Origin of the sequence: Companilactobacillus muriivasis, from assembly GCF_036246245.1 — a bacterium.
Classification (GTDB): domain Bacteria; phylum Bacillota; class Bacilli; order Lactobacillales; family Lactobacillaceae; genus Companilactobacillus; species Companilactobacillus muriivasis.
On the sequence record NZ_BTTQ01000007.1, the window covers coordinates 115,344 to 173,014 of the forward strand.

Sequence of the window (57,671 nt, forward strand, 5' to 3'; positions counted from 1 at the left end):
CCATACTCCCAAAGTTCAACCTTATAGAATAAAATTCAAGTATATCAATTGTTAATTTCTTAACTAAGTAAATTTTATCAAAATATTCATATTGTATAATTTCATTTTATATAAAACGCTTTCTTCTAATATGAATCCCGGTATCATTGGGTTTAGATAATACTCACGACAGTGAGATATGAGTATTATCTCGTGAAATTTATCGTTATTTTGCCTAAAACAGTCAAATCAGAACGGTATACATCATGTATATTTATCTCTTTTTAAAATATTTATATCCAAAAAAGTATTTTAAAGCAAAAAAAAACCACCATACGTAAACGTATAGTGATCCCAGTTTTATTTTATAAGCCAGCCATTAATTGAGCCTTTTGAAGTTCCATAGTTCTAACGCTTCTAGGCAAGAATCTTCTGATTTCATCTTCGTTGAAACCTACTTGAAGACGTTTGTCATCCATGATGATTGGACGTTTCAAGAGACCTGGGTTTGTTTGAACTAAATCTAACAATTGATCAATTGTTAGATCGTCTAAATCAACCTTAAGGTTTTGGAATGCCTTTGAACGAGTAGAGATAATTTCCTCTGTTCCGTTTTCAGTCATTTGAAGTACTTGTTTGATTTCTTGCTTATTTAAAGGTTCAGAGTAAATGTTTCTTTCTTTGTAAGGAATGTCATGTTGTTCGAGCCAAGCCTTGGCTTTACGACATGAGGTGCAGCTTGGAGATGTATAAATGGTTACCATATATAATCTCTCCTTTCCTGTGTAGTATCAAAACTCTTTAAGCACATAAATATTGTAACTTACTGTCATAATAAAATCTATACCTTTTCAATAAAAAGTTACGAATATTTGTTCGAAATTTGTTTACTTGTGAAAATATGCACCCGACAAATAGCCCTTTATGTAAAGTGTTCACAAATTACATAAATAATAAATTATTTTTAGTATTAGTTAAACTTTATATGACTTTCATTGTAAACTAATCATTGTGAGACGGCGATTAAAGATCTACTTCTAGTCCTTCGAATGCATGAACGACGGGAACATCGCCAGCATACTTTTGTGATTGGCTTAACATAGTCTCCAAATCGACTGTTTGTGGCAAGTGGCTAATCATCAAGCGTTTAACATTAGCATCTTTAGCCAACGTTCCAGCTTCTTTAGTATTCAGATGAGCCTTTCTACCAGTAACATCTTCTGGGAAATTAGTATCGGCAATCAACAAGTCGGCATCTTTGGCAAAATCGACTAAACCGTCGAAGTAAGTTGTATCCGCTGTATAAACGAGCACCTTACCTTCTTTGTCAGTGATACGCATTGCATATGCTGGAACGGGATGAACGGTTCTGAGAAATTCAAATTTCAAGTCGCCAATCTCAGTTGGTTCGTAGTCGTTGTAGGCGATTCCCTTCGTTGCATTTTCCACTGTCAGTTGTGCATAGTTGACAAAATCCTGTGTATGACCATAAATAGGAAGTAGATTTTCTTTCTTAGCGGCCAGCCATTCGTACTGCAAAACACCGACATCTGCTGTATGATCATGGTGATAGTGTGAAAGAACCACAGCATCTAAATCAGTTGGTTTCATATACTTTGATAGAGCATTCAAAACGCCACTACCACAGTCGATCAACAATTTCTTGCCGTCAGCCTGTAACAAATAACCAGACGTTCCGATTCCATCATGTGGATATCCACCATAAAAGCCTAATACTGTAACTAACATAGAAAACCTCCATAAAAAATTTAAGTTGAAAGGATTTCAATAATTATGAACATAACATTAAAGCTAGGCACATATAATTTTTTAAAGAGTCAGCTAACATCTGCTGATACTTTATTAAAACCCTTATTTCATGCTAATGCTGACCACCTTTTAATAAAAAAGTTATCGACATTTGCACAATATCGCAGTATCAATGGGGTTTACGAACCTATGAACAATTTGTATTCCTTGACTTATTTGAAATTAAATGCTGATCAAGCCAAATTATTCGAGGATAAACTATTTGGTACCCACCAATACTCCTTTAATTCTAACGCAACTGCTACCTTTCAAAAAAGGGAAAGTCCACGAGAATATTTAATTATTCGGACATTCTCTGAAACCAGCCAGATTAAAGCTTGGCAGCTCATGCTTCAAGAAGAAATTCAAAAACAAATTCAAGGCACTACTGAAGAGGATTTTGGTTTCTTCTCCAAAGCTTACTCACTTGCTGATTAAGTTGTATTGATATCTGCCGCCTCCGATTGCCAGAGTTTTTTTCCTGCTGTGGGACCGGTTCGAGCCATAGTACGGTCTCGAACCTCGATTTTGAACTTCGCTGTGGACCTTCGCGAATTTCAAAATCGTCCCCTAAAATAAGGACTTCGTCCTTATTTTAGTTTCACTGCTGGCGAAAACTCTGGCAATCGGAGGCTATTTTATTTAAATATGTAGTTGGTTAGAACAGTAACTAATCTTCTTGAGTATTGCTTTGCTTGTTTTGGAATTTACTTGATATTCCCTTTATTTAATATATTGATACTGATTTTAGTATTCTTGAACTCTCAAGTCTCCTTATATTACATTACGTAAAAAATAATAATAAATACAAAAAACGTTGGATCAATTCAATTATTAATTCAAAGAAACTGTGGAAGTAAAACAGACATTCAAACTAACCGATTAACTCAAGCCGGAGGGTGACGGGAAAAATGCAGTCTGCCATGAAGGTGGCGTTAGAGCTTTAGCTCTTACACCACGGACGACTTTGGAGACTTGCCGAACTATGGCAAGGCTTCAAATCGAGGTACTAGACCTTGGCTCGGACCGGTCCACATAACAGAACTGCATTTTTCCCGTCACCCGCAGGCGGCATATTTCAACAACACCTAACTACCTATAGTTTGAATTTCTGTTTAACACCCCGCCAAGAAACTTTAAAACTGATAATTCCAAATAATCCATAAAGTACAATGTAGCCGCCATAAATTAAGATAATATTCTTCGAAATATGACGTCCGAAATCGAACATCGCAATGGCCGCAAAGGACTGCACTAACGCAAACACAATTGGTATCAAGAACGTCAAGGTATTTTCACGTCGGATAATCCCCTTGATCTCACTTTCTTCAACACCGATTTTTTGCAACGTCCTTAGTTGACTTGATTGATAATCATCACGCAATAAAATTCGTAACGTTAACACGCTTCCTAGTGCGACTAACAAAGCTACACTGAACAGCGCCACGATGAAGAGATAGAATCCCCCACCTTGTTTGAAATGCTTTTTAATACTGCCTTGTCGTAAGAATCCAGATTGAGTATAGATTGCGGTCTCATACTTATTGGGTTCTTTTTTCATGACTTCGATTGAAGAATCTGCCAATGACGACCTGAATTTAACCCTCATATAATAAGCATCGCGATAACTATCCAATTTCTGCAATTGCGAACGTTTTAACTGGTCACCTTTTTTGAAATCCCAACCGTAGAAAGTATCTTTGACCTCGCTCGGCATTTTCTGATAGTAGCTATTAGGCACAATCATCATTGGTCCAAAATGCATCGAACTTCCGTATGGGAACGAATTTCCCTGCTTGGCAGTCTGAATCATCGGCGCACCCTTGACCTCGATATTGTGCTCATCGGACTTGTTCCTATACATAATTGAAGAACTGTAATCAATCTTCAAAAATTGGTGAGCATTAATTTTGGAATTATTTTTTCGCATTCGTTTTGGCAAAGATTTGTAATCTGAATACGACATAAACGTCATTGGTTGGCGAATGTACGACTCACTGGACTTGTTATAGTAAGAAACCAGATTTATCTTAACGGCTGTCTTGTAGCTACCCCTAATTTTGGCGTCATTTTTCTTGAGCTCATGACGAATAACATTGACGGTATCCTTGTTGGCAGCCAATTCAAACGGATATGCGCTGTTGTAATTTTGATGGACGGCTTGATAACCGAAGTAACAAAACGTCAATAAAGCCAAAGCAAGAGCTGACAATTCGGTGACGAACCAGAGGATAGAAATATTTTGAAATAAACGTTCCTTCATATATTTAAACGAGAAAATATTAATACCTGAATATGAAACTGAGTGAATTTTCTCCATGATATTTAAAATTGTGGGCAGAAAACCGAAGTAAACTAAATACGTTCCAAAAATATCGGAACCTAAAATATAGACAATTTCTGTCAGTGGCTTGGATGAATAACTGATGGTTCGCATATTTTTGAACAGATAAAATGTTGCAATTTCGGCAGTAATTAGTAAGACGACTCCAAAAAGTCCTGCAGGAACACGTAGCCACCAGCGAGTTTTGACAATCGTCCGGCGTTCTTTCTTTTTCAAAATTCGATACGTTTTAATGGCATTGATAATGCTCAACGTCAGCGTTGTCCAGACAAATGTTGCGATTAATAATTGAATATTATTCATCCCAATATGCATCACAAAATCAAAGTGCATCTGCATCAAATAGACTAATAGCATTCCCATAAATTTCTGAAAAATCACCATGAATGTCAGTCCGATAATCCAGGCTACTGCTTGAACAATAGTCGTCTGCAGAAAACTGATCATAATAATGGTCCAGCGTTGCATACCTAACTTTTCAAATGTCAGAAACTCATTTCGCTGCTGTTTAACGAAGAATCCTCCGACGTACGCCATATATACGAATGCACAGAAACCGAAAATACTGCTCATAATGATTGCAACATCAAAAATCAGTGAATTCCACCACCGCAAAGCATAGTGAACCGACGGATTATCGCCCATCGACAACAGGATTCCGAAAACTCCAATTGCGAAACTGCAGGCTAAAATATAAATTAGATAACTGTCGCGCATATTAGACAGACTACGTTTAATTATTTTGCGATACATTGAAATAATCCCCTCCGCCAATAGTCCGTTGCATGTTGATAATTTGCTCAAAGAATTTGTCACGGTTGCCCGGATTAACAATCTCTGAAAAAATCACCCCATCCTTAATAAAGACAACTCGACTGCAATAACTAGCCGTAAAGGCATCATGCGTTGCCATCAAAATTGTCGTCTTTTCCTTCTCATTGACCATCTGCATATAGTTCAACAAAATCGTTGCCGACTTCGAATCCAGTGAGCCTGTGGGTTCATCCGCAAACAAAATCTCGGGACGATTAATCAAAGCACGTGCTGCTGCCACAATCTGTCTTTGCCCAAGCGACAACTCATCGACTGCCCGATCCGACAGATTTTCAATATTGAGCAGTTGCATCATATAATCGAATCTCTCCTCAATCAACTTCTTATTAGAACGATTCAAGGCCAATGGCAAGATGACATTTTCCTTAACATTCAAAGAATCCAGCAACTCAAAACTTTGATAAATAAAGCCCATTTTATTACGACGATATTTAGCTTGGTCACGGTCATGTAGCTGCGTTAAGTCCATACCATCAATGATGATTTGTCCGTGATCAGGACGTTCATTAGTTGAAATCATGTTCAACAAAGTAGTTTTTCCGGCTCCAGAGGGACCCATGATACCAAAGAATTCGCCGTGTTCAACTTCAACACTGATATCCTTAATAGCATGCACAGCATTTCTTTTTTTACCGAAATCTTTTGAAATATTTTTTACAGCAATTTGCATAAATAGTTACCTTCTCGGCCGCCGGAGGCTGGCAGTAATATAGTCTGCTATGAGGACCGGTGCGAGCCAAGGTCTCGCACCTCGCTTTGAAGCCTTGCACAAACCGCAAGTCTCCAAAGTCGCCCTGTGGTGTAAGAGCTAAAGCTCTTACACCACCTCCACAGCCAACTATATTACTGCCACCCTCCGGCTAGGGTATTTTTTACTTGTATTTAATTTTTTTGATATTGGGTATTGTTATTAAAATCAATACATTAAATACTTAATTATGAAAGTACTCTGAAACTTTTCAAATTATTATGGAAATGAAGTTATATCCATAAATATTTTCAAAGAATCAGATATAATAATCACTATATTACTAACAACAATCAATCCAAAAAATGCATGAGCTGGAGGTTGTCGGGGAAAATGCAGTCTGCCATGGAGGTGGCGTTATGGCTTTAGCCATTACACCACAGGGCGAGTTTGGATTCTTGCCGAACTGTGGCAAGGATTCAAACCGAGAGGCGAGACCTTGGCTCGACTCGGTCCTCATGGCAGAACTGCATTTTCCCCGACAACCGAAAGCGGAAGAATCTACATTTTTACAATGATTATTGTTATCATACTATATAGTGTCTTTATTCTAGCACGGAGGGAATTTTATAATGGCTAAAATTATGATTATCGAAGATGACCCATCTATCTCCCAACTAATCAGTGAAAATCTTGAAAAATGGCAAATGAATTCTTATATTACCAAAGACTTTAACAATATCATGGACCAGTTTAACGAATACAAACCTGACTTGGTGTTGCTCGACATCAATCTTCCCGTTTATGACGGCTACTATTGGAATCAAGAAATCCGCAAGGTTTCCAAAACTCCGATTATTATTATCTCATCTCGTAATTCTAACATGGACCAAATTATGTCAATGAACATGGGTGCCGACGATTTCGTGGAAAAACCTTTCTCAATTGATATCTTGATTGCCAAAATCAACGCCCTTTTGCGCCGAACATATGACTTTACCAAGAGTACCAGTGACGTGATTGAACACAATGGTCTCAAACTTAACCTTTCTAGCGGCTCGGTGGAAATCGCTGACAACAAAATTGACTTGTCTAAAAATGAGTACAAATTATTGCAACGGCTTTTGAAGGATCAAGGCAAAATTGTTACGCGTGAACAACTTTTGAATTTCATGTGGGATGACGAGCGTTTCGTTGATGACAACACTTTGACCGTTAACATCAATCGTCTTCGTGGAAAAATCGAAAAATTTGGCTTGAAGAACTATATCGTTACTAAAGTTGGACAAGGATACATCATTCCCTAGAGGTGAAATATGACATTTTTCAAATACTTACGCGATCATATTTATTCAATTCTCATCGTCTTAGTGGGGATGACTTTCGTCGAATTAGTCCTCTATTTGGACCCTCACGTTAACTTTAACCCAGGTACATTGATTTACACATGGATCTTGGCAATGGTCTTCCTAGTGGCAAATTTAGCTATTTCGTATACACACAAAAAGACATGGTTCCAACAGTTGGAAAATTATCAAGAGGACCTGTCGAAGGAATTATATGGTGCTCGAAATAATGAACAAAAATTTATTCAATCAAAAATTAACAATATTTCTATGGAATATCGTAATGAGCTGACTGAACTTTATCAGAACCAAAAGGACCAGCGTGAATACACTGAATCTTGGGTGCATGATATTAAAGTTCCTTTGGCGGCGTTGAAGTTATCACAAGATGACGACTTAGACCCCGACTTGATTGCTGAAGAACTAGACCAAATTGATTATTTAGTTGATCAAGCACTCTACTTTGCTCGTCTGAATAATTTCTCGAATGATTATTTGATTCAAGAACAAGACTTAAACGACATCGTCAAAGCCTGTATTAGAACTAACAAGCGCTTATTTATCAGTAAACGTATTGGCATTAGCTTTGATATTACCGATAAGAAAGTTTTGACTGATGAAAAATGGTTGAGCTTTATCATCAATCAGATTTTGGCTAACAGTTTGAAGTATACCGATAATGGCGGTAAAATTTCAGTCTTCACAACTACAGACGACAATAATATCGAACTGCATATCAAAGATAACGGTATCGGGATTGCTGACCAAGATATCAGCCGAATCTTTAACAAAGGATTCACCGGTAGCAATGGTCGGAAATCTGGTAGCAAGTCTACCGGTATGGGATTGTATTTGACTAAGAAGATGGTCGACAAACTCGGTCATACAATCAGTGTCAATTCACGCCCTAGTGATGGAACCGAAATGATAATTACATTCTTAGATTTGCCGTACTATAAGTAATAATTAATAAGTTATAAATACGCTGAAATCTCTTCGGTAAAATCAATACCTAAATAGATTCCAGCTTTTTTATTTTATACACAACAAAAGGACCAGTGAAATTTCTCACTGATCCTTTTTGAGCCTATAAATTATTAATATGCGAATTTTGAAATTAATTAAATCCACCAACCAACTAAAAAATAACGAATACGCTAGTCGGAGAGGGACAGGGATTTGGAAGACTACTGTGGGAGTGGCGTTACGGCTTTAGCCATTACACCACCGGGCGACTTTGGATACTTGCCAAACTCTGGCAAGGATTCAAAGCGAGAGACGAGACCTTGGCTCGGCTCGGTCCACATAGCGGCTTTCCAATCCCTGTCTCCCGGAGAAGCCCTATTTTTTAATGGCACGAATAACTAATTCCTCAATCTCATCAAGATCTTCTTCTACCTGCTTGTCGCTCTTAGGTTCAAAAATCTTGTAGTTTTGTAAAAAGTAAAATAGTATCTGTGAAACCATCAAACGAACAATCGACTCCGGCGTAACATCTGATCTAACTTCGCCACTTTTTTCAATTAAATTAGTCAAAACATTTATAATTCTGGGACCACGTTCGCCAATCAATTCTAGAAATTTTGCTTTCACATTATCCTTGGTTAAAATTTCTGATATCACAATCGACGCTACTTCACGGTTGTCAGCAATAAAGTAATAACGACTGCGAATCACATAGTGAATTAATGACTCAAGACTATTGCCATGATCCTTCATTGAATTTTGAAAGTCATCCACATAGACTGGCATAATATTTTGCATTAATGGAGTAATAATAAAATATAATAACTCTTCTTTAGTTTTGAAATATTTAAAAATAGTTGCTTGACTCATGCCTGATTCTTTAGCAATTTCTTGGGTCGATGTACCATCAAAACCTTGTTTCGAAAAAAGTCCTAAAGCTGCTAAGACAACCTTTTTCTTGCCAGCGGGCATATCTGAATCTCCTACCCATGCTTTAAAATCCTTCGATATTTGTTGTTCTGCCACAAAATCAAGTCCCTTCTATACTTTACGATAACGTTTGAGTCCTAAGACATTCAAGATAGTTAATACTACCAAGAAAATCAAGAGTGCGCCAATTGGTGCCTGAATCTGGCTGAGTTTAGCTCCACTCATAACAATGTCGCTGGTAGCTTGACCAGAGTACTTCAATGGCAAAATGTAGGCAATGTCTTGAACCCAGTGTGCCATCGTATCCAATGGAATAATTCCGGAGAAAAATACTTGAGGAATGACGATAATTGGAATGAATTGCATCATTTGAAATTCTGATTTGGCAAATGTTGACATCAAAATACCAAATGCCAAGGCAACCATCGCTAAGACAACATTTACAATTACCACATTCCAAAGACTTCCTAATACTTCAACTTTCAACACATAGATCGTGAACAAAACGATAATTAATGTTTGAACAATTGCCAGTAAACCATAACTAATCATGTATCCAAAGACGATTTCTGAACGTCTAACTGGTGTAGCCAGCAAACGATCCAAGGTTCCGGTCGTTCTTTCCTTCAATAGCGCCATCCCTGAAATCAAGAAGACGAAGAAGAAAACGAAGAATCCCATTAAGATAGGTAAAATTTTATCAAAGAAAGATGTATCTTTATTACCATAAACGTAGGAATTATGAATCTTGGGCGCTGACTTCGACTTGGATTGCATCATTGCTGCTGCCTGTGGGTTCACTGCTGCCATAGAAGTTAATGTAGCTTTCAAATCCTTGATGTTAGTTGCGACAATTGAAGCATTCAACGCTGCTTTAGTTGCTGCAGTCTTACTGGCATCAGTATTGGCATTTTTAACGTAGAAATTACCATTCTTGTAATGAACAATGCCATCAACCTTTTGGTCTTTCAAAGCTTTGTTAGCTTTCTCTTGGGTTGAATACTTGTAAACCTTGATATGGTCAACTTCTTTAATTTGGCTGACCAATGAGCTATTAACGTTAACAGTCGCAATATTGACATCAGTTGTCGAATTAGATGTAAAGACGACTTTCATCAAAGTCAGTACTAAAATTGGTGCTAAAAACATTAATGCCAAAGTTCTCTTGTCACGAAATAATTCTTTTAATACACGTTTAGCGATAGACCACGTTCTTTTCATTTTCATCCTCCACCTTTAAGAAAACATTTTCGACTGTATCTTCATTATAAGTAGCCTTTAAATTAGCAGGCGTATCGTAAGCAATCAGCTTGCCGCCAAGGATTAAAGCCACATCGTCAACTAATTCAGCTTCATCCATCACGTGAGTTGTGACCAGAATCGTCTTACCTTCATCACGCATCTTGTGTAATTCACTCCAAATCTGACGACGAAGTGCTGGATCAATTCCGACCGTTGGTTCATCCAAAATCAAAACTTCACTATCACCAAGCATCGCAATTGCCAATGACAAACGACGTTTCATACCACCGGAATAACCAGCAACACGTTTATCCAAGTCATTCGTCAATTCAACAACTTCCGCAACGTGTAAAATTTGACGATTGGATTTCTGACTAGGAAGGCCCTTCATATCAGCGTAAAACTGAAGATTTTCCTTAGCGGTCAATGCTTCATATAAGGCATCTGTCTGTGCCATATAACCAATTCGATTCAACAATTGTCGATTAGGCATTATCTTGCCAAATACTGTGGCGGTACCTTGTTGCGTTTTTTCCATTCCCAAAATAATTTTGATAATGGTTGATTTACCAGCACCGGATGGTCCGATTAAACCGATTATCTTACCTTGTGGTATATCAAAATCAATATGGTTCAAGACGGTTTCTTTACCGAACTTTTTGACAACATTCTTCATAGAAATAATTGCGTTTTCCATAATTGCTACCTTCTAACTTGCTTATTAATTTAAAGGTGAGTATTTGGTTACTCACTTGATGAATAAAGAATAATACTCTCAAAAAATTTTGTCAACAATTGAGTTAAAAAAATATGCCGCCTCCGGCTAGTTTGACTTTTTCTTTCAATATATTGATTCATGTAATTTGGGTATTATTTCTTATTCTCTTTCTTTAAAGCTAGTTTAAATTAATGCTATTCAGAACTACTTGTAGCACAATATGCATACGAGGTGATTAAAATGAAGTCAGAGAAAATATCAAAAGTTCAGATTAGTACGACTATTGATCATAATATTAAAATTAAGGCCCAAGACATTCTCGCTAACAACAATTTAACTATTAATGAATATTTGGAAATGGCTCTAATAGATGTCGCGAATAATGTACTACCTGAATACTTCGTAAATCCATCCTCAGAATTAACTAATTCAATATTAGAAGCCAATGAAGTAATAAATAATCATCAAAACACTCCAAATATTGCCACCACCCGTAAAGAACTAAATCGAATGTTAAACTCATAAAAATGACAAAAAAAAGAAAGCTCCGACAATACTCAGAGTTTTCAATATATAAGATAAAACCAATAACCTAGCTGGAGGTTATCGGGGAAAATTTGGTCTGCAATGAAGGTGGCGTTATAGCTTTAGCTATTACACCACGGGGCGAGTTTGGATACTTGCCGAACTATGGCAAGGATTCAAATCGAGGTTCGAGAACTCGGCTCGTACTGGTCCCCATAGCAGAACTGAATTTTCCCCGACAACCGGAAGCGGCATTTAACAATATGCTTCGAGTGCCTTACGAACTTGGTCTAACGAGATATCGGGACAATGATCATCAGAATTGCACAATGCGCTTTCATAAAGCTCATCGTCCATTTCGTCTTCAATCTTCTCAACTGCTGCTGAACGAAGAAAGGCGGAAACACTGATATTTTTAGATTTCGCGTAGTTCTTGATCATCTTTTCGTCCTGTTCATCTAAATAAAACGATATAACTGCCATTTCTCGTCACCTACCTTATTTTCAAATACAGTTTATTATGTCGAATACCTTTTTTCAATAGTTAACCCCTTCACAATTCAACTTTATATAAAGATTATTCTATAATTTGATTAATTATTTTTTATTATCAAAAGGTATTTTTGGCATTTAATATAAATATGCCTATAACGACACAAAAATACGACTACCAACCTTACTGGTAGCCGTATTTTAATTTGGATTCAAACCTGTAAAATAGTCAAATTTTTTGATTAAATTTTTGGTACTACTTACTTTTCCAAGTGAGCCTATCCATTACATTTTCAATGTCATAGCGTTTAACGCAACCACAACAGTTGACAATGACATAATGACCGCTCCGACTGCAGGGCTGAGGACAAATCCGACACCTGCCAAAACTCCGGCTGCTAGAGGGATGGCTAAAATGTTATAACCAGCTCCCCACCAGAGGTTTTCGATGGTCTTCTTGTAAGTATTGTGAGCCAACTTCAAGAATTTGATAATATCGCTTGGATCTGAGTTATAAAGAACAACCTGTGCTGAATCAATTGCAACATCAGTACCAGCACCGATAGCAACACCGATAGTAGCTGAAGCCAAACTTGGTGCATCATTGATACCATCTCCGACCATCATGACATGGTGACCGTCAAGTTCGAGTTGTTTGATAACATTGTGTTTATCTTCGGGCAATAATTCACCACGGAACTCGTCGATACCCATTTGTTTAGCCATGATAGCGGCAGCTTCTTTATTATCACCAGTCAACATGATTGGAGTAATATGTCTAGCCTTTAATTCTTTGATAAATTCAATTGTATTCTTCTTGATCGTATCGCCTAATGCAACGAATCCAAGAACCTTGCCATTGTTAACTAAGAAACTGATCGTATTACCTTTGTCTAAGAATGTTTGAACTAATTTCTTATCAACGGCAATCTTGTTTTCGTTGAGATACTTCATATTAACTAAATAGTAATCTTGGTCTTTCAAAGTGGCACTCATACCGTAACCCTTGAGAGCTTTGACATTATCCAAAATTTCAGGTGTTACTTTTTTATCTTTAGCGTATTGCACAATACTGTTGGCAATCGGGTGACTTGAGCTACCTTCGATACCAGCAATAATAGCTAACAAACCATTGTCATCGATTGATGAATCAGTACTTTGAAGTCCATTAACAGTAAATTTACCTTCAGTTAAAGTACCAGTTTTGTCCATGGCAACATAATCAATTTTGCGACTGTTTTCAATAGCTTGGTTATCACGGATAATCAAACCATTTGTGGCAGCGATTGATGTACTACGTGACATAACTAGTGGAATAGCCAATCCTAAAGCATGTGGACATGCGATAACTAGAACGGTTACCAAACGGTTTAAAGCAGTATTCATATCGCCGAAAATCAACCAGTAAACGAATGACAATAGTCCGACTGTTAAAGCAGCATAGAACAACCAACCAGAAACTCGATCAGCTAACATTTGTGTCTTAGAACGTTTGCTTTGTGCGTCAGAAACCAACTTACTAATTTGTGACAAGTAACCTTCACCAGCAGATTTATCAACTTGTACTTTGATAGTGCTGTCACCGTTGATTGAACCGCCAACCACCTTACTGCCGATTTCCTTTTTAACAGCTTTAGATTCACCAGTAATTAATGATTCGTTGATGTATCCAGAACCAGCAATAACGTGACCATCAAGGGGAACTGATTCACCGGCACGAACTTCAACAATATCGTCTTTTTTAACCATTGAAATATCGTGATCCATTGTTTTTTCACCATGAACCATGTGAACTTGGTTAGGAACAAGTGAAGCAATCTTTTGTAAAGCATTTCCAGCACTCATAGTAGATTTCATTTCAATCCAGTGACCTAGCAACATGATAACAATCAATGATGCCAACTCCCAGAAGAAATCCATGATGTGCGTTGAAGAATGTAACAAATCGTTCATAACAAAGGCGTAGAGACTGTAAATATAAGCAACACTGATACCCATTGTAATCAAGGTCATCATCGCTGGCTTTTTCTCAGCCAATTCACCACGAGCACCAGTTAAAAATGGTTTCCCACCGTAGAAGTACAGTGCTGTGGATAAAATCAATACAATCCAATCAGAGCCTGGAAACTGGAATTGAAATGGTAAATGCAATCCCATAAATGGCGACAAGATAAAGACTGGAATCGCTAGAGCTAGTGAAATCCAAAATTTTTGTCTTAAATCACCCATGTCCATCATGTGACCACCATGCATCATCATATCGTGACCACTGGACATATCCATTTTCATATCTTCGTGCTTCATATCCATATCTTTCATATCCATATTTTTCATAGTATCATCACCCTTACTTCAAATCAGCTTCCAAACAGTCACATTCGACTTCTTCTGGGGCTGTCTTAGCTTTTTCATTCAATGTAGCAATCATTTTTGCAATATCAGCTTGAGAAATCGCTGAAGATTCAATTAGTTCATTAATAGCATTGCCTTTTCGCATGCAACAAAGATTATCAAATAGATCAGTCACATTCTCCTTAATCGCCACGTCCTCTTGAATCATTGGCTGATAAATGTAAGGACGTTTATCTTCGATGGCTTTTAGAAAATGCTTTTTTTGGAGCCGGATAATTAAAGTCTTAATTGTGGCTGCCTTCCAATCGGTCTTTTGCTCTAGGATTTCAATGACCTGTTTACTGGTGGCCTGCCCCAAAGTCCAAATAATTCGCATCACTTGCCATTCGGCCCGGCTCATCGTTTCAACTTCTTTCATGTCATTTCCTCCTCGGTTTACATTTGTAATCTCGTTTACGGTTCATAGTTTACAACTGTAAATCTTAAAAGTAAAGACTTATTACTTATTTTGTTTTTCCGCCAGCGGGAGAGATAGATGCCATCGCCCTGTGACCGGTGCGAGCCAAGGTCTCGCGCCTCGATTTTGAGCTTCGCACAGACCGCAAATCTCAAAATACGTCAGTGGAGTAAGAGCTGAAGCTCTAACACCACTCTCAGGGCAGATGGCATCTATCTCTCCCGCTGGCTCTTGTTTTTGTTGGCTTCTGATTGATTAGTTAATTGATATAAACCGTGCAGAATACCTTATGTATATCTAGAAGTAATGAATTTGACAAAAATGATAATGGACTCGAGGTCACGTTCACTATTTTATATTGACTGAATACAATACAAAGCTTGATATATCAGTACTTAAAGCATCAATATTAATCAATTTATATTATCCAAATTAGAACCACCTCGAATCATTTTCACTGATTCTATTACATACTTAATAATTGTTCAAAAATTTAAATTTTAAATTCTAAAAACTAATATAAATTAGAAAACTTTTAGGAACAAAAAAAGCGGCCACAAGGTCGCTTTCGTATTAAATACCATTTGTTAAAGTCCATTCGACTTCGCCATTATATGTTCCGGCTACAGTTCCAGAATCTACATCTAACAATACTCCCTGATTTGAACGCCATTTATTAGCAATTTCAGTCGTCTCATCACCTGGTACATCAGCATCACTTTGAATAAATGTTGGTTCGTTCAAATTATGAATGATGTTATCTTTCGAAATAAATATCATATGACCATTGAGGTCAACTGGATTGGACCCACTTGCTCCCATCACCATTTTGCTGGCTTTGGCGGTCAAGGTCCATGGTGTCATGACACTTCTTACTTGCAAGTTCCATGTTCCTTCACGTCCCACTAAACGCTGTCCAGAGTTTGCATTAATACTCTTAAACTTGTAATCAGTACTTTCTAACATAGCAGTTTTATCAAGAATATTCACTGTGTAGGCTTGTGTTGTAGACTTTCTACCATATGGATCAGTGTAATAAATTGAAACTGTGTATGGCTTAGTTGGATCAGTCATCCCGCTAGCCGTTGAGTCAATGTTAAAGTCTTGTTCCTGAGGGGTTGCAGCTGATGTATCGCCACTGTAACTGTTGATTGTATTGTGACCGTTGGCATTGATATACCAAGTTAATTTACTTGGTGTAACCTTATAATCACCGTCATATCCAACTATACCTGAAAGGTCAATTTCATCGCCTTGGACGATATTTTTAACCGGTTCAGTAGTTGTTAAAGTTGGCTTAATATCAGGCACATTGACTGTGACATCTGTTGGTGCATCATTTTTATGACCGTCTGGATCAATGACTGTAATTGAAACAATATTCTTACCCACTTTTAGTCCAGTGTTTTCCGTATAATCAGACAGTGCTGTGTCAGCGGTTTTGTCGTAGGCATAAGGTTTCAAAGTAAGACTATACTTGCCGTCATTTGTTTCAGTTATCTTGACTGGATCTTGTTTGGTTCCGTCCGAATTAGTGATTGTGTATGAAATAGTTGAATCGCCTTTTTCATCTGTTGTCGATGTATTATCTGAATGTTGATACGTACCTGTTAAAGTAACCGGCTCATTGTCAGTAACCTCAACATCAGATTTATCCGGTGTAACAGAAATCTTTTTATCCGTCACGTTAATTTCATATACTAATTCATTTGAAGTTAAGGTATCTGGTCCATCAGCAGTTTGAAAATTATTGTCGATTAACTGAACTTTCATCGTGTGGCTGCCTTCAGGCAAATCCGCTGGCAACAAAGGAATACTGAAATTGTCATTGGCGGTACCAGTTTCCTTGCTGACTTGAGGGGCATTATTATCAAGTGTCGTTCTGATGGACATTTCATCTGTCGAGCTGATTGGATTTTTGTTGGCAAGTGAAATATCACCTGTCAAAGTAGTTCCCTCACCCATTTGAAGATTAGTTTTCAAAGGAGAAGTAGGTGTGATAATCAATGAAGTAGCAGGTTCTACAATATCGAAGGCAGTTGAAACTGCTTGAGCTTCATAATTTTCATTTGAAAATCTGGCAGTCGTTGCGGGAACAGTCAAACTGGTTAAACCTGCTGGTATTTCATCTGCTGTGGCATTTAGTTCAACTCGAGCCGTTGCCCAATCGCTACCCTTAGGATCACCAATTCCGTCATCCATTTTACATGTGAGAACACCATTGGCTAAGCTAGATTCCGGAATATCCACATCTTTATCAGGAACATTGCTGTTGGCACTAACATAATGAATTTTACCGATGTTACCACTACTATCTGTTTTGACCGTAACATTCGTTGGAACATTAATGGTCTCAGTCATACCAGCAGCTGGCTTTTCACCATCTAAATAGTGAAACATGTAATTCAATGACAAATCATCATCGGGGTGAACTTTCTTAGCCTCAGTCATAGCCAACGAATTGTCATCCATTAAATTATCATTTTGGTTCGGTAAAATAGGATCATACTCGCCCTTTGCCTTTGGATAAACTCTTGTATTGGTTGTCTTATCAACTGTGTAGGCGTTGACTTCAGCATTAATTAGTGAAGGCATTGTTTCAAAAATAACCGCACTAGTTGTAGTTGCATTAGACCCAGTCGCAGCAGTAAAACCATATCTGAGTTTATTTTCTCCAGCCGCCATATTAAAGGCACTCATATCCAATTCAGGGACTGTTACATCAGTCATTGGCTTCTGTGCCTCCCCAGTCACCGGATTCTTATCACCGACTTTATACTTCAAAGTAGCAGAGTTACTGCCCATAGCAGGTGGTGTATATTGAATTGTCACATGACGCCATGAATCTAATGGATTTTGACTATTATCTGATTCTTTCTGTAAATATACATTAATACCATTATGATCCAAATCATTGGTTCCAACATGATGAACAAGTCCTATGATTGATTGCCCAGATGTATGTTTAACTCCAAAAATATCTGTTCTCTCAGCAGGTGGGTTCAATGTATTTAACTGCCTATACGACGATGTTTTAGCTGGATAATTCCAAGCAATATGGGAATATTGATCATCTTTTGTCTTATAAAGAAAAGCATTATTTCCGTTATCAAGATTATATGGCAAATAGTCAAAACCATTTTTTGCCGATGGTAAATCATTGACGGAATCACTTATTTCATGATCCGCATAACTAACAGCTTTTCCATTATTGTAATGGTTAGAATAAGTATCAAATTCAATCGCAAAACTATTTTGAATAGCTTGTTCTTGAACTGTCGGAACGCCACCTATCTCCTTATCCCCCACATTAGTCAGTGGATTATTATCTGAGCCCCAAACACCCAAGGTTTCACCGGAATTTACTTTACCGTTGATATTTGAAATTGCATTGGGTCCATCATTTTGAAGAACAAATGCCATTCCATCCGGAATAGCCCAACCTTTTGAATAGTCAGGACTACCGAAATAGACCCACATGGATAGTGTCTGTTTCTGATTGATATTCAAATAATTTGTGTCATTGTTACTCCAAATAGCACTGGTCTCACTTGGACCATGAGTTAAACCGACAATTTGTGCCTTATCATTAGAAATGATTCCAGCCGCATTGCCCTCAAAATTACCTGTAACAAAGTAATTATCAACGGATAACCCCTTAACTGGCGGATGTGTTAAAACATCACTATCATCATAAGCTTGTACAACAGTTGGTTTTTGAATGAAACACAAAAAAGCCATTAGTGCCATCAGAAAAAGCATCAACCGCTGAATATTCCCTTTCTTATGCATAAAGCATCTCCCCCCTCAGAGAAATTTGTGTAAACACACCTATATCATTAATATTATTATTACACGTTACAATAATATTGTTAACCAATTTATGTAAACGTTTTTATTAATAATTAAATATTTTAAAAATTGATATTCTCGACAACAAAAAATACCCATAATAATTAGAAGTAAATCTAACTATCATGGGTATTATTAATTTCAATTTATACATTCAAATATCAAGATAACCTAGCCTTCGGGTGACAGAGAATTCACCGGCTGTGCAGGTGGCGTTAGAAAGGTGGTTTCCCTTTCTTACCCCACCGACGTATTTTGAGATTTGCGGTTTTTGCAAAGCTCAAAATCGAGGTTCGAGACCTTGGCTCGAACCGGTCGCATAGCAGGTGAAATTCTCTGTCGCCCGAAGGCGGCATTTATCAGTTATCTAATAGGACATGCACCACCGGCACAGTCTGATTGATCAACCAATTCGATATCTTTCTTATCATGATTATCGTTTTGTTCAGCGAAGACAGCAGCAACATTTTCGTTCACTTCTGATTCACGTTCTTGATAAACTTTCTTGTCAATTGGTTCCTTAGGAGCTTGCTTAAAGTCAGCACCACTGTATGGCAATAGTGATGTTGATTTTGTGACGTGTCTGTATTGATACATCAAAGGTGCAATTTGGTCGGCTTCATTTGGTTGGAATGTAATCGTACAACTAACCGCGTTATCTGACCAATATGTTTGTAAGAATGCTTGTGTAGCGAATTGTTCAGCAATTGAAACTGAGCCGGCAGAAGCAAAGTTAGGATCGTCGGCATTAGCAGCTTTAACTGGGAACTCAACACACATTGTATGTTTTGTATAAACGTCAGGTTCAATCTTGTATCCACAAGCCTTTAGAGCTGGCAACAATGGATCAGAATCTTGGAATCTGATTCTTTGAATTAAGTAACCTGCATAGTGGAAATGCATACCTTCGGAAACACCAGCCAATTTAGCAACTGTACCTGATGGTTTAACAGTTGTGTGCTTGATTGATGGTTTACATCCAAGAGCGTTTGAGTACTCCTTGTCAGCTTCAACGACTGTCTTATACAAGCCATCAAATTTCTTCACAACGCGTTGATCGTAGATAGGCTTTTGAACTGTTTCTCCAGATTCAGGATCAGTGGTAGGTTCAAAACCAGTCACAACACGGTTGCCAAAGGTTGTCAAAATGTAGTCTTGAATACCTGACATTGAGACACCGATTCGGCGATTCTTTTGGATAACATTACGTGAAACTTCCCAATCGTAACTACTGAATGTAACACGTTTTGTATAACGAGCTGCTAAGGCAAAGGCTTCTTTCAAATCCCAGCCTTCTTCTTCAGCAATCAATGGGAAAATTTCGAACAAGTTACATGGTTCACCATTGCTCAATGAAATTTCTCCACAAGGGTTAGTTCCTTCAACGCCATCATCAATTCCGGGTTGATAGCCATCAATGGCACGTCCATAATTACGTGACAACTCAAGGTTAACGATTCCGGGTTCACCATTATGAGTAATTGAATCAGCGATTGGAGCGTAACGATTGAATTCTGAATCAACCGCAACACTATTATTAGAAGCCCAACGGTGGTGATAAAGTTTCTTTTGGTCTTGCTTCATAGTAATAAAGTCATCATCAGTTGATCCGCCCAAAGCTAATTCAGCTGAACGACGAACATTACCAGCAACAACTGTTTTACCAATCAAGTTACCCATATCGGTACAGTCGACTGAAGTCAATTTACGACCAACAGCACTATTCAAAACTTCATTAATATCAAAGAACATTTCAATCAAAGGCACAGGACCTGAAGCAGTTCCACCGAAGCCCTTGATTTTTTCACCTTTGGCACGAATGTCAGTAATATCAAGGACAACATCTTTGAAACCATCATTAGTATCGTTAAAGTGAGCATCAATCATATTGGCATTACCAATAACCCAACCTTCACGAGTATCAGGCAATTCGTAGTGACGTGTGGCAGAAATATCATTCTTTTCCAACCAGTCGTCACGGTCAATTGCACCAGCAGCGATAGAGTCCTTGTATGAGGCACTCTCCTTGCCAATAAGCACAGTTAAACTAACTTTGTTATCAACTACAGGCATCAACTTCATGTTGCTAGGAACGACAGAGAAGCCGACACCGCCACCCTTCATCAATTGATCGAACATGAATGAGAAAGGCATTGAAACAGCTAGTTGTTCCTTTTGAAGATAGTTAGGCACAATGTGACTGTCACCATACTTTTGTGGACGGATAGCAATGAACCAACAATTGTTCAAAGCGTCCCCGTTACGATGTTGATATTCAGTACCAGAGATCCAGAGATTTCTCCCTGAAGGAGTGGCAGCTAAACCATAGACCAATTTGTATAAACTTTGAGCTTCTTTAACTAATCCGGCATATTGTTCATCAGTTAAATTATTATCTTTTAAACGAGGGTCAAGATTGATATTTCCTTCGACCACACGCTTAACTGTTTCGGACCAGTTTTCAGTCCGGCCAAGTTTGTCAATAAAACGCGCATATGTACGTTTATATGTGACCCAGCCTAATTCACCCCAGTGGGGTTTAATTGTCTTCTTAACTTCATCGACGAATTCGTCGGATAAAATAACTTTATTAATTACGTCCATTAATAATCACTCCACACTTTTTAAATAACACAATATATAGTACCCTCGAACAGAAAAAATAACAATATCTTGTATACAAATATTGCTATTGACTTTTTAAGAGCTATTTTGAGTGTTGATATTTCGGCAATTTCAAATAAAAATATACATCTTGTAACTTAATGAATTCTTCAGAATTCAAAGCGAAAAGCCAAGGTCGCAATTACTATTCTAATATTGCACTCTGGGACTTAGCAATGGTTTTTTTAATTTAAACTATGAGCCAAAATTCAAGTGGATAAAGGCAAATATTTCCCTTGACACGAACATACGGTTGTCACATCAGGTGTTCCACAAGATAATTAATTTTTGACATAAAAAAGCCCAATGATTTACTTCCAAATCATTGGACCTATACCAATTTATTTTTCAATCAACATCGGCAATTGAAACAAATTCATTAGTAGCAACTCGATTGAATGACATATGGTCAACAAAAATTGCTCTATCCGAATACCAAACACTTCCAGGTGCTAACTCGCGATCAGTAATTAATTTACCATTATGATCATATAAGGGTGCTGGAGTCTTTCTGATTACTGTTAAGTCTCCAACCTCTGGCAGGTACATATAACCATCGCTTTGATTAACAAAAACATTGGGTGCCAATTGGAAATATGTTTGATTTCCATGATAGAACTCACTATTAACTTTCCATACAGTACCTGTGTCCAAAATAACTGGAGTCACATGGCCCTGCATATCAGTCGTTTGAGCCCTTTGAGTAACTGCAAAGTCATATCGACCTGAAGGTAATGTTGAATCAGCTTTAGCAGTTGTCGTATTTTCCAAAGCTATTGCCCCAAATAATAAACTAACTGTTACCGATAAATATGCTACAAATTTCTTCATATTAAAAGCCTCCTTAACATATTTATTGCCCTAATTATAGATTCATAAAAAATAAAAAAAGCAGACATAGAGTATCCTATGCTGCCTCATATTAAAAACTATCATTATTCAAATGTAATACTAATCAAGTGCATCCCCTAATGACACAAACTCATCAGTTGCGACACGGTAGAATGTCATCTTGTCACGGAAAATAGTTCTGTCAGTATACCAAGATGATTTTGGTGACAAAGCACGGTCAGTAATCAACTTACCATTGTGATCATACAAAGGTGCAGCCGTTTTACTACTGATAGTTAAGGTACCAACACTTGGCAAATACAAATATCCAGCATTTTGATTAACCAAAATATTTGGTGCTAATTCAAAAAATGTTTGGTCTCCATGAGTATATTCGCTATTAATTTTCCAAACTGAACCGGCATCCAAAACAGTAGATGTAACATTGCCTTGCATATCAGTTGTCTGTGCCTTATTTGTTACAGCAAAGCTATAACGACCGGCAGGCAATGGTGAATCAGCTTTGACAATTGTTGTATTAGCTAAACTCAGAGCACCAAACAACAAGCCAACGAAAGCTACTAAAAAGGTGGTAATTTTCTTCATAATATATATCTCCCTATACGATTTATTAATTTAATTATACTCCTCAAGAGGATAAAAAAAAGCAGACCCGAAAGTCTGCTAAGCCTGTTTCATATGAACCGTACTCTGGGATTTATACTGCATCAGTCGACCAATCCCATGTCCTTTGCAATAGTGGTCCCAATCAATCTTGCGAACCCAAATCTTAGTATCCTTATCCCCAATATCTGACACTAAGACTTTTGAATGACTAAATGGATAAACGACTATCAATAATAATGACATTAAAAATCCATTTGCAAAAAACATCAATCCAATTATCATCAACATAGTTACAATATCGAGTACTGTAATTCGGCGGTAATATGATTTTGATTGATCCAACGTTTGCATAGTAAACTCTCCCTTTGTAAGAATTCCCTTAACAACACATACTATAACCTCAGGAGATTATTAATAGCCACCGAATATTTGAATCTTAACTATTTATTTAACATTATCCTTTTCAACCAATTTTTGAAAATCAGGGTGATTCAGAGAAATAGCTGAATAGTATGCAATATTCTTATACTTTTCATACTCTGCACCTTGGTTAGATTGTTCTTTGAAAGCCAAGGCAATGTTGTAATTCAACTCATCAATAAAGTAAGATGAATGTTTTTCATTGGCATATTCAATTCCACGTTTAGAAACATCAATCGCAAAGTCTGGCTGATTAATCTCCGCATACATTTTTCCCAAAGATTTGCATAAAAACAATATTTCTATCACTCGAGCATTGGCAATATTCAAATTTTCTTGCAAAGCATCAGAAATTGTTTTGCAATAGTATGCGGTCATATCCAAGTGTTTCTGTTCAAGACAGATCATCCCTTTGACCAAATATGACATCAAAGTATAGATGTTATCATTGTCCGATTTGGTCTCTTGTAAGACTTTATCCAAATCGAAAGAACTTCTCTCCAAATCAGACTTCCAAAATTCCAGCAGACCATTGATAAATTCGAACTGAATCTTATCCTTTGGACCAACATCATCTTCAACTAATGACATTTTTGCATCAATCTCAGTAATATCCTTTAAAAGGATACTCTCTTCAATATCATCCAGAACAAAAGTCTGCTCTATTTTAGCGTCACCAGAAAAATCACTAAACACATCGTTCAATGTCAGATTCAATCGCTGACAGAGTTTAACAAGAACCTCAATCTGCGGCGTCATATTGTGCTTTTCCATTTTACTGATGGTATTTTGATTACAAACACCGTCAGCCAGGTCTCCCTGAGTTAAATTCAAACTACGTCTTTTATCATAAACTACTGATCCTAAGAACATATTTCTACCTCAACAACGAATATTCAAATTAATATTAAGTATACCATTTAGGGATATATTTTACCGATTATATCTTTCCTATATTATATGGAAATTATTTATGATAAGATTTTCAGTATTGTGTAATACGATTATACTAATACACTTAGAAATGGAGAGATTATAACTATGCTAAATCCTTTTGAAATACTTTTTAAAATATGGAAACCTTGGGGAAAGGCTGGAAATTAATGATTGAACAAATCTATAATTGTTCATGGATAATAAATGATTTTTTCAGTAATTCATTACTATTTATAATATATTTTATTATTCTTCCACAATCTAGAAGTAAACTAAACTATGTTTTTTCATTTACCATTTCATCTTTCTTTACCTGGTATGATTTTAGTGACTTAAAGTATACAGATTTAGGCGCAATTTTTATTATTTTATTATCTATTCTACTAATAAAATCCCAAAATGATCTCGGGATTAGACTTATTATGTGGAACATCTCATTATTTTTAGCAACATTCTCGCAAGGATTTTCAAGTATTTTAATAATGAAAGTAATCCCCCCTATGATAAATCCTAAAACAGCAACGATATCGATTATCTTATTTGGCCTTCTAACATTTCTCACCTATTTATTTTCATTTCTAATACTTGAAATACTAAATCTTTTAAATATGCGGTATGATTTAAAATCTTTTCTATATGACCATTTTATTAAAAAAGTAATTCTTTCATCATTGATTATATTAAACGTATTTTGTCAGGCATTGGATCTTTTAACAAGGTATCTGCATATCGAAAAATCATATCTTGTAATGACGGTAATTATTATTTCCATAACCGTTGTCCTCACCACTATAGGTATAATAATGCTTGTTTCCAGTCATATTAAAGAAATAAAAACAGAATTACAAATAGAACAAATGAATGAACGCAATGACTATATCAATGAACTAGAAAAAAATAACGATGAATTACGTAAATTTAAACATGACTACAAAAACTTACTACTTTCGTTATCCGCTTCAATTAACGATAACGATGACGATAATTTAAAAAATTCCATCGGAAAACTATTAAATTACAGACAAATCAATCTTACAGATAATGATAATAGAGCTAATTTGTACAAACTAAAAGATAAATTAGTCAAAGGTATTCTAATTACTAAATTAATGCAGGCGAAAAACAAACATATTAAAACAAATTTTGAAATTGATTACAACGCCACTATCCCCTCTAACTCCTCTGTTGATACAACAAGAATCTTAGGAATATTATTGGACAATGCAATCGATGCCTGTATGGAAACTGATAACCCTGAACTTGATTTTGCAATGGTTTCCTTTGATAAATATATCGAATTAATTGTTAAGAATAATGTAAAGTCAAACAGTTCTATCAACACAAATGACATATATAAGTCAGGTTACTCTACCAAGAAAAATCATCCTGGTTTAGGTTTAGCATCAGTAAGAGAGATTGTTGATTCAAATAGCAAATTCATGATACAGGTTCAAAACAAAGATGGCTATTACTTGACCATTCTGACCATATCGAAAGGTAAATAATGTTACTTAATATAATAATCTGTGAAGATAACAAAACGCTTAGAACCTATTACAAATTAATAATAAAGAATTATATCAATGAACATCCAAAAACTGAGATGAAAGTTGTCCTATCAACTGGTAATCCCCGAGATGTTGATATCTATATGGAACATCATAACAGTGATATTAAATTTTTTCTTTTAGATATAGAGTTCCCCGATTCCAAAGTTAAGGGTATCGATTTGGCAACAAACATTCGTAAAAAAGATAATAATGCAAAAATCGTTTTTATCACTACTCATGAAGAATTAACAACTATGATCTTTGATCGTAAAGTTGAACCATTAGACTATATTGCTAAGGAAATTGGTCTTAAGGAAATACAAAAAAAGATATACAAAGATTTGGATATAGCAATAGAACGTCTAGTTCCAGAAAATGAACGTTCTGGTAACAACTTCGAATTTGGTCCCAAGCCTTATGTTATTCCAGTCAATCAAATAAATTACTTTGAATCGTCAGAATACACTCACAATATTTCAATGCACTATAATGGTGGTTTCGTTGATTTTCCTGACACACTTCGTTCAATTGAATCAAGGCTACCCAGCTTTTATCGTGCACACAAAAGTCTATTAGTTAATCCTGACAATATTAAATCAATTGATAGCAAGAATTCCAAGTTAGTATTCAAAGATGAATCTACTTGTGATATTTCGCGAAGAAAATTAATTGCATTAAAAAAATGTATTAATAAGTAACCACAGCTTCACTCAAACGAGTGAGGCTTTTTTTATACTCTCAAGTTATTATTTACCGTTTAAGAATATAACTGATATTCTATTTAAGGATAATTAATTCTAAGGTAATATATTAACCAGAGATATTTTATCTTATTGGGAAATATATAATGACAAAAGCAGCCCATCTAATATAGGCTGCTTTTGTCATTTAAGGGGGAAAAACATTATCGAAAGATTTCAAAATATTATCAACAAAACTATTCTAACTTGTGTTGCCATCTTCGCTACAACAGTTTTCTTATTAATGTTAGTCTTCTATTACCAAAACTTTTTATTCGAGAATTCTCATAATGTCATCATTGCTATAGCTTTCATCATCCTAGTACTCGTTCTTGGCTATGGACTAACGCGGATTAAAACTGATGACCGCATCCTCAATTGGTTGATTCTTATCACGATGTTACTCGTCTTCATGATAACTGCCATCTTCTGGATTTCAAAAGTTCCTTCAGTTCAATTGAGTGACTTCGGTAATTTCTGGGATCGACTATTGGATTACAAAGTTGGCGACCCACTCTATCAAACAGACAACGATTACTTCTCTAAGTATGCCTATCAATCAGGCTACTTCGTCTACGTCCTCGGAGTTTCGAAAATCTTCGGTTATCACATCTTTGCCGTTCAATTTCTAAATGTTGTCTATCAAGCACTGATTCTGCTATTCACTTATCTAATGGTTGTCAAAATCTTCGACAATATCAAAATGGCTCGACTTTCTGTTCTGATATTGATGGTTGATCTCGACTGGTTTGCGCTCAACAGTGTTGCCAGCAATCAATACCTAGGTTCACTATTCTACTTGATCACGCTCTATCTATTAATGCAAAACAAACTGAAATATTACATTCTCGCAGGTATTACTTTAACCGGTGGCTGTCTCATTCGTCCCATTGGTCCTGTAATTATTGCAGGTATCGTGGTTTACGCGGTAATTTACTTACTAATGAAGAAACACGATTTCCATGCCACATTAAAAGTGCTTTTAACATTAGTAATTTACTTTGTCCTCTTCTCCATGGCAAGTTGGGGTATCAAAGCTTCCAATATCAACGCTTACGGTCTAACCAACAATGACCCCGAGTGGAAATTCGTTACTGGTCTAAACTATCAATCTAACGGAACTTATTCGCCCGATATGGACAAGCTGATTGATCCAAGTAATACCCGTGCTCAAATGAGTAAAGTTGAAAAGAAGCAGTTACATAAGGAAATTGTTTATCTCAATGAAAATCATGCTTGGTTACGACTTTTCTTACACAAAACCCAAGTACTCTGGTCTAGTCGTACCATGGCAACTGATTTTGCCAATATCAAAATGATGCATAATGACGCAACGGTTGCACGAGTCGATTTCTTAGCTTACGTTGGCTCAATCATCCTAATAGTCTTCTCATTTATTGGTTCATTGCAACTCTTCCGTACCAAATTCAACGATAATTTGTACCTATTGTTATTGCCATTGATGGCTTTCGCTGTAGTTCAATTATTGATTGAAGTTCAAGGACGTTATCGAATTGAATTCTTACCCGTTATCGCAATTGTTGGTGGTGTGGGATTCTATCAAGTCTTACATATTTTCAGTTCAATACGTTTGCGACAGAAGAAAGGCGTTCCATTGAATCAAACTTTATAAATTAATAGACAGAATTTCCAGATTTTCTAGGAATTCTGTCTTTTTTTAACGTAATTTAGAATTAAGAAAACACTGTAACCATTATGTAAAATTTCCTTAGTCTCCACTATGTTACCCTTGATAATGGTATTTATAGGGGGAATTATTATCACTAAAAAGAAACTATTTTCAATCACATTTTTTATTATGTTATTTTCATTAATCGGCTTGGCTCACAGTACCACTGTCAAAGAGGCATCAAAAATTAATGACTACATTATTTCTAACAAAATCAAACCAGCTGCCATTCAAAATCAAGAAGGTACTTTCAGCGAATGGACTGGTTACCGCAAAGGTGTTGGCCATCCCGAAGGTGTTGTTGTTCACGAAACCTCTGAAGCTAACGTAACTGCGCAACAATTTACCGACCGTTTCAATGCTCACTGGCCTACTCTAGAAACTTACGTTCACGCTTTTGTCGATGACAATAAGATTCTCAACATCCATAACACTGACTATGCTGTTTGGGGAGCTGGTCCTACAGCCAACGCTCGTTACGTTCAAGTTGAACTCTGTCGGGTAAATTCTTATGATGCTTTTGCCCGCTCGCTTTCAAACGATGCTTATTATATTGCTTCAAAATTGATTCAATACAATTTACCAGATGTCCCTGGTCAGACGGTCATCTCTCACGCTCAAGCTAGCAACACTTGGCACGAAACTGACCATCAAGATCCCGTTTACTACTTCAGTACTTGGGGTTACAGTATGGATCAGTTCAATGATTTGATTAAAACTTACTATAATAATTTGAAAACTTACGGCGACGTTAATGGTCAAAATGATCATATCATTAAGGTTCATAACGCTCATGGGTCTTTCGTTCCACTTGTTGGTATCAATACTGATAATCAGATTGTTCCAATTGAGAATAGAGCTCTGGGTAATAATTCTATTTGGTATACTGACCAAAAGAAAGTTGTTGATGGGGTTACTTACCATCGCGTTGCTACCCATGAATGGGTGGCTGACACTTATAAGGTTTAATATTTATATACTAAAAAGGCATCAATTCAGTCTTCTTTTGAAGATTGAACTGATGCCTCTTTGTTTTGGATTTTTTATATAGGCAGTGGCTCTAAAACGAGTTCCGACAGGGCAACTCCTTCCGCTTTTCATAAATAAGTAAATCACACGCAAAATCGGCGTGCAATTCACTTATTTACGAAAATGCTCGGGAGCTGACCGCCCTGTTTCCACTCTCTAATTTAAAACGAGTTCCACAAGCCAATTTCTTCCGCTTTACATACCTTCCCAAATCGTCCGCCAAGTACGCGGACAATTCGTGAAGCTACGTAAATACTCGGAAATTCCCGGGCTTGCTCCACTCTCTTCCAACTACTTTAAATTACTTGCCTTAACCCATTCATTTGTAGCAACTTGATAATAAGTTTCTCCATTAAGAGTCATCTTATTAGCTGTTTGCCATCTTGTAGCAGGTCCTAAAGCACGATCTGTAATTGCTACTCCGTCTTTTGTATAAAGAATAGCAACGCTTGAACCGATTGTTACGATACCCTTTGATGGTGTGATGTTTGAGTTAGCTGTTGTTTCTCCAGCAACGGTAACTGTACTTGCGTCAACCCACTCGTTTGTAGCAACTTGATAATAAGTTTTACCATTCAAAACCATCTTACCAGCTGTCTTCCAAGAAGTGTTTGGACCCAAAGCACGGCCTGATAATGCTTTACCAGTCTTGTCATACAATGTTGAAACTACTCCACCCGTTGTAACGTTACTTGTAAATGGTGTTACAGCATTTGTTGTATCGTCATTAACGGTAACAGCACTTGCTTCAACCCATTCGTTTGTAGCAACTCGGTAGTAGGTCTTTCCTTTGATAACTTTTGTTTCGAAAGTCTTCCATGATGAGTTAGCTTTCAAAGTACGACCAGTAATAGCATTACCTAAACTAGTGTAAAGTTGAGCTGCTTTATCATTAACAGTAACTTCGCCAGTAGCTGCGTCAGCACTCTTTGAAACTGTAACAAATTGGGTATTGTTATCAGTTTGTAGTGTCAAACTTGTTGTGCTTGCTGTGTAACCTGTTGGAACTTGGCTTGATGTTAAGTTAACTGCATCGCCAACTTTGTCACTGAAAATTTCTGTACGGCCAACTTCGGTATTATCTGAAGTCTTGAAAATAACTGTATTGAAAACTTTCTTTGTAACAGGAACGTTGTATTCCTTACCATCAACTAATGTGATAGTTTGTTCAGCATCGTTGACCCAGTTACAGCCAGCTGGTAAATCAGTCAACTTAACTGTATTGCCAACACCACCGTTGATAACCTCAGAGTTAACAAGTTTACCATTTTGGTCAACATAGTTAACGTTAACTGAAGTCATCTTATTAACAGTTGCTGTAACAGTAGTGTTATCGTCACCGAAAACATTCTTGTTATTAGTAGGAACTGCATAGCCATCTGGAGCATAATTAATAGCTGCTCCTTTAGCACCTTGCAAACTCTTATTAGCAACATAATTGTTATCTTGGTCAACAAATCTAACATTATTAGTTACATTTGTGGCTGCTTGTGTGGTAGCAGTACCATCAGCGTGAACTGTTGTTGGTGTTGTTGCGACAGCACCAAGGACCATACCTGAAACTAATAGTCCACTGAACAATAATGATGTACTTTTTTTCATAAAAACCCCTCCATCTAAATATAATCATAATAATTGTATAACTATAAATTGATTATTTCGGATATTTAGATGAGGTTTAACACTAATTTAAAATATTACAAAAGTTTCTTGAGTAACCGTAATTATAAAACATCTTTCATAGTAACTCTGCCATTCCTTAAATAATTGACTATTACAAATACCATCATCAAAATTCCACTAATTATTAGCAGAACGAATGGCTTGTATACTAAGGCAGTTCCAATAACCGTTCCAATTGGCATAGCTATTTGAGAAGCTCCAAAGACGAATGAAAAAATTCTACCTTGGATATTCTTCGGAATGGATGACTGCATGTAAGTACTCATTGGAATTTCCATTGAAACTAAAGAGGCTCCCATAACAACTGATACGACGAAAAATATTAATAAGTTCATTAAATGAGGTGTATGTATAATTCCCGTGCCTCCGAAAATCATTAAAGAAATCGATATATTTATCATAGCAAGCATACTCATTCGAATCGGATTCTTAATATTTTTCACTACTGACAGAATGAAACCTGCCAAGATTGATCCAACCCCCACCATCGTTTGTTGTAATCCATATTGGCCATTTGTAAATTTCAACACATGCACCATCATAAATGGCAATGCAATATTCGAAATAGCTAAGAAAATATTTACCCCAATGGACATAACGATGGCGTATAACAAGACTCGATTTCTTTGTAAAATTTCCCATATTTTAACATTATGGCTTTCACTAACTTCAGGTTCATTAGTTTCCGAAGTCCCAACCGCCGCATGAAAATCTATTCCTAATATTAGCAATAACGAGACAACTACCGTTACCAATCTAATTGATATCATATTATAAATTCCGAGCAACGAATAGATGGCTGCCCCCAGTGCGGGTGAAAATATCTGTGAACATGAAGCTGCTAAACGTTGCAACGAATTCAATCGTTGAATCTTTTCTTCAGGAACTAAATTGATTACGGACGATTGATATGCAGTCTGCTCAATCAAATCAAAGATATTTATAAACACGAGCACGACAAGTGTTATCAGAAATTTCATCGACATATTAATCTTTAGTTGTAGTAAAAAGAAGTAACACATAGTTACTATGAACTCAAATAGATATGACCACTTGAGAATAATCTTGTGTGACTTTTGATCAATCAAGTTACCTATCTTATGAGAAAGGAAGAAGGCAATCAATGGTGATATTATTTGTGTTCCCGCGAACCATAATGGGGATGATGATTCTCGCAAAACATATAGATCAATAGCAAACGAAAACATCCCATTTCCAAAACCTGAAACAAAGGATGCCGAAGTTGCTAAATAGATTTGTCTTTTAAACTTATCCATACGTCGCCTTCTTAAATTAGAATATTATTATAATATTTTTAATATTACTCTTGGTGTAAGTATTTATCAATACTCTATTTGTAGACCGTTTGAATGGTAATGTATTTCAATAGGATTTTCATTCCATAATATTTTCTAATTTAAGATACAATAAATTAGTCTATTTTAATAATCAAAAAAAAGAAACTGAACTAACAACTGTTCAGTCTCTTTTTAGTATTTTCGCTTAAGTAAATGTTAATTTCAAAATTCGATTTCTGCGGCAAAATATCCATCATTAATTATTAAACTTATCAGTTATCTTATTTAAATTTGGATAATTCTGCTTATTCTCATCTTTATAAAACGCTGGATTATTCAACTGGAATTCGCCATTTTTTTGAACCCAATAAGTAACCTCAGGATTACTTATGACAAAGAAATTTTTGGCCGTCAAACCATTCTTTTGATATGTCTTCTTCTCAGTCTCACTTTCAGGATGAAACTTATTGAGTCCAACGATTATCCTTTGACCAATCTTTGGCATCGGAATATTGGGATTACTGAGATAAACTGGTGTCTTTGGATCTTTAATGCCAAATTTTGCTCCGACATAATTACCCTCAATCGAAGTCAATTGATATTTAGCTGTACTCAAACCGCCGGAAAATTCAGTTTTAATAGTCCTCCCTTGATAAGCCTTATTACCAGAGATGACTTTTTCAATATAAATAGTCGCCTTAGTTTCAGTTACTAAAGACTTACGCTCCTGCTCCAAATTGATAACCTGAGCTTTGACAACTAACTTACTTCCATTCTTAAAATGTGACAGTGTCATATCCTCATCATTGTAACCCACCGGAACTTGAGAAACGAACGGTGCATAACCTTTATGATCAATATTAACAGCCGATTTTTTCTGCTTATTCCAAACTTTTTTATTCTTTTGAATCGTCTGTTGAAGCTGTCGTTCCTGCTGCTTAGTGTCATTATTTTTGGCACTGCAACCTGCTATCAACATTAAACTCAAGGTCACAATTAGCCAGGACAATTTTTTCATTTTTTCTGTTCGCCTTTTTTGAATTGGTTACCGATATAATACGTGATTGCGGTCATGAAAACTGACATTATGGCAAAAATTATCAATGACGTCCAATTTGCGTAACTGCCAACTAGCAACATGTAGATAAAGAAAACCACGAAATAAATACCCCAAACAATTTTACGTTGATAATTAGTCGTGATTTGGATCAGTGCTAATAGGAAAATCAGCAACACTTCCCATGGAAAATTGTAAAATAGTGGCTGTTTGTGCATGGTGTTCATCCCCATCATGATTGCTAACCAAAAGACGATGAATATTAAGAAATTACGGACAACTTTGTTTTTCATAAATCCCCTCTCAAGAAAATTTCTTATTCTAGGTTAACATAAATTATGAAATCACTGCCATGATTGGGGTCAAGATTGGTTACTTTGACTGAACATTATTGTGCTTCTTTAAGGGTTGAAAATTTGTCTTCTATTTTATTGCTGTTACCAAGCTAACTTGATACAATACCCTTGTATTAAAAAAGACGGCAGACCCATACAGAGGGTCTGCTGCCACGACTCCACAAAAGTGGTAGCAAGTTAGTCAACTAAAGAATAAGCCAACGACCTGGGAAGTCTTAGATGGCTTATTTTTTTAGCGTCTTTTTAAATCTTTTCCATGCTCTGGCTAAGTGCGTGAGATCAGACAGCAGTCCATTGGACAGTTTAACGACTGTTCTCAAAACACCTAGCAAAACGATGAGCGCTATCAAATAATACAACAGCTAATCCTTTCTTTCATAAGTTATTAACTATGTTTCCATAGCTTTCACCTCGCTTTACTGGGAATTAGCCACCACCTTCAACAAGTTGCAATCACAGTATGCTGGTTATTACATTTCCTAGCAACAAGATATAGCCGATATATTTCATTATTATGCAGTACTTTTGATCATAAATTTACTGCCAAAATATGTTCCTATTTATTGCTGTTAATAAACTAACCTGATACAATATCTTTGTATTAAAAAAGACGACAGACCCATACAGGGGGCCTGCCGCCACAGCTCCACGAAAGTGGTAGCCAATTAATCAACCAAAAAAAATAAGCCAATGACTGGTCAAGTCTTAGGATGGCTTATTTTTTTAGCGTCTTTTTAAATCTTTTCCATGCTCTGACTAAGTGCGCGAGATCAGACAGCAGTCCATTGGACTGTTTAACGACTGTTCTCAGAACACCTAACAAAACGATGAGCGCTATCAAATAATACAACAGCTAATCCTTTCTTTCATAAGTTATTAACTATGTTTCCATAGCTTTCACCTCGCTTTACTGGGAATTAGCCACCACCTTCGACAAGTTGCAACCACAGTATGCTGGTTATTATATTTCCTAGCAACAAAATATGGCCGATATATTTCATTAATATAGGAAATAACTAAGGAACTATTTCAAACGATAAATCCCAAAATTTCATAATAAAACATACAGTCCAAAAAATTAGCCTCCGAGTGACAGTGATGGAGCCAGCAGTGGGAAGTGTCGTTAGGACGAGCGAATTTCTCGTTCTTACAACACTAGGACGACTTTTGAGACTTGCCGATTTTGCAAGGCTCAAAATCGAGGCCCGAGACCGCATTTCGGCTCGGACCGGTCCCCACAGCAGGCTGCCATCACTGTCACTCGGAGGCGGCAGACCCTAAAAGCAAAAATAGCTTGCTTCATCCCTCACAAGATGAAGCAAGCTATTATTTTATTCTTTAGAATCAGCCTCAGCCGCTTATTTATTTTCTTTAGGTTTCTTAACTTTAAACATCCTATTATTATGCCAAGTCGTCAAACTTATCAAAGCTGACAAGGTCAATGGCAAAATAATAACCAAGATTATTAAACCAAAGATAACGCCCAATGCAACTTGAATCAAAGTTGTAACGCCTGATGGCATCAATGCTGCGAACGTACCACTCAAAATAATTGCCGCCGAAATGACAACTGTTCCGATTGATGTTGCTGCGTTTAGCATCTTATCTTTCAAATCCGGCATTGGTTCATCTTTAAACCTGATCATCAAGAAGATACTGTAATCGACACCTAACGCCATCAACATGATAAATGTAAAGAACGGTGTATTCCAACTTAACATATTGTCACCAAGTACGAGTCTTGAAAAGATTCTGGTGATGCCGAGTGAAACTTCATATGCTAACAACAACGTTCCAATAATCGTCAATGGTTGCAAGATTGATTCCGTTACAACTATCAACGCAATTCCGATACCAATGGTCATGATTGTTGCTGTCCGACCAAAGTCACCGTTAGCAAGGGTTCTCAAATCATTATTCTGAGAAGTTTGTCCACCGACTGCTACCTTCGCATTCTTGAGTGGACCATGCTTTAATTTAGCTTTCATATCGGATTGAATCGTCTTCAATTCTTTTGAAGTAGTATCACTGTTAGGATCACCCTTGAATACAATTGTTAAGGAAGCAATCTTTCGATTATCATTCATATATGCATCAAGTGCTGGCTTGAAGGCTTTACTCTTAATTGTATCTTTTGGTAGATAGAATGTATCGCCAACATACGATGTCCGCAATCCATCCAAGTAAGTCTTCATTGTCGTGTTACCTTTTGCCAAAGTATCTAAACCGTCATTGGCTGAAGTTAAGCCAGATTCAAGTTCAGTGACTTGAGCTGACATTTGTTTCAATTGAGTATTCATTTGTTGAACACCACTATTGACTGTCGTTGCACCACTGGCAACACTTTGACCGCCAGAAGTTAAGGTTGGACTAGTTGAAGCTAAGGTATTAGTTCCACTAGCTAACGTCGACATACCAGAAGTTAAACTAGGCATTGAACCAGATAATTGAGAAATTCCTGATGAAAGTGCCGTTGATCCAGCACTCAATTGACTGATTGAACTTTGTAATTGAGAAATCTCACCAGCCGCTGCTGTCGTATTTTGTCCGGAAGCCTGCATCAAAGTTAATAATTGAGTCGCTTGACCTGACAAAGCACTAACTTGCGACTGCAACTGTGACATACCAGATGCAAGTTGTGTGGAACTGCTATTCAATGTGGAAACACCACTTGTCAAAGTTGGCAATTGGCTATTGGCACTCTGAACGCCACTGTTGATACTCGAGACACCAGAAGTATATTCATTAATACCGCTGGATAATTGTTGGGCACCACTTTGTAATTCACTAGTACCATTAGCTAACTGTTGAACTTGAGCAGTACTTCCACTAATATTTGCACTCTGCAATTGGGAACTAGCTGAATTCAAACCTGATTTGATTTTCTCTAGTCCCTTAGTTGAAGTTGTCAAACCGTTGGTAATAGTTAGTAATTGATTCTTGAGATACATACTCTTAATTTTATTACCACCAGGTTCAGTTGCGGAAGTGACCGTCTTAACACCTGGTTCTTTTTGTAAATAAGTTGTCAAATCATCAATGGCAGCCAATTTAGCTTGGGAAGTCATCTTGGAATTATCCTCAATTTCGACCGTTGCTGGAGCTGACATACCTTTACTGAAGTGCTTTTGAATAATCTGATAACCGGCTTTAGCTTGATAACTGTCCGGAACTTCATCAGCGTTATTGAAATTCAAAGTTGAATTCTGGTTGATGAAAAATGGCACTGCACAAACGGCAATGATACCAAGCATAACAACAGGGTATGCTAAAGCTGATCTTGATAAGCCATACCAAATCCGACTCTTGCCACCACCAGCACTGACTTTGCTAGGCCAAAACATTTTTTCACCTAACGTTTGCATGAAGAACATGTTGAGCGTCAACAAAACTGCAAGTAGCACCAAAATACCAATGGCAACACCAACGGCACTTTGATAGAACGAAAACTTAGCTAATGCAAGAACTGAGAATCCGATGAAGACTGACAATCCACTGTAAAGAATCGTCCGACCACCGTGAATCTGGGCATCATGTGAAGCTTCTTTAGCCGAAAGTCCCCGTGCCAACGCTCCTTTGAAGTAGTTATAAAGTAAAATATTGTAATCAGTCCCAATACCAAACAACACTACGACCAAGAATACTTGAGTAAAGTTGGAAATTGGAAAGTTAACTTTTTGTGCAAGATTCATAACGATACTCAATGAAGTAACAAATGCTACCCCAACGTTAAGTAAGGAAATCAGTGGCACGATTGGCGAACGGAAGACTATGATCAAAACGATGAAAATAAAAATCACCGCGATAACTTCAGTCTTCTGAATCCCCTTTTCAGTTACAGTTGAAAAGGCATCATTTAACGCATCAACACCAGTTACATAAGTATGAATACCAGAAACATCCAATTGTCTCTGCAATTCTTTGACCTGCTGCCCAACATAATTATTTTTCTTAACAGTTACCTGAGCTAGTTGAGTCGTCTTATCTTTAGCAATCAATTGCTTTTTAGTTTCAGCATTATCGCTTGGACCCATGACATTCGTGATCTTGAGTAATTTCTTATTATCCAATTCATTTAATTTGTCATCAATTCTGTCTGACTGTGACGACGAAAGTTTGCCACCACTGTCATTCTTGAAAACAACCGTATAAGTTCGAACTGCCTTATTACCATTGGCTTTCTTTTCAATATTGGAAGCCTTCTGACTTTCGGCATAATTAGGTAAAGTGAAATTTCCCTTATTTCTGACCAGTTGCGAAACATTAGGCATCGCTATAAGTGCAACGACGACCACAATGATCCAACCAATCAAAGCTGCAATATATCTACTCAGCTTCTTTTGCATATCTCTATCTCCTTACATGAATATCACATAATTACTTTCTGAAAATACTGTGACAATCATAAATTTAATGGGTTATTTATACAAGAGACAATTTCTGTATATCAGCCTATATTTAGACATATATTTGGATATGCAAAATATTGGACACATGATATTTTAAGTGAAGCGGTTACACTATGCTAGAATGTTGTTAAGGTTTCCGATAGTCAGAAAGTATTTTCTAACTATATATATGTTTTTGGGGAGAATTATAAAATGAAGATTGATGTCACTAACCACCTGACACTTGGTGCTAAACGTACGCTCAAAGCCTTTCGAGTTGCTATGTTTGAATCCTTGGCAGAACAAGAATTTGATAAGATAACCGTTAACGATATTTGTCAAAAGAGTGAATACCCTCGGGCCACTTTTTATAATTATTTTGATGATAAGCTGGATCTATTAGAATACCTTTGGTCATACATTGGTCGTGATATCTTGAAACAACTTCCAAGTGTCGCTAAAAATGAAGATGGTTTGATTGAAACATTTAATTTGTTACTGGATTTCTTTCATGAACATATTCCATTATTGGAAAAAATCAAACTAAACAATGGTGTTGATTCGCATCTTTGGCATAATACCTCGCATTATTTGAAACATGAGGCTAATAGAATTATCGTGGAAAACGCCTTGCCCAGTACATCTGAACGTGTGCCTGCTAAATTGTTAGCTCGATTTTATAGTGATTTGATTGTTGTGATGTTGGAATGGTGTTTGTTTGAGCAGCCTGATATTAGTAAAGATGAAGCTGACCAGTACTTAACTACGCTGTTGCATGGTGGATTATAGCAGATTATTTGATTTTAAAATGGGAGACCTCATATGCAGAAAAACATTAAGTTTGAAATTTTTTTGGAAAAAGAATTAAAAGACCCTGACTTTAAAGCAGGATTTGAGAAAGAAAATAATAGATTAGCTAAATCAGTAATTAAAAATCACAATATCAATGAACATATTGTCCTTAGCTCAAATAAGAAGGATGAACATTAAAAAGAGACTTGCAAATTTTGCAGGTCTCTTTTATTTTTTGAACAATGCTTAATTACTACAGCGTCAGAAATACTAGTAAAGCTATAAACAAAAATAAAAATGATGGTAATAAATATTTACCACCTTTCAATGCAAGTTGATTAGCATTTATAAACTCTGAAAGTTTCTCCTGAACTTCTGGATCAGAAACCTTCTTCAAAGAATTCTGAATTTCCAACTTTGTTTCCAAAACACGACGATAGAAAATCATCATCAATATATCAGCCACTATGCCAACAAGCGCTGCAATAACCGTAATTGAACTGTCTCTATAGGAGATAAGAGTATACAGACTAACAAGCAAACCTGCCAGACTGATAATTAAAATAATATACCCGAACAAAAATACCCGACTGTTCTGCTTATTTCGTTTATACTCCTTAGGATATTCTTGAGCTAAAATAATCGACATTTTCCAAATTTCAATATCACCAATATTTTTACGCAACTTATTAGACTTACGATTTCTTCTAAATCCGATAATATACATCGGAATAGCAATAATCACTAATAAACTGCCAACAATAATCTTAAAAATAGTCATACTTTTCCCCCCCTTGAATTCCTACTTTATTAAATCAACCAATTGTTTTAATATTGCAAAGTTGCAAGTTAGTTTCATCTTTCCATACTAACGTCCAAATTTCTTTAAAACGTTCGATATTTGTATCTTCCTGAATCTGCTGATTATAACTTTCGGGCTTATTATCATACTGAAAATAGTCCCGTGCCTGGGCTGTCACAATAACCTGAACTTTTTCATCCGATGATGTAACGACTTGTTCCAATTCAATTATTACCAATCCATCAAGGCAATCTATTTTATGACCACGAATATATCCATTGATAATTCTCTTTTGTTTCGCGTAATAATACGGTGACATCAATGTTTTCAAAGTTTCCAAATCATTTTTAGTCCAGGCATCCTCTACCTTATAGAAAAAGGGTTCAAAGTGAGTATTCAATTCTGGTGTAAGTGCATCATATGTTTCAGGAATTTTATAATTTTCTCGACGATTACGCCTGTAAAAATGAAAAAAAGAAAGTCCTGAAAATCCAATTAAAGCGGCATCCACTAATGAGAAACGATTTCTCCCATAACCACCGTAACCACGGTATCCGCGATAATTGTCATAGTTGTCGCTTGAATTGCTGCTAGTACTACTGCTTCCTGTAGAGCTGCCACCCATACTTCCGCCGGCCCGAGCAAATGTCGTCGTGGGAGTCATGATAAATAGAAATGATAAGCTCATAATTGCCATAATAAGTGTCATTTTTTTCAAATTTCAGTCCTCAATCTATATAAAAGTTGCTCTTTAATTTACTGTACAGCAAACTAAAAATTTTAGTTGGAATTAAAAGCAATTAAATAATCATTTTAAAATTAAGCGTCTCAAAAAGGCCTGCAAAAAAAGTTGCGGGTCTTTTCCGAATTTTAAATATAACACAGACTAAACAATCAGAAGTATACATTATACCCAATTGACACTTGCACTCTCTGGCGGCATAAAAAAAAGAGACCTACATCTCTGCAGAATCTCTTTAAAAATTATTACTTGTTCAAGTATTCTTCAACAAGCTTCTTGTTATCTTCATTAGTAATTGATTCGTTAACAGCACGATCAGCCAATGTAGCAAGATTCTTAGTACTCAACTTCTTCATCAAACTTCTTACACGAAGTACTGATGTAGCACTCATTGAGTATTCATCTAGACCCATGCTCAATAGCAATGGAAGCATAGTGTTGTCACCTGCGGCTTCACCACACATGCCGGCCCATTTGCCTTCTTTATGAGCTGATTCAATAACGTGCTTGATCAATCTCAAGATTGAAGGGTTATATGGTTGGTATAGGTATGAAACATGTTCATTACCACGATCAGCAGCCATAGTGTATTGAATCAAATCGTTAGTACCAATACTGAAGAAGTCAACTTCTTTAGCAAATTGGTCTGCAAGAACAGCAGCGGCTGGAACTTCCATCATCATTCCTAATTGAATGTCGTCAGAAACCTTAACACCGTCTTTAACTAACTTAGTCTTTTCTTCTTCAAAGACCTTCTTAGCATCTCTAAATTCTTGCAAAGTACCGATCATTGGGAACATGATACGTAAGTTACCAAAAGCTGATGCACGTAGCAAAGCTCTTAGTTGAGTTCTGAAGATTTCTTGTCTATCCAAACTGATACGGATAGCACGGTAGCCCAAGAATGGGTTCATTTCTTCAGGAAGTGGTAAGTATGGCAAATGCTTGTCACCACCGATATCCATAGTACGGACAACGACTGGCTTACCTTTCATACCTTCAAGAACCTTCTTGTAGGCCTTGAATTGATCTTCTTCGGTTGGAAGGCTTTCTGATTGCATGTACAAGAATTCTGTACGGTACAAACCAACACCTTCGGCACCATTATCAAGAACACCTTGGAGATCATCAGGTGTACCGATATTAGCTGCAATATCAAAGTGCTTGCCATCAGCAGTAACTGAAGGTTCGTTCTTTAATTTTTCCCATTCTGCTTTTTCGTCAGCAAAATTCTTAGCTAATTCGTTGTAATGCTTGATGTCATCTTCAGAAGGATCAACGATAGCAGCACCGTTTAAACCATCAACGATAACTGTTTGTCCTTCTTTAACATCGGTTGTAATTGTATCAGTACCAACAACAGCTGGTAGTTCTAGAGAACGTGCCATAATAGCTGAGTGGGCTGTACGACCACCGATATCAGTAACAAATCCCTTAACATAACTGTTCAATTGAGCTGTGTCACTTGGTGTCAAATCGTGCGCAACAATAACGACATCGTGGTCGATTAATGCTGGGTTTGGAAGTGATACGCCAAGCAAGTGGGCCATAACACGTTTTGTAACATCACGTACATCGGCTGCTCTCTCTTGCATGTATGGGTTGTCTGTCATTCCTTCAAAAATGGCAATGAAGTTTTCTGAGATATCGTGCAATGCTTGTTCAGCGTTAACATTCTTATCTTTAACTTCTTGTTCAACTGCACCTGTAAATTCTGGATCAGCCAAAATCATCTTGTGAGCATCAAAGACTTGAGCTTCTTCTTCACCTAGAGATTCCTTAGCGATATCTCTGATCTTAGTTAGTTCATCATCTGATGTTGAAATAGCATCCTTAAGACGACTGACTTCTGCATCAGCATCTGAAATACTTTTCTTTGTGAAAGACAAATCTGGTTGAACTAAAAGGTATGCTTCAGCAGTAGCGATACCATCACTGGCTGCAATTCCCTTAATAGTTTTAACCATTATTCTGCCAAACCTTCTTTTGTCATAGTATCAGCAATAGCAGCAACTGCATCAGCAGCATCGTCACCATCAGCTGTAATTGTAACGTCAGCACCTTGGCCAACACCGAGTGACATAACACCCATGATTGACTTCAAGTTTACTGATTTACCTGAGAATTCGATATTGATATCTGAGCTAAATTTACTTGCGGCTTGTACCAACATAGTAGCTGGACGTGCGTGGATTCCTGTTTCTGCAATAATGTGAAATTCTTTCTTTTCCATAATAAATACCTCACCATATAATTATAAAATTCTGTAGCTGTACTACAAATATTCACTAATTAATTTACCATTATCTTCAAATTTTCACAAGGGCTTTGCATAAAAAACCTTGAGATAAGTCAAGTGTGATAAGACGTTTAACGCTTACAACACTAGAGCCTGAAAGCGTTTATATTATCATCCTTTTTCACATAAATTTGAAAAAAATTTATTTTCTACTATTAACTTAATAATTTTTAAAAAAATCCAAGACTTAGCACTTGCATTACTCGAGTGCTAATTATATACTACCGTTGTATCCTTTGATAAAGGAAAGGTGGGGTGCGAATGTTATGTCAGAATTGTCATAAAAATGAAGCAACAATTCATCTATATACGAGTGTTAATGGTCAACGGACGGAAATCAATCTCTGCCAAGACTGTTATCAAAAGTTAAGAAATCAAGCTAACGAAGGTATGAATAATATGGCACAAAATCCAAACGGTGGATTTTCTAGTTTCGAAGACTTGTTCAACGCTTTGAATGGCGCACAACAACCTGATGCTTTCGAGCAACAAGGTCCTCAAACTCAAACAGGCAATGGCGGCGGTAATAATGGCCGTAAACCTCGTGGGAATGGAGTCTTAGATCAATATGGTGTCGATCTTACTGCCCTTGCTAAAAAAGGACAAATCGACCCTGTAATTGGTCGTGACAAGGAAATCAGTCGAGTAATTGAAATTTTAAATAGAAGAACTAAAAACAACCCTGTCTTAATTGGTGAAGCAGGTGTTGGTAAAACAGCCGTTGTCGAAGGTCTTGCACAAAAGATTGTCGACGGCGATGTCCCTGAAAAGTTGCAACACAAACGAGTCGTAAGACTTGATGTTGTCTCACTTGTTCAAGGCACTGGCGTTCGTGGTCAATTCGAGCAAAGAATGCAACAATTGATCAACGAATTACAAAAACAAACTGATATCATCCTATTTATTGATGAAATTCATGAAATTGTTGGCGCCGGTAATGCTGAAGGCGGCATGGATGCGGGTAACGTTTTGAAACCTGCCCTAGCCCGTGGCGAACTTCAACTTGTCGGTGCAACTACTTTAAATGAATATCGTACAATTGAAAAGGATTCAGCTTTGGAACGTCGTCTCCAACCCGTCCAAGTTAACGAGCCTACGGTTGACGAAACTGTTCAAATCCTAAAGGGCCTTCAACCTAAATATGAAGATTATCACCATGTAAAATATTCTAATGAAGCTATTACAGCAGCAGCTGAATTATCAGCTCGTTACATTCAAGACAGATTCTTGCCTGACAAGGCTATTGATTTGATTGATGAAGCTGGTTCAAAGAAGAACTTGCAAATCAACCATGTCGATATGGAAGACTTAGATAACAAGATTTCAGACGCTGAAGTCCAAAAGCAAGCTGCCCTTCGTAATGAAGATTACGAAAAAGCTGCCTACTATCGTGATCAAGTTTCTAAGTTCCAAGATATGAAGAACAGCAATAAAGATGAACCTGCTGGTCAAAATATCGTTACTGATAAAGAGATTGAAAAGATTATTGAAGAGAAAACTAACATTCCAGTTGGTGAACTTCAATCTAATGAACAATCTCAATTGAAGAATTTGGAACCAGATTTGAAGAGTCACATTATTGGTCAAGACAAGGCCGTTGCTGACGTTGCCAAAGCTATTCGTCGTAACAGAGTCGGCTTTAACAAGTCAGGTCGTCCAATCGGTTCCTTCCTATTCGTAGGACCTACTGGTGTTGGTAAGACTGAACTTGCTAAACAACTTGCCCGCGAACTATTCGGTTCCGAGGATTCAATGATTCGTTTCGATATGTCTGAATACATGGAGAAACATTCAGTTTCTAAGTTAATCGGTTCGCCTCCAGGGTATGTTGGTTACGAAGAAGCCGGTCAATTGACTGAAAAAGTTCGTCGTAATCCATACAGTTTGATTTTGCTAGATGAAATTGAAAAGGCTCACCCAGATGTTATGCATATGTTCTTGCAGATTCTCGATGATGGCCGTTTGACGGACTCTCAAGGTAGAACTGTTAGTTTCAAGGATACTATCATCATCATGACTTCCAACGCTGGACAAGGCATGCAAGAAGCAAATGTCGGATTCGGTGCTGAATCAGCTGGTACAACTAACTCAGTCATGAATCGTTTGTCAGAATTCTTCAAACCAGAGTTCTTGAACAGATTCGATGGTATCGTTGAATTCAATTCACTAACAAAAGATAACCTATTAAAGATTGTCGATCTCATGTTGGCTGACACTAACAAGATGATTGCTGATCAAGGCTTGAGCATTCATGTAACAAAGGATGCCAAGAATAAATTAGTCGATTTGGGCTACAATCCAAAGATGGGTGCTCGTCCACTCCGTCGTGTGATTGAAGAACAAATTGAAGATAAAGTTGCTGACTATTACTTGGATCATGCTAAGGATAAGCAACTAGAAGCACATCTCGATAAAGATGAAATTAAAATTTCTAAGTATAGTGCACCTGATACTGAAGAGTAGTTAAAACTACCAAATTTAGTGGTGCTGAAGATAAAAGCTCGATCAAATCCTGAGGGATTTTTGGTCGAGCTTTTTTGTTGTTTTGCCGTCTCCAGAGATGAGAGCAATCACCTGCTGTGCGGACTGGCCTGAGCCAAGGTCTCAGACCTCGGTTTGAAGCCTTACCAAAGACTGGTAAGTCTCCAAACTCGCCCGGTGGTGTAATGGCTGAAGCCATAACGCCACACCCACAGTTGGTGATTGCTCTCATCTCTTCCGACTTATTTATTGGATTTTATGATTCAGTATTAAATTGTTTAACTTATTAATTTCATCCCCTTCTTTAATTACATTACGAAAAAAAATGACCAATTATCTACATACTTGATAGATAATTGACCATTTTAATTTGGTAGTTTTAATACTAGACTTTCATCAAAAAAAATAACCGCTCTAACTTGGCCAGTTAACGGTTATTTTTATAACTATAAATTAACGTAGCCATTTATCTTTAACAAGACTACCGAGCTACTGGAGGGATGTTCTCTATCCCTCTTTTTTTGTACAAACGTATTATAGCACATAAAGGTTTGACCTTCGTCAATCACGTTTTACAAATAAAGCTTAATTTTCCAAAAGACGATTGAAAAAGCGAACTATCTACATATTTTTATAGCTAACAAATCTTTTTTGCTTCAATTCAAAATCAGTAGAACCAATCCACTGCCCATATCAATAAAACTAGCCTCTGGTCGTCAGTCATGTAGACTGCTGTGCAAGTGGAGTTAGGGATTTATCCCTTACTCCACCGACGTATTTTGAAATTCGAGCGCACTTCTCGAAGTTCAAAATCGAGGTTCGAGACCTTGGCTCAAACCGGTCGCACAGCGCCTACATGACTGACGACCAGAGGCGGCAAGGCCCCATTAAACGCTGTCTGAAATCGTCCAATTAACTCGAGTTTTATAAACTCCCGCGACGTTCCATTTAGACTCGAGGTACAGCAAGATCCCGTTGTCCTTATCCCATCCTAGTGAAACTAATTCTTCATCTTTGACTGTATTCGCAACTACAGCGGGTTCCTCCAGAAGATTAGTGTACTCACCATTGTTGTAGAAACGTAATTGTCCTGCGAAAACATCACCTGCATCAGTTTGTAATGGTGAATCCTGCGAAACTGACACTATCAAAGGATTCTTATAACGGCGCATATCTTCAACTTCCATCATATTGTTTGGCAAGTTTAACTCATCTGGTCGTGACAAAGTCTTTGAAGCACTAATGGAATTGATAGTTCCATAGTCAATATCATTTACCTTATTAACAACTACTGAATTAGTTGTATAATTCAGCGTCTCGTCATTACCAAATTTTTGATAAGTATTATTGTCGTCATTTTTACCAGTAATATACGGCACAGATGTGTAGCTTGTTTTCGAATCAATACCAGTAACAGTTGTGTCAACTTCGATAGCATGACTTTCGTTGATTTTAAAGTTCAACCCAGAAATTACTAAATCAGTACTATTAGTATCATCATTATCAACTAATTTATAATTTGTCGTATCTTTGCCATCCAATTTAACACTGGCAACTTGAGTTCCCTTACGCAAAGGCAATGTGTAGTCGGCCTCTTTCAATGTTCCTGAAGTACTCTCATTGGTAACTGTATCCTTGTATCTGACCAAATCGCCGTTGTTAACACCAAAAATTACGGTATCTGTATCGTTTTTGTCATGGTAAGTTTCATTACTCAAAGAATCATGTAACTCAATGCTTGGACCGCCCTCTGGCAACACGTGCAAGTATGCATCCTCTGTCGTGTAGGAATAGATTTTCCCATTATATTTAACTTGAATAATAGCTAAGAAAATTGTTCCATCATCATCCAAAGTAGTCGCTGGTGTTGTGTAAGAAAGTGCTTGCGGATCATCTTTCAAAATCTGCGTTCTGGAATGCGTGATTGGATCTTCTTTGTACCATTTAACTGTGTAGTCATTATTCCCATCACTGTCATCTTCGTCCTCATCATCTAAATCTCCAATATTCCCTCGGAGATCAAATGTTGCCGTATTGCCCGCATGGACCGTCTGATCTTCCAGCCCTCCACCAATCAATACTTCCGTCGACCCAGTAATATCTTTACCACTTGGATTATGCATCGTTGCAGTAACCGTAACGACTCCACCAAGGCGATTCGTATTAGCTGTAATCAGTCCATCTTCTTCATCAATTGTTGCTAAATTAGGATTATCAATACTCCATGAAACAGTACCAGTAAAGTTTGCAGGTGTCGGAATAGCATGAGCATAAGTTTCAATATTGACAATATCATTAACTGAATTGTATAAATAATCATCATCTGTTGTTACTTTCACGCTTGTTGCATCCACTGGTTCAGGGACTGCATAAACTGTAGCAACATTAGAATAAAGCTGTTTGTTCCTAATCCAACCAAGTGCAGTTCCCCAGTAAATTTCCATCTGATAATATGTAGTCCCTACGTCAGTCGGAGTCAGTGGCAATTTTTTTTCCTGCCCAGACTGTTTCTTTGGCACTTCCGTCCAAGTCTTTCCATCAGTTGACTTATACCACTGGTATCTTCGAACAGGGAAAGGTATAGCATATACAAGCTGTGCTGCTAAAGAACGTCTAGCATCAGCATTAAGAGTCTTCGTCTGATCAACTTGAATATAAGTTTTGTCAGCCGGTTGTAAAATATACCCGCTTCTAGTACGCAAGCCCAGAAAGGACCTTGCATTACCACTAGGCTTTTTATATGGCGTTACTTCAGTGACTTCTGCTTCTTCAGCATTCACTTTTTTATATCTACGATTAAACGAAGAGGCAGACAGTATGGAAATAAATATTAATATTATTAACCAACGTTTGTGTGATTTTTGCATCATTAAACCCCTTACATTATTTATGTATAAGAAGTATATCATCCTACTAATCGTCTATATAATCAGTTTAGATAATTTAATTTTTGCCAAAATGATTTAAATTATAGGAAATATTATTTGACTTTTAATTGAATTTGAGGCTTTTTTAATACATTGATGTGTCCAAAATAAACCCTTCAGAAATAATGTCTAACTCAGCATTCTATAATTAAAAATTAAGCATACAAATAACCCAAATCTTTAAAATACCCTAGCCTCCGGGTGCCAGTTTTTTAACCAGCAGTGAAGGTGGCGTTATGGCACAAGCCATTACACCACAGGACGACTTTTGAGACGCGTTTTTCGGCTCAAAAGCGAGGTTTGAGACCGCACTCTGGCTCGAACCGTTCCTCACGGCAGGCGAAAAAACTGGCATCTGGAGGCGGAATTCAAAGATACCCCACCCAAAGTTTAAAATTTTCTTTACTCTTTATTAGGTTTCCCTTAAATATCTTTAAGATACCTATATAAAGGCAATTAGAGGAAATTTTTCATGTTAGAATTACACTAATTTAATGTTAGAAGGGAATTATTATGGGAAAGAAAAATACGCAAGACTTTTCCCATAACGGGGAAAGAACTATGGAAAATAATGTACTCTCACCTAAAGTTAAAAAATTAGCTCGCGATGATGTTGAAATTGAAGTTCACTATGTTGATTCTCTTGGCAAAGAAATCTCCGACTCTACTATGATCAAGGGCCATTATCTAGATAAACTAGATATTCCTTGGAAAGAAATACCAGGATTTGTTTTGTCATCAGTCACAAATTTTCAACAGACATTTATCCCTAATTCTGACGGAATCTATTTAGTTTATGCCAATCAATTGTCAGCACCGGTCATCGTTTATCACCGCAACACTGACGGAAAATTAATTTCTGATCCTCAATATCTTGAGGGCGACTTGAATCGTAAATTTGACACTCAGCCACTCGAAGAAGCCAACCATTTCTTAGTTCACTCACCCAAAAAAGCCGGTGGCCAATTTACTTCACGTGTTCAAGAACAAGAATATGTCTACAACGTTTTGCCAGTGAAAGACATCAAGATCAACAAGAATCTTTTCATTGAAACAACTAATAATGTTCGTGTCTTCAGCGAGCCTCTTAACAAAGTTCCACTAGAAAAAACATTGCCTTATGGAACAACTTGGAAAGTTTATCGTGCTGTTCAAGAAACTTACAATAAGACAATCTGGTATAACCTTGGTGGTAACACTTGGATTCCTAGTACTGAAAGTATTAAGACACGGATCATCAAGCAAACGACACCTCGTCAAGAAATGTTGAATAGTCCCCTAGCTGAGACCGCCAGCAACATCAGTTATACATATTCAGTAATTGATACAATGGAAATCAAGCGTTCAGTCAGAGTAATGTATTATAAAGACCAATATATTACTGCTTGGAAGACACCCTACGGCGACATGGATAATAAACGTTTCCGTGGCGGTCAGGATGTTTTCGTTAAGAAAATTGTTCAACTTGATAATTACAGCGTTTGGGCTGAATTGAGTGACGGTTACTATATCGAAAGTAAATATTTAAATCTATAGAGAGTGTGACAAAACATGGTCAGCTTTCGAGCATTAAGGCAAATGACTCCAGTAATCCGATTTTGGATTGCTGGTCTCTTTTGTTTTAAGCGGAAAAAGCTATGTTTTGTTGCACGTTTATGCTGAATGTTTAAGGTGAAAATAGTTAAGTCACAGCCCATTTTTTCCTTTTAAACTCAATAGTTAGCCTACTTATCAAGTTAATTATGCCCCATTTAAACAATTCAACCGATTTTACAGAACCTCAACTCTCATACGATTAAAGATGATAACAAATAACCTAATGTGTGCTACTTATCAACGTTTAGGCCAATTTTAATGATTTCTTTAGTACCAAAAATGATATAATGTAAGCGTATACAAAACGTGGGGTGTTAATGGAAGGATTTGCGCTCGGCTTCAAAGGAGAGATTATTATGGATCACACAGAAAACAGAACAGAAGAATTGATTGGAATCGTTATTATTTATATTTTCGCATTCGTCGCGGTATTCTTGGGCTTGTTTGCCCTCTACTTCCACTTTACAACAACTATGTCGGTTGCTTGGATGGTTAAGCTGCTGTTCGTTGACTTGTCATTGATGATCTTGGCAATTCTCAAACCTCTTTTTGATATTACAGTTGATTTCTTTAGAGATATAATGAAAAACTAAAATAGATGCGATGTTAGTTAAATATCTCGTCTACAGTGCTGGGAAATATTCAATCGTTATTAATTGAATGTAAAAGTATTCAAATGTATTTAACAACGGTACCAGACAGTTTCCTGTAATATTAGGATTGTCTGGTACTTTTTTTAATTCATATATGTTATAGTTAACATATGTTATTAAGCACATATGTATTGGAGAATTATAATGAACTATTGGATTTTAGCTTTAACTTTTTTAAGTGTTAATTTGGATTTTTTCTTCATGCTTATATTCCTTTTAAAGAAATATAAATTATCGCATGTTCTACTTGGCTATCTTTTGGGAAATATAATCTTGTTAACGGCCAGTTTTGTTATTGGCAAAGCCTTGTCAGCTTTTCTTCCGGAATGGATTTTAGGAATTTTGGGGATTCTGCCAATTTATTTGGCTTTTCACGATGATGACGACGATGATAATAAACAATCAAGTCATAAATCAGAGACTTGGAGTACCTTGGTTACCTATTTATCAGTTTGCGCTGGTTGCAATCTCTCCATTTTTCTACCTGTTTTAGTTGGCGAAACGATTTCTAACTTTATCATTACGTTATTATTTATCGGTAGTTTGACTATTCTGGTCGTTTTATTAATTAAACTCATCGCAAATATACCGGCAATTTCTAAGATTATGGAAGCTCACGGTGAAAAGTTGATGAAAGTCTGTTACGTACTGATAGGACTGTATGTCTTCTGGGACAGCGGTTTGATTAGCCACTTAATTGCCCTGTTTTAATGCTGTATACTATACTTAATTACTAGCAAAGGACTTACAACAATGGCTAAAAAAGAGCAAGCTAAATTGATTGATTCTAAAGATTTGATTGAATCTGAACGAATTTTTAAATTATTGAGCAACCCTAATCGATTGCAAATGCTTAAACTTTTGGAAGATAACGAATTAAACGTCAATGAGATTGGTCAAACTTTGGATATTGAACAGTCCGTTGTTTCCCATCAATTGGCAATTCTAAAAAAGCACCAACTGGTTAGTTCGGAAAAACAAGGCAAATTCAACTACTACCGCTTAGATGATCCGCACATCCTGGACATCATCAATGAAATGTTGGAACACGCTGACCACGTTGTCCGCGGTAAAAAACATGGTGAATAATGAAAGCTACCAATTCTTAAATGAATTGATAGCTTTTTCTTTTAGGTAATTACATATTAAAAAAACAGACACACAGTTATATTACGATACTAATCATAGTTGCCCATAGATGCAGTGATACATAAACAGTTAGTAAATCAATCGTTGACATTTTGTAAGCGCTAGCATACCATTTAATATGTAATTACTTAATAGATTATTTGGAGGACTTAATTATGCTTGAATATACTTTAAATGAACTTGAAAAATTGGTTGATCACACTAATTTACATGCATATGCTTCTGATGCTGACATGGTGAAACTTTGTGACGAGGCTAAGGACTATCACTTTAGAATGGTTGCCATTAATCAGGTGCAATCCAAGGTTTGCTATAATGAATTGAAAGACACTGACATTGATATCGGTGCTGCAATTAGCTTCCCACTTGGTCAAACGACTGTTGAATCCAAGTTATTTGACATTAAAAACGCCCTAGAAAATGGTGCTAATGAAATTGATTATGTAATTAATATTACGGAAGTTAAGAATGGAAACTTCGCATATATCAAAGATGAGATGGAACGTATCGTCAAACTTTGCCACGATAATTCAGTTTTGATCAAAGTTATCTTTGAAAATACTTACCTAACTAAAGATGAAATCAAGCATGTTGCTGAAATCGCTAAAGAAGTTAAGCCTGACTTTATTAAGACTTCAACTGGTTTCGGACCCAGCGGTGCTAAAATTGAAGACGTTAAATTGATGAAAGAAGTTGTTGGTAATGACGTCTCTGTTAAAGCCGCTGGTGGTATCAGAAATTCTGACGATTTCTTGGCTATGATTGCGGCCGGTGCTGACAGAATTGGTACAAGTAGTGGCGTTAAAATTATCGATGCAATCAAGCAACGGATGGAATTTGACCACGTTGACTCAATTAAAATCGACAGAAAATATCCAAAGAATATGAAATAACAGGAGATTTGCCTTATGAATGGTGGGAATTTGCCAAAACACACAATAATCGAAAATGATTTGCTTTCAAAAATCAATGACGGTACTTACAAACCTAATACTCTGATTCCCAAGGAAACTGAACTAATGGAAATCTATGGTGTTAGTCGCCCCACTGTTCGTCAAGCAATCCAAGCATTGGTTGATAAGGGATTATTGGCTAAGCGAAAAAAACGTGGCACTATTGTAAAACAAGCTAAAATTTCTCAAGAATTCACTCACACAATCGAAAGTTACAATGATGAAGTAAAAAATAAGGGATTAACCCCTAAAACTCACGTAATTTTATTGCAGAAAGAATTGCCCAACGATGAGGTCTGTGAGAATTTAAAAATTGATAAAAAAGATTATGTTTTTAAACTAGTCAGATTACGCTACGCTGACGATCAACCAGTTGTTTTGGTAACGAGTTATATTCCATACAAAGTCTTCCCCGATTTGGATAAATTCGACTTCAACGATGTTTCATTGTATGCCACTTTGGATTCTCACGACTGCCCAATCTTACAAGTTCGCCGTAAATTAGAAGTATTATCTGCTGATGAAACGACTGCCGATTTATTAAATATTGATGAGAATGATCCAATCTTCTATTTCCACACAACTGGTACAACCAAGAACGACGTACCTGCTGAATATTCAATCGCTAAATATCGTGGCGACATTAACTCATTTGAAATTTTTATTAAAAGATAACCCCAAAGGCGTTGATTCTCTTGTTTACTAATCAAAAGAGAATCAACGTCTTTTTCTCACATATTTAATTAAAATTATGCTTGACTGTAACGTGTGGTTACAGTTTAGAATGAAGAAACAATAAACAAAGCATCACAAAAAAAGTAAATGTTGAGGAAGAAATTTAAAATGTCACATCCTAATAAAAAATTTAACAACGTTCAAGAATGGCTCGGAGTTCCTTATGGTACTTCCAGTCGGTTCCAAAAAGCTAAAATGGTTCCATTCGAATCTAACCATGAATATAGTCAAAGTGGACCAGCATCGGTGCAACTAACTGATCCTTACTTTTTAAATTCTGACAAAGGTGAAAGCGAAGATTGCTTAAATCTTAATATCTGGGCTCCAGATAATGTCACAGAAAAGCTCCCAGTCGTTGTTTATATCCACGGTGGTGGTTGGACTTATGGCGCTAATTCTCAAGATACATCAGATTTATCTGGCTTAGTCGCTAGTGGCAAAGTTATTGGAGTTTCTCTTAATTACCGCTTAGGACCACTTGGTTGGCTTGAGTTATCTCAATATGGTGGAAAGTTTAAAGATGCCAGTAACCTAGGTCTACAAGATATGATTCTGGCTTTGAAATGGATTCAACAATACATTGGATCATTTGGTGGAGACCCCAACCAAGTTACTCTTACTGGTCATAGCGCTGGTTCATTTTCATTATTAACGCTCTTAGCTGTACCTGAAGCTGACGGATTATATAGCAGATTAGCACCATTCTCAGGATATGCCGCACGTTATATTCCAGCTTGGTGGGCAGAAGAATTAGCAGATAAAGTTTTGAAAACACTCGAGCTAACTTCACCAGAACAGTTATTAACTGTTGATAACAAAGCATTAATTGATGCAGTTAACAAAGTTTTACCAACTGACGTTTTGAAACGCGGTAATCTAAATACACTTTCAATTGGAATTGTCGATGATGAATTTTTACCAAATGGAATTTTAAAGTCTCACCCCGCTGACGTTATTAAAAGTGGAACACACAAAGATGTCGACCTAATAATAACTTCAACAACAGCTGAGGCAAGCTGGTACGCTGCTAATATTCCAGACAACGTTGATCCCAAAACAGTCGAAAACGTAATTGATGAAATGGTTTATGATTGCCATATTCCACGCAAACAAGCTGAGGCTATCGCTTTACATTGTGGAGCTGGCAAAGATTCACCTCTCAATGTCAGAACTAAATTCTTCACAGACTATAACTTCACCTTACCCGCTATTCGAGAAGCACATGATCATGCTCAAGCTGGCGGACGCGTTTATCAACTAAGTGTTGGCCCAGTTGAAGGTTCTCCCGCTTATCACGGTACTGACATGTACGGTATTGTCGGTCAAACAGCACCTAATGCTAGTCAAGAACAACTCGATCGTGATAAATTCATTAGTCAAACATTACTTGATTTTGCTACTAATCATACTGAAAAATTATGGTCACCAGTTAAGCCAGACCAACAAATTATCAAAGATATTGGTCAAAGACCTTATAAAGGAACCGAACATGCCAAAACCGTGCTACAGCTCTTTAAAGGTATTGCTCGTCCATAATTAATATTTTTTTACAGTAGAACTTTCATCTTTATAACCAAATAAAAGAAAGGTGTTCATAAACACCTTTTTTTATTTTGTCAAATTAGCTTTCAAAGGAGAAGAATAAATTTTGACAAATAAATTCTCATTTTTTTCAAAAGACATTATTTTTGTAATGTTAGCAACCTTTTTTTATCAATTTAGTATTCAGGCAATTAACCCACTGATGAATGGATATGCCCGTAATTTAGGGATCAATAGTGCTTTTGCCGGCATCATTGTGGGAATTATGAGTATTACTTCAATGCTATTAAGACCTTTTGCTGGAAATTTAACTGACCGAATTTCTAAATATCGTTTAGCATTAATCGGTGGTAGTTTATGTGCTATTAGTGATTTTGGATACCTTTTTGCTTCCAATGTAACTTGGCTATTAACTTTTAGAATTATCAATGGTGTAGGTTTCGTCCTATGTACTGTTTGTTTGGCAACTTGGATGGCATTTTTAGTTCCACGGCAACATCTTGGGGCAGCGATGGGGTATTACGGATTATTGAATGCCCTTGCGATGGCAATTGCTCCCGCCCTAGCAATCAGTATCTACCAGCGTCTAGGTTATAAATTCATCATTATCTTGGCAGCCTTGAGTGCTGTAGCCATGGTAGCCGTCATACAACTAATCGATAATCACGCCAAACCTTCTGTTAAGTTAGAAGGCAAACATTTTAAGATTATTCAACGAGATGCTCTACCTGTGGCAATAATTTTTTCACTATTATCCATCCCCTACTTTGTCACTCAAGCTGATATTGTCATGTACGTTCAAGAACGTCATTTGAGTATTACCGTAAGTCTTTTCTTTCTATGCTACTCAATCGCTCTGATTATTATTCGAATTCTATTAAAAAATTATTTCGATACTATCTCATTCGGCATTTGGTTTTCTATCTGCATAATTGCGACAATTGGTTATATCATCCTATTAACAATAATGCAAAATAACTTTGAAATGATTTTGGCAGCTATCTTAATGGCAATCGGTTTTGGAGTTATGGTTTCTGTTTCCCAATCAACCTCGCTCTTATTAGCTCCCTTAGAAGAACAAGGACTTGCCAACGCCACCTATTATTTGGGAAGTGATATCGGTATGTCACTTGGACCTATCATTGGTGGAATCCTGCCAACTATTTTTCCACTTAAATTCTTTTACCCAGTGATGTTATTTATTGTTCCTTTAACGGCAATTATTTATTTATGTAATCGTCGTAAACTCAATTCTGCAGTACAGTACAATTAAAGCTATATTAATGCTTTAATTAAATTGATAGTTTTTTTCAAAGGAGCTAAAAATATGTTCTCATTAACTTTCAATGTAGGTGGTTTCTCTCTTAATCAGCTAAAAGACAAACTTCAAGAAAAACAGATTGGTCTTAATCCAAGTGCTGAAAAGTTATTTACTGATTCTCGACTTGTTCTTTCTCAAGAGCCACATTTAGTAACTTTAAAAATCTTGACGATTGCTGAACTAAATTTAAAAACTACCGCTACCTTGCCGAATATTCTTTTGGGCGCCCAAGAACAAGGCTATAAACTTTGCCCTTTGGAAACCGCTATTTACGGCCGTTTATTCTGGAAAGATCAACCAGCCAGTGATGATCATGCCATGCACCGCCACAAAGCTCCTGATTCAGCCGTTACCTTTGCTTCTCCTATAACCTCAACTGAGGTTAACCAGCCTAAAGGATTTTATCTACGACACGTTAACAATCGCCTATGGCTAAGGGGTTACATTTGTGATGATGACTTCATCTGGCAACCAGAAAATTTGTTTGCTTTTCAAAAGTGACTGCTTTAAGATTGATTTCCTTAAAATATTAAAAATCCTCTACTATTTAGATTTTGAATCTAATAGTAGAGGATTTTTTTACAAACTTCCCAATGCGAAAACTACTGGAATCGTAATTAAACTTAAAATAGTAGACAAACTCATCAACGAAATAGCCGGTGCTGTGTCGCCATCAGCTTGCAACGTAAACAAAACGACCAATCCAGCCACCGGACAGGCTGCCATTACGATTGTCGTATAGAAAGCAATGCCTGTAACACCGAGAACTTTCAGAAGCACTATGCCAATAATTGGAAACAATAAATTACGTAATAAAATCGTCAAACCAATTTCTTTATTCAACATATCGCGACTAAACTTAATATTAGCCAAACTATTACCAATCACAATCATCGACAGCGGTGTATTGATGGAGCCGACATACTTGATAACTTGGTTGGGAATGCTTGGTATTTTTACAGAGAAAATGAATATTAAAATTCCTAGAAAAATTGCGATAATATTCGGATTCAGCAACACTTGTCTCCAATCAGTTTTCTCAGCCGATCCATGCTCATTATCATTAAATAGTGACACACCTTGAGTCCAACTGAAGATATTGAACGCTGCCAAAGAGACAACCGCAAAGAATACACCCTCAGAACCAAATAGTGCACTGATTAACGGAATCCCCATAAACCCAGCATTGGAATAAATACTCCCATATTGAGCAATCCGTCGCAAATTCTGATTTTTCAGTCGTCCAAAGATTAATTTAGCCACAATAATTTCAATAATATAAAGTAAAAACACGCCAGCAATCGCCAACAAGAATTGTTTAATCCGACTGCCAGAATAAGGCTGTTCAAATGCATTAATAATCAAGCATGGCGAAACAATATATAGTAAAACGTTGGTCAAATCACTCGAAGTTTGCGAATGCATGAATTCCAATTTATTGATTAGAACCCCCACCAGCATTAAGCAAAACATCAAGACGATTTGATTTATCAATTGTCCAATATTCATATGTGCACTCCCTTAGTTAGTTCATTATACAAATATTTCATGCCAAAAAGACAATTTCTTTGAAATTAATTAAAGGATGCCGACTCCGGTTGACAGAGATTTTCGCCTGCTGTGGGACCGGCTCGAGCCAAAGAACGGTCTCGACCCTCGCTTTTGAACTTCGAGAAGAACACTCGAATTTCAAAAGACGTCCTGTTATGTAAGACTGGAAAACCACCAGCCTAACATAACTTCCACTGCACGTGAAATCTCTGCCAACCTCCGTCTATGTTATTACTTTATTTAAAACTATCTTTTGACTTCTATACATAACTGATAACCATCTAAATCTGCCAAATGCTAAAACCATTTCTTGCTCTTAAAGTAA

47 protein-coding genes are annotated in these 57,671 nt (G+C 36.8%); 20 read left to right on the forward strand and 27 right to left on the reverse strand.

What is annotated here, in order from left to right; all coding sequences use genetic code 11:
• Window positions 1–344: 344 nt before the first annotated feature.
• Window positions 345–743 carry a transcriptional regulator SpxA gene (gene spxA / locus AAA923_RS08950; protein ID WP_057892338.1) on the reverse strand — a complete coding sequence of 133 codons (399 nt, stop codon included), beginning with the start codon at window positions 741–743 and terminating at the stop codon, window positions 345–347.
• Window positions 744–1,002: 259 nt separating this feature from the next.
• On the reverse strand, window positions 1,003–1,728 hold the full coding sequence (locus AAA923_RS08955; protein WP_338216465.1) for an MBL fold metallo-hydrolase: 726 nt from the start codon (window positions 1,726–1,728) through the stop codon (window positions 1,003–1,005).
• Window positions 1,729–1,773: 45 nt separating this feature from the next.
• Here AAA923_RS08955 and AAA923_RS08960 point away from each other — a divergent pair, with 45 nt between their 5' ends.
• Window positions 1,774–2,226 (forward strand): hypothetical protein, encoded by a 453-nt coding sequence (locus AAA923_RS08960; protein WP_338216467.1) that lies wholly within the window; start codon window positions 1,774–1,776, stop codon window positions 2,224–2,226.
• Between the two features lie 658 nt (window positions 2,227–2,884).
• Here the strand turns inward: AAA923_RS08960 and AAA923_RS08965 are convergent.
• Window positions 2,885–4,885 carry an FtsX-like permease family protein gene (locus AAA923_RS08965; protein WP_338216469.1) on the reverse strand — a complete coding sequence of 667 codons (2,001 nt, stop codon included), beginning with the start codon at window positions 4,883–4,885 and terminating at the stop codon, window positions 2,885–2,887.
• Window positions 4,866–5,636, reverse strand: coding sequence for an ABC transporter ATP-binding protein (locus AAA923_RS08970; RefSeq protein ID WP_338216471.1), 771 nt, complete (start codon window positions 5,634–5,636; stop codon window positions 4,866–4,868). Before AAA923_RS08970 ends, AAA923_RS08965 begins: the two co-directional genes overlap by 20 nt.
• A gap of 650 nt (window positions 5,637–6,286) precedes the next feature.
• Here AAA923_RS08970 and AAA923_RS08975 point away from each other — a divergent pair.
• Window positions 6,287–6,961 carry a response regulator transcription factor gene (locus AAA923_RS08975; protein WP_041500536.1) on the forward strand — a complete coding sequence of 225 codons (675 nt, stop codon included), beginning with the start codon at window positions 6,287–6,289 and terminating at the stop codon, window positions 6,959–6,961.
• A gap of 9 nt (window positions 6,962–6,970) precedes the next feature.
• The gene (locus AAA923_RS08980; protein ID WP_338216474.1) at window positions 6,971–7,963 is read left to right on the forward strand and encodes a sensor histidine kinase; all 993 of its coding nucleotides are present in this window, start codon (window positions 6,971–6,973) and stop codon (window positions 7,961–7,963) included.
• 378 nt (window positions 7,964–8,341) lie between these two features.
• Here the strand turns inward: AAA923_RS08980 and AAA923_RS08985 are convergent, their stop codons facing one another.
• The 3 genes from AAA923_RS08985 to AAA923_RS08995 are packed head-to-tail and all read right to left on the reverse strand — an operon-like array spanning window position 8,342 to window position 10,835.
• The gene (locus tag AAA923_RS08985; RefSeq protein ID WP_338216476.1) at window positions 8,342–8,992 is read right to left on the reverse strand and encodes a TetR/AcrR family transcriptional regulator; all 651 of its coding nucleotides are present in this window, start codon (window positions 8,990–8,992) and stop codon (window positions 8,342–8,344) included.
• A 15-nt stretch (window positions 8,993–9,007) separates the two neighbouring features.
• Window positions 9,008–10,117: an ABC transporter permease gene (locus AAA923_RS08990; protein ID WP_338216478.1), complete on the reverse strand. Its 1,110-nt coding sequence runs from the start codon at window positions 10,115–10,117 to the stop codon at window positions 9,008–9,010.
• Window positions 10,092–10,835 (reverse strand): ABC transporter ATP-binding protein, encoded by a 744-nt coding sequence (locus tag AAA923_RS08995; RefSeq protein ID WP_338216480.1) that lies wholly within the window; start codon window positions 10,833–10,835, stop codon window positions 10,092–10,094. Before AAA923_RS08995 ends, AAA923_RS08990 begins: the two co-directional genes overlap by 26 nt.
• 261 nt (window positions 10,836–11,096) lie before the next feature.
• On the opposite strand from AAA923_RS08995, the gene AAA923_RS09000 reads away from it, so the two are divergent.
• A complete protein-coding gene (locus AAA923_RS09000) occupies window positions 11,097–11,381 on the forward strand; it encodes a type II toxin-antitoxin system RelB/DinJ family antitoxin (protein ID WP_338216482.1) in 285 nt (94 codons plus the stop codon).
• Between the two features lie 255 nt (window positions 11,382–11,636).
• Here the strand turns inward: AAA923_RS09000 and relB are convergent, their stop codons facing one another.
• From relB to AAA923_RS09045, 9 genes are all read right to left on the reverse strand, one after another.
• Window positions 11,637–11,864 (reverse strand): type II toxin-antitoxin system RelB family antitoxin, encoded by a 228-nt coding sequence (relB, locus tag AAA923_RS09005; protein WP_338216484.1) that lies wholly within the window; start codon window positions 11,862–11,864, stop codon window positions 11,637–11,639.
• Window positions 11,865–12,158: 294 nt separating this feature from the next.
• Window positions 12,159–14,207, reverse strand: a complete 2,049-nt coding sequence (locus AAA923_RS09010) for a heavy metal translocating P-type ATPase (RefSeq protein ID WP_338216486.1) — start codon at window positions 14,205–14,207, stop codon at window positions 12,159–12,161.
• Window positions 14,208–14,220: 13 nt separating this feature from the next.
• Window positions 14,221–14,643, reverse strand: a complete 423-nt coding sequence (locus tag AAA923_RS09015) for a CopY/TcrY family copper transport repressor (RefSeq protein ID WP_338216489.1) — start codon at window positions 14,641–14,643, stop codon at window positions 14,221–14,223.
• A 612-nt stretch (window positions 14,644–15,255) separates the two neighbouring features.
• Window positions 15,256–18,474 (reverse strand): hypothetical protein, encoded by a 3,219-nt coding sequence (locus tag AAA923_RS09020; RefSeq protein ID WP_338216490.1) that lies wholly within the window; start codon window positions 18,472–18,474, stop codon window positions 15,256–15,258.
• A 423-nt stretch (window positions 18,475–18,897) separates the two neighbouring features.
• Entirely contained in the window at window positions 18,898–21,138 is a 2,241-nt protein-coding gene (gene nrdJ, locus AAA923_RS09025) for a ribonucleoside-triphosphate reductase, adenosylcobalamin-dependent (RefSeq protein WP_338216492.1), read from the reverse strand.
• Between the two features lie 408 nt (window positions 21,139–21,546).
• Complete coding sequence (locus AAA923_RS09030; protein ID WP_338216494.1) at window positions 21,547–22,029, reverse strand: hypothetical protein; 483 nt, start codon at window positions 22,027–22,029, stop codon at window positions 21,547–21,549.
• 120 nt (window positions 22,030–22,149) lie between these two features.
• Window positions 22,150–22,635 (reverse strand): hypothetical protein, encoded by a 486-nt coding sequence (locus AAA923_RS09035; RefSeq protein ID WP_338216495.1) that lies wholly within the window; start codon window positions 22,633–22,635, stop codon window positions 22,150–22,152.
• A gap of 78 nt (window positions 22,636–22,713) precedes the next feature.
• On the reverse strand, window positions 22,714–23,007 hold the full coding sequence (locus AAA923_RS09040) for a hypothetical protein (RefSeq protein ID WP_041500516.1): 294 nt from the start codon (window positions 23,005–23,007) through the stop codon (window positions 22,714–22,716).
• 93 nt (window positions 23,008–23,100) lie between these two features.
• Entirely contained in the window at window positions 23,101–23,949 is an 849-nt protein-coding gene (locus AAA923_RS09045) for a helix-turn-helix domain-containing protein (RefSeq protein ID WP_338216497.1), read from the reverse strand.
• Window positions 23,950–24,869: 920 nt separating this feature from the next.
• Between AAA923_RS09045 and AAA923_RS09050 the strand changes: the two genes are divergently transcribed.
• The 4 genes from AAA923_RS09050 (at window position 24,870) to AAA923_RS09065 (ending at window position 28,961) form a co-directional block, all read left to right on the forward strand.
• The gene (locus tag AAA923_RS09050) at window positions 24,870–25,517 is read left to right on the forward strand and encodes a sensor histidine kinase (protein WP_338216499.1); all 648 of its coding nucleotides are present in this window, start codon (window positions 24,870–24,872) and stop codon (window positions 25,515–25,517) included.
• Entirely contained in the window at window positions 25,517–26,260 is a 744-nt protein-coding gene (locus AAA923_RS09055; protein WP_338216501.1) for a LytR/AlgR family response regulator transcription factor, read from the forward strand. The genes AAA923_RS09050 and AAA923_RS09055 overlap by 1 nt, the downstream gene beginning before the upstream one ends.
• A 286-nt stretch (window positions 26,261–26,546) precedes the next feature.
• Complete coding sequence (locus AAA923_RS09060) at window positions 26,547–27,935, forward strand: ArnT family glycosyltransferase (RefSeq protein ID WP_338216504.1); 1,389 nt, start codon at window positions 26,547–26,549, stop codon at window positions 27,933–27,935.
• A 123-nt stretch (window positions 27,936–28,058) separates the two neighbouring features.
• Window positions 28,059–28,961, forward strand: a complete 903-nt coding sequence (locus AAA923_RS09065; protein ID WP_338216506.1) for a peptidoglycan recognition protein family protein — start codon at window positions 28,059–28,061, stop codon at window positions 28,959–28,961.
• A gap of 351 nt (window positions 28,962–29,312) precedes the next feature.
• Here the strand turns inward: AAA923_RS09065 and AAA923_RS09070 are convergent, their stop codons facing one another.
• The 5 genes from AAA923_RS09070 to AAA923_RS09090 all read right to left on the reverse strand — a co-directional run bounded on the left by AAA923_RS09070 (window position 29,313) and on the right by AAA923_RS09090 (window position 37,761).
• Window positions 29,313–30,623: an SLAP domain-containing protein gene (locus AAA923_RS09070; protein ID WP_338216508.1), complete on the reverse strand. Its 1,311-nt coding sequence runs from the start codon at window positions 30,621–30,623 to the stop codon at window positions 29,313–29,315.
• A 122-nt stretch (window positions 30,624–30,745) separates the two neighbouring features.
• The gene (locus AAA923_RS09075; protein ID WP_338216510.1) at window positions 30,746–31,981 is read right to left on the reverse strand and encodes an MFS transporter; all 1,236 of its coding nucleotides are present in this window, start codon (window positions 31,979–31,981) and stop codon (window positions 30,746–30,748) included.
• Between the two features lie 277 nt (window positions 31,982–32,258).
• Entirely contained in the window at window positions 32,259–33,020 is a 762-nt protein-coding gene (locus AAA923_RS09080; protein WP_338216512.1) for a hypothetical protein, read from the reverse strand.
• The gene (locus tag AAA923_RS09085; protein WP_338216514.1) at window positions 33,017–33,352 is read right to left on the reverse strand and encodes a hypothetical protein; all 336 of its coding nucleotides are present in this window, start codon (window positions 33,350–33,352) and stop codon (window positions 33,017–33,019) included. Before AAA923_RS09085 ends, AAA923_RS09080 begins: the two co-directional genes overlap by 4 nt.
• A gap of 1,421 nt (window positions 33,353–34,773) precedes the next feature.
• Window positions 34,774–37,761 carry an MMPL family transporter gene (locus tag AAA923_RS09090; RefSeq protein ID WP_338216515.1) on the reverse strand — a complete coding sequence of 996 codons (2,988 nt, stop codon included), beginning with the start codon at window positions 37,759–37,761 and terminating at the stop codon, window positions 34,774–34,776.
• Window positions 37,762–38,016: 255 nt separating this feature from the next.
• Between AAA923_RS09090 and AAA923_RS09095 the strand changes: the two genes are divergently transcribed.
• Window positions 38,017–38,592, forward strand: a complete 576-nt coding sequence (locus AAA923_RS09095) for a TetR/AcrR family transcriptional regulator (protein WP_338216517.1) — start codon at window positions 38,017–38,019, stop codon at window positions 38,590–38,592.
• Window positions 38,593–38,625: 33 nt separating this feature from the next.
• Window positions 38,626–38,793, forward strand: coding sequence for an XRE family transcriptional regulator (locus AAA923_RS09100; protein WP_338216519.1), 168 nt, complete (start codon window positions 38,626–38,628; stop codon window positions 38,791–38,793).
• Window positions 38,794–38,848: 55 nt separating this feature from the next.
• Here AAA923_RS09100 and AAA923_RS09105 read toward each other — a convergent pair whose 3' ends face one another.
• The 4 genes from AAA923_RS09105 to AAA923_RS09120 form a co-directional block, all read right to left on the reverse strand.
• Window positions 38,849–39,376: a hypothetical protein gene (locus tag AAA923_RS09105; RefSeq protein ID WP_338216521.1), complete on the reverse strand. Its 528-nt coding sequence runs from the start codon at window positions 39,374–39,376 to the stop codon at window positions 38,849–38,851.
• Between the two features lie 34 nt (window positions 39,377–39,410).
• Window positions 39,411–40,115, reverse strand: coding sequence for a Tim44 domain-containing protein (locus AAA923_RS09110; RefSeq protein WP_338216523.1), 705 nt, complete (start codon window positions 40,113–40,115; stop codon window positions 39,411–39,413).
• 269 nt (window positions 40,116–40,384) lie between these two features.
• Window positions 40,385–42,106 (reverse strand): phosphoenolpyruvate--protein phosphotransferase, encoded by a 1,722-nt coding sequence (gene ptsP, locus AAA923_RS09115; RefSeq protein WP_338216525.1) that lies wholly within the window; start codon window positions 42,104–42,106, stop codon window positions 40,385–40,387.
• Window positions 42,106–42,372, reverse strand: a complete 267-nt coding sequence (locus tag AAA923_RS09120; RefSeq protein ID WP_041500491.1) for a phosphocarrier protein HPr — start codon at window positions 42,370–42,372, stop codon at window positions 42,106–42,108. The genes ptsP and AAA923_RS09120 overlap by 1 nt, the downstream gene beginning before the upstream one ends.
• Window positions 42,373–42,699: 327 nt before the next feature.
• On the opposite strand from AAA923_RS09120, the gene AAA923_RS09125 reads away from it, so the two are divergent.
• Window positions 42,700–44,901 (forward strand): ATP-dependent Clp protease ATP-binding subunit, encoded by a 2,202-nt coding sequence (locus AAA923_RS09125; protein ID WP_338216528.1) that lies wholly within the window; start codon window positions 42,700–42,702, stop codon window positions 44,899–44,901.
• A gap of 905 nt (window positions 44,902–45,806) precedes the next feature.
• On the opposite strand, the gene AAA923_RS09130 is transcribed toward AAA923_RS09125, so the two are convergent.
• Window positions 45,807–47,789, reverse strand: coding sequence for a hypothetical protein (locus tag AAA923_RS09130; RefSeq protein WP_338216530.1), 1,983 nt, complete (start codon window positions 47,787–47,789; stop codon window positions 45,807–45,809).
• Window positions 47,790–48,359: 570 nt separating this feature from the next.
• Between AAA923_RS09130 and AAA923_RS09135 the strand changes: the two genes are divergently transcribed.
• The 9 genes from AAA923_RS09135 (at window position 48,360) to AAA923_RS09175 (ending at window position 56,296) form a co-directional block, all read left to right on the forward strand.
• On the forward strand, window positions 48,360–49,382 hold the full coding sequence (locus AAA923_RS09135) for a MucBP domain-containing protein (RefSeq protein ID WP_338216532.1): 1,023 nt from the start codon (window positions 48,360–48,362) through the stop codon (window positions 49,380–49,382).
• Window positions 49,383–49,798: 416 nt separating this feature from the next.
• Window positions 49,799–50,035, forward strand: a complete 237-nt coding sequence (locus AAA923_RS09140; RefSeq protein WP_338216534.1) for a hypothetical protein — start codon at window positions 49,799–49,801, stop codon at window positions 50,033–50,035.
• Window positions 50,036–50,239: 204 nt separating this feature from the next.
• Entirely contained in the window at window positions 50,240–50,806 is a 567-nt protein-coding gene (locus tag AAA923_RS09145; protein WP_338216536.1) for a cadmium resistance transporter, read from the forward strand.
• A gap of 42 nt (window positions 50,807–50,848) precedes the next feature.
• Window positions 50,849–51,184, forward strand: a complete 336-nt coding sequence (locus AAA923_RS09150; protein WP_338216538.1) for an ArsR/SmtB family transcription factor — start codon at window positions 50,849–50,851, stop codon at window positions 51,182–51,184.
• 215 nt (window positions 51,185–51,399) lie between these two features.
• A complete protein-coding gene (deoC, locus tag AAA923_RS09155; RefSeq protein WP_338216540.1) occupies window positions 51,400–52,137 on the forward strand; it encodes a deoxyribose-phosphate aldolase in 738 nt (245 codons plus the stop codon).
• A gap of 15 nt (window positions 52,138–52,152) precedes the next feature.
• The gene (locus AAA923_RS09160; RefSeq protein ID WP_338216542.1) at window positions 52,153–52,872 is read left to right on the forward strand and encodes a GntR family transcriptional regulator; all 720 of its coding nucleotides are present in this window, start codon (window positions 52,153–52,155) and stop codon (window positions 52,870–52,872) included.
• Between the two features lie 168 nt (window positions 52,873–53,040).
• Complete coding sequence (locus AAA923_RS09165; protein WP_338216544.1) at window positions 53,041–54,468, forward strand: carboxylesterase family protein; 1,428 nt, start codon at window positions 53,041–53,043, stop codon at window positions 54,466–54,468.
• 112 nt (window positions 54,469–54,580) lie between these two features.
• On the forward strand, window positions 54,581–55,747 hold the full coding sequence (locus AAA923_RS09170; RefSeq protein ID WP_338216547.1) for an MFS transporter: 1,167 nt from the start codon (window positions 54,581–54,583) through the stop codon (window positions 55,745–55,747).
• Window positions 55,748–55,801: 54 nt separating this feature from the next.
• Window positions 55,802–56,296: a hypothetical protein gene (locus AAA923_RS09175; RefSeq protein WP_338216548.1), complete on the forward strand. Its 495-nt coding sequence runs from the start codon at window positions 55,802–55,804 to the stop codon at window positions 56,294–56,296.
• Window positions 56,297–56,374: 78 nt separating this feature from the next.
• On the opposite strand, the gene AAA923_RS09180 is transcribed toward AAA923_RS09175, so the two are convergent.
• Window positions 56,375–57,304, reverse strand: a complete 930-nt coding sequence (locus AAA923_RS09180) for an AEC family transporter (RefSeq protein ID WP_338216550.1) — start codon at window positions 57,302–57,304, stop codon at window positions 56,375–56,377.
• Window positions 57,305–57,671: the final 367 nt, after the last annotated feature.

Bases quoted from the DNA above. Each gene is read 5' to 3' on its own strand.
- spxA (WP_057892338.1), bottom strand. From the start codon at position 743: ATGGTAACCATTTATACATCTCCAAGCTGCACCTCATGTCGTAAAGCC.
- AAA923_RS08955 (WP_338216465.1), bottom strand. From the start codon at position 1,728: ATGTTAGTTACAGTATTAGGCTTTTATGGTGGATATCCACATGATGGA.
- AAA923_RS08960 (WP_338216467.1), top strand. From the start codon at position 1,774: ATGAACATAACATTAAAGCTAGGCACATATAATTTTTTAAAGAGTCAG.
- AAA923_RS08965 (WP_338216469.1), bottom strand. From the start codon at position 4,885: ATGTATCGCAAAATAATTAAACGTAGTCTGTCTAATATGCGCGACAGT.
- AAA923_RS08970 (WP_338216471.1), bottom strand. From the start codon at position 5,636: ATGCAAATTGCTGTAAAAAATATTTCAAAAGATTTCGGTAAAAAAAGA.
- AAA923_RS08975 (WP_041500536.1), top strand. From the start codon at position 6,287: ATGGCTAAAATTATGATTATCGAAGATGACCCATCTATCTCCCAACTA.
- AAA923_RS08980 (WP_338216474.1), top strand. From the start codon at position 6,971: ATGACATTTTTCAAATACTTACGCGATCATATTTATTCAATTCTCATC.
- AAA923_RS08990 (WP_338216478.1), bottom strand. From the start codon at position 10,117: ATGAAAAGAACGTGGTCTATCGCTAAACGTGTATTAAAAGAATTATTT.
- AAA923_RS08995 (WP_338216480.1), bottom strand. From the start codon at position 10,835: ATGGAAAACGCAATTATTTCTATGAAGAATGTTGTCAAAAAGTTCGGT.
- AAA923_RS09000 (WP_338216482.1), top strand. From the start codon at position 11,097: ATGAAGTCAGAGAAAATATCAAAAGTTCAGATTAGTACGACTATTGAT.
- relB (WP_338216484.1), bottom strand. From the start codon at position 11,864: ATGGCAGTTATATCGTTTTATTTAGATGAACAGGACGAAAAGATGATC.
- AAA923_RS09010 (WP_338216486.1), bottom strand. From the start codon at position 14,207: ATGAAAAATATGGATATGAAAGATATGGATATGAAGCACGAAGATATG.
- AAA923_RS09015 (WP_338216489.1), bottom strand. From the start codon at position 14,643: ATGAAAGAAGTTGAAACGATGAGCCGGGCCGAATGGCAAGTGATGCGA.
- AAA923_RS09020 (WP_338216490.1), bottom strand. From the start codon at position 18,474: ATGCATAAGAAAGGGAATATTCAGCGGTTGATGCTTTTTCTGATGGCA.
- nrdJ (WP_338216492.1), bottom strand. From the start codon at position 21,138: ATGGACGTAATTAATAAAGTTATTTTATCCGACGAATTCGTCGATGAA.
- AAA923_RS09030 (WP_338216494.1), bottom strand. From the start codon at position 22,029: ATGAAGAAATTTGTAGCATATTTATCGGTAACAGTTAGTTTATTATTT.
- AAA923_RS09035 (WP_338216495.1), bottom strand. From the start codon at position 22,635: ATGAAGAAAATTACCACCTTTTTAGTAGCTTTCGTTGGCTTGTTGTTT.
- AAA923_RS09040 (WP_041500516.1), bottom strand. From the start codon at position 23,007: ATGCAAACGTTGGATCAATCAAAATCATATTACCGCCGAATTACAGTA.
- AAA923_RS09045 (WP_338216497.1), bottom strand. From the start codon at position 23,949: ATGTTCTTAGGATCAGTAGTTTATGATAAAAGACGTAGTTTGAATTTA.
- AAA923_RS09050 (WP_338216499.1), top strand. From the start codon at position 24,870: ATGAATGAACGCAATGACTATATCAATGAACTAGAAAAAAATAACGAT.
- AAA923_RS09055 (WP_338216501.1), top strand. From the start codon at position 25,517: ATGTTACTTAATATAATAATCTGTGAAGATAACAAAACGCTTAGAACC.
- AAA923_RS09060 (WP_338216504.1), top strand. From the start codon at position 26,547: ATGTTAGTCTTCTATTACCAAAACTTTTTATTCGAGAATTCTCATAAT.
- AAA923_RS09065 (WP_338216506.1), top strand. From the start codon at position 28,059: ATGGTATTTATAGGGGGAATTATTATCACTAAAAAGAAACTATTTTCA.
- AAA923_RS09070 (WP_338216508.1), bottom strand. From the start codon at position 30,623: ATGAAAAAAAGTACATCATTATTGTTCAGTGGACTATTAGTTTCAGGT.
- AAA923_RS09075 (WP_338216510.1), bottom strand. From the start codon at position 31,981: ATGGATAAGTTTAAAAGACAAATCTATTTAGCAACTTCGGCATCCTTT.
- AAA923_RS09080 (WP_338216512.1), bottom strand. From the start codon at position 33,020: ATGAAAAAATTGTCCTGGCTAATTGTGACCTTGAGTTTAATGTTGATA.
- AAA923_RS09085 (WP_338216514.1), bottom strand. From the start codon at position 33,352: ATGAAAAACAAAGTTGTCCGTAATTTCTTAATATTCATCGTCTTTTGG.
- AAA923_RS09090 (WP_338216515.1), bottom strand. From the start codon at position 37,761: ATGCAAAAGAAGCTGAGTAGATATATTGCAGCTTTGATTGGTTGGATC.
- AAA923_RS09095 (WP_338216517.1), top strand. From the start codon at position 38,017: ATGAAGATTGATGTCACTAACCACCTGACACTTGGTGCTAAACGTACG.
- AAA923_RS09100 (WP_338216519.1), top strand. From the start codon at position 38,626: ATGCAGAAAAACATTAAGTTTGAAATTTTTTTGGAAAAAGAATTAAAA.
- AAA923_RS09105 (WP_338216521.1), bottom strand. From the start codon at position 39,376: ATGACTATTTTTAAGATTATTGTTGGCAGTTTATTAGTGATTATTGCT.
- ptsP (WP_338216525.1), bottom strand. From the start codon at position 42,106: ATGGTTAAAACTATTAAGGGAATTGCAGCCAGTGATGGTATCGCTACT.
- AAA923_RS09120 (WP_041500491.1), bottom strand. From the start codon at position 42,372: ATGGAAAAGAAAGAATTTCACATTATTGCAGAAACAGGAATCCACGCA.
- AAA923_RS09125 (WP_338216528.1), top strand. From the start codon at position 42,700: ATGTTATGTCAGAATTGTCATAAAAATGAAGCAACAATTCATCTATAT.
- AAA923_RS09130 (WP_338216530.1), bottom strand. From the start codon at position 47,789: ATGATGCAAAAATCACACAAACGTTGGTTAATAATATTAATATTTATT.
- AAA923_RS09135 (WP_338216532.1), top strand. From the start codon at position 48,360: ATGGGAAAGAAAAATACGCAAGACTTTTCCCATAACGGGGAAAGAACT.
- AAA923_RS09140 (WP_338216534.1), top strand. From the start codon at position 49,799: ATGGATCACACAGAAAACAGAACAGAAGAATTGATTGGAATCGTTATT.
- AAA923_RS09145 (WP_338216536.1), top strand. From the start codon at position 50,240: ATGAACTATTGGATTTTAGCTTTAACTTTTTTAAGTGTTAATTTGGAT.
- AAA923_RS09150 (WP_338216538.1), top strand. From the start codon at position 50,849: ATGGCTAAAAAAGAGCAAGCTAAATTGATTGATTCTAAAGATTTGATT.
- deoC (WP_338216540.1), top strand. From the start codon at position 51,400: ATGCTTGAATATACTTTAAATGAACTTGAAAAATTGGTTGATCACACT.
- AAA923_RS09160 (WP_338216542.1), top strand. From the start codon at position 52,153: ATGAATGGTGGGAATTTGCCAAAACACACAATAATCGAAAATGATTTG.
- AAA923_RS09165 (WP_338216544.1), top strand. From the start codon at position 53,041: ATGTCACATCCTAATAAAAAATTTAACAACGTTCAAGAATGGCTCGGA.
- AAA923_RS09175 (WP_338216548.1), top strand. From the start codon at position 55,802: ATGTTCTCATTAACTTTCAATGTAGGTGGTTTCTCTCTTAATCAGCTA.
- AAA923_RS09180 (WP_338216550.1), bottom strand. From the start codon at position 57,304: ATGAATATTGGACAATTGATAAATCAAATCGTCTTGATGTTTTGCTTA.